Annotated in this window: 37 protein-coding genes, 1 pseudogene and 2 riboswitches (1 of these 40 cut by a window edge); of the genes and pseudogenes, 20 read left to right on the top strand and 18 right to left on the bottom strand. The window is 31.8% G+C overall.

Features of this window, described 5'->3' with window-relative positions; genetic code table 11:
* The 6 genes and pseudogenes from F553_RS0103170 to F553_RS0103140 all read left to right on the top strand — a co-directional run.
* On the top strand, window positions 1-191 hold a 191-nt coding region (locus F553_RS0103170), incomplete at its 5' end, for a zinc ribbon domain-containing protein (protein ID WP_018998965.1).
* Between the two features lie 27 nt (window positions 192-218).
* Window positions 219-1,085: pseudogene (locus tag F553_RS12170) on the top strand (pyruvate formate lyase family protein).
* 175 nt (window positions 1,086-1,260) lie between these two features.
* On the top strand, window positions 1,261-2,190 hold the full coding sequence (locus F553_RS0103155) for an ABC transporter permease (protein ID WP_008538339.1): 930 nt from the start codon (window positions 1,261-1,263) through the stop codon (window positions 2,188-2,190).
* Window positions 2,191-2,192: 2 nt separating this feature from the next.
* The gene (locus F553_RS0103150) at window positions 2,193-3,101 is read left to right on the top strand and encodes an ABC transporter permease (protein WP_018998962.1); all 909 of its coding nucleotides are present in this window, start codon (window positions 2,193-2,195) and stop codon (window positions 3,099-3,101) included.
* A 25-nt stretch (window positions 3,102-3,126) separates the two neighbouring features.
* Window positions 3,127-4,137: an ABC transporter ATP-binding protein gene (locus F553_RS0103145; RefSeq protein WP_018998961.1), complete on the top strand. Its 1,011-nt coding sequence runs from the start codon at window positions 3,127-3,129 to the stop codon at window positions 4,135-4,137.
* Window positions 4,137-5,093, top strand: coding sequence for an ABC transporter ATP-binding protein (locus F553_RS0103140; RefSeq protein WP_018998960.1), 957 nt, complete (start codon window positions 4,137-4,139; stop codon window positions 5,091-5,093). Before F553_RS0103145 ends, F553_RS0103140 begins: the two co-directional genes overlap by 1 nt.
* Before the next feature lie 53 nt (window positions 5,094-5,146).
* Here the strand turns inward: F553_RS0103140 and uvrB are convergent, their stop codons facing one another.
* Entirely contained in the window at window positions 5,147-7,171 is a 2,025-nt protein-coding gene (gene uvrB, locus F553_RS0103135) for an excinuclease ABC subunit UvrB (protein ID WP_018998959.1), read from the bottom strand.
* Between the two features lie 113 nt (window positions 7,172-7,284).
* On the opposite strand from uvrB, the gene F553_RS0103130 reads away from it, so the two are divergent.
* From F553_RS0103130 to F553_RS12645, 6 genes are all read left to right on the top strand, one after another.
* Window positions 7,285-7,737 (top strand): NanQ anomerase/TabA/YiaL family protein, encoded by a 453-nt coding sequence (locus tag F553_RS0103130; protein ID WP_018998958.1) that lies wholly within the window; start codon window positions 7,285-7,287, stop codon window positions 7,735-7,737.
* A 254-nt stretch (window positions 7,738-7,991) separates the two neighbouring features.
* Window positions 7,992-8,181, bottom strand: a riboswitch (cobalamin riboswitch).
* Window positions 8,182-8,310: 129 nt separating this feature from the next.
* A riboswitch (cobalamin riboswitch) is annotated at window positions 8,311-8,484 on the top strand.
* 480 nt (window positions 8,485-8,964) lie between these two features.
* Window positions 8,965-11,157, top strand: coding sequence for a methylmalonyl-CoA mutase family protein (locus F553_RS0103120; RefSeq protein WP_018998957.1), 2,193 nt, complete (start codon window positions 8,965-8,967; stop codon window positions 11,155-11,157).
* Window positions 11,157-13,340 carry a methylmalonyl-CoA mutase gene (scpA, locus tag F553_RS0103115; RefSeq protein ID WP_008538331.1) on the top strand — a complete coding sequence of 728 codons (2,184 nt, stop codon included), beginning with the start codon at window positions 11,157-11,159 and terminating at the stop codon, window positions 13,338-13,340. The genes F553_RS0103120 and scpA overlap by 1 nt, the downstream gene beginning before the upstream one ends.
* A gap of 4 nt (window positions 13,341-13,344) precedes the next feature.
* Entirely contained in the window at window positions 13,345-14,529 is a 1,185-nt protein-coding gene (gene meaB, locus F553_RS0103110) for a methylmalonyl Co-A mutase-associated GTPase MeaB (RefSeq protein WP_018998956.1), read from the top strand.
* A gap of 64 nt (window positions 14,530-14,593) precedes the next feature.
* On the top strand, window positions 14,594-14,884 hold the full coding sequence (locus F553_RS0103105; RefSeq protein WP_018998955.1) for a hypothetical protein: 291 nt from the start codon (window positions 14,594-14,596) through the stop codon (window positions 14,882-14,884).
* A gap of 466 nt (window positions 14,885-15,350) precedes the next feature.
* Window positions 15,351-15,539 carry a nitroreductase family protein gene (locus F553_RS12645; protein ID WP_018998954.1) on the top strand — a complete coding sequence of 63 codons (189 nt, stop codon included), beginning with the start codon at window positions 15,351-15,353 and terminating at the stop codon, window positions 15,537-15,539.
* A gap of 74 nt (window positions 15,540-15,613) precedes the next feature.
* On the opposite strand, the gene F553_RS0103095 is transcribed toward F553_RS12645, so the two are convergent.
* Both F553_RS0103095 and F553_RS0103090 read right to left on the bottom strand, forming a co-directional pair.
* Entirely contained in the window at window positions 15,614-15,940 is a 327-nt protein-coding gene (locus F553_RS0103095) for a DMT family transporter (protein ID WP_008538326.1), read from the bottom strand.
* Between the two features lie 14 nt (window positions 15,941-15,954).
* Window positions 15,955-16,302, bottom strand: coding sequence for a DMT family transporter (locus F553_RS0103090; RefSeq protein WP_008538325.1), 348 nt, complete (start codon window positions 16,300-16,302; stop codon window positions 15,955-15,957).
* Window positions 16,303-16,571: 269 nt separating this feature from the next.
* Here F553_RS0103090 and F553_RS0103085 point away from each other — a divergent pair, with 269 nt between their 5' ends.
* A complete protein-coding gene (locus tag F553_RS0103085; protein WP_018998952.1) occupies window positions 16,572-17,900 on the top strand; it encodes a threonine/serine exporter family protein in 1,329 nt (442 codons plus the stop codon).
* A 56-nt stretch (window positions 17,901-17,956) separates the two neighbouring features.
* On the opposite strand, the gene F553_RS0103080 is transcribed toward F553_RS0103085, so the two are convergent.
* Both F553_RS0103080 and F553_RS0103075 read right to left on the bottom strand, forming a co-directional pair.
* Window positions 17,957-22,981 (bottom strand): DUF4132 domain-containing protein, encoded by a 5,025-nt coding sequence (locus F553_RS0103080; RefSeq protein ID WP_018998951.1) that lies wholly within the window; start codon window positions 22,979-22,981, stop codon window positions 17,957-17,959.
* Between the two features lie 32 nt (window positions 22,982-23,013).
* Window positions 23,014-23,448, bottom strand: a complete 435-nt coding sequence (locus F553_RS0103075; protein WP_018998950.1) for a hypothetical protein — start codon at window positions 23,446-23,448, stop codon at window positions 23,014-23,016.
* A 208-nt stretch (window positions 23,449-23,656) separates the two neighbouring features.
* On the opposite strand from F553_RS0103075, the gene F553_RS0103070 reads away from it, so the two are divergent.
* The gene (locus F553_RS0103070; protein ID WP_018998949.1) at window positions 23,657-25,039 is read left to right on the top strand and encodes a threonine/serine exporter family protein; all 1,383 of its coding nucleotides are present in this window, start codon (window positions 23,657-23,659) and stop codon (window positions 25,037-25,039) included.
* Between the two features lie 55 nt (window positions 25,040-25,094).
* On the opposite strand, the gene F553_RS0103065 is transcribed toward F553_RS0103070, so the two are convergent.
* The 4 genes from F553_RS0103065 to F553_RS0103050 are packed head-to-tail and all read right to left on the bottom strand — an operon-like array spanning window position 25,095 to window position 28,576.
* Window positions 25,095-25,883 carry a class I SAM-dependent methyltransferase gene (locus tag F553_RS0103065; protein WP_018998948.1) on the bottom strand — a complete coding sequence of 263 codons (789 nt, stop codon included), beginning with the start codon at window positions 25,881-25,883 and terminating at the stop codon, window positions 25,095-25,097.
* Between the two features lie 14 nt (window positions 25,884-25,897).
* Complete coding sequence (locus F553_RS0103060) at window positions 25,898-26,434, bottom strand: ECF transporter S component (RefSeq protein ID WP_018998947.1); 537 nt, start codon at window positions 26,432-26,434, stop codon at window positions 25,898-25,900.
* Between the two features lie 50 nt (window positions 26,435-26,484).
* On the bottom strand, window positions 26,485-27,384 hold the full coding sequence (locus tag F553_RS0103055) for a selenium metabolism-associated LysR family transcriptional regulator (RefSeq protein WP_018998946.1): 900 nt from the start codon (window positions 27,382-27,384) through the stop codon (window positions 26,485-26,487).
* 10 nt (window positions 27,385-27,394) lie between these two features.
* Window positions 27,395-28,576 (bottom strand): aminotransferase class V-fold PLP-dependent enzyme, encoded by a 1,182-nt coding sequence (locus F553_RS0103050; protein WP_018998945.1) that lies wholly within the window; start codon window positions 28,574-28,576, stop codon window positions 27,395-27,397.
* Between the two features lie 131 nt (window positions 28,577-28,707).
* Between F553_RS0103050 and yedE the strand changes: the two genes are divergently transcribed.
* The 3 genes from yedE to F553_RS0103035 are packed head-to-tail and all read left to right on the top strand — an operon-like array spanning window position 28,708 to window position 30,282.
* Window positions 28,708-29,793, top strand: coding sequence for a YedE family putative selenium transporter (yedE, locus tag F553_RS0103045; RefSeq protein WP_018998944.1), 1,086 nt, complete (start codon window positions 28,708-28,710; stop codon window positions 29,791-29,793).
* A gap of 17 nt (window positions 29,794-29,810) precedes the next feature.
* Window positions 29,811-30,017 carry a sulfurtransferase TusA family protein gene (locus tag F553_RS0103040; RefSeq protein WP_015562503.1) on the top strand — a complete coding sequence of 69 codons (207 nt, stop codon included), beginning with the start codon at window positions 29,811-29,813 and terminating at the stop codon, window positions 30,015-30,017.
* A 19-nt stretch (window positions 30,018-30,036) separates the two neighbouring features.
* Window positions 30,037-30,282 (top strand): putative Se/S carrier protein, encoded by a 246-nt coding sequence (locus F553_RS0103035; RefSeq protein WP_008538313.1) that lies wholly within the window; start codon window positions 30,037-30,039, stop codon window positions 30,280-30,282.
* Between the two features lie 47 nt (window positions 30,283-30,329).
* Here F553_RS0103035 and F553_RS0103030 read toward each other — a convergent pair whose 3' ends face one another.
* From F553_RS0103030 to F553_RS0102990, 9 genes are all read right to left on the bottom strand, one after another.
* Window positions 30,330-31,139: a MerR family transcriptional regulator gene (locus F553_RS0103030; protein ID WP_008538312.1), complete on the bottom strand. Its 810-nt coding sequence runs from the start codon at window positions 31,137-31,139 to the stop codon at window positions 30,330-30,332.
* A gap of 20 nt (window positions 31,140-31,159) precedes the next feature.
* Window positions 31,160-31,768 (bottom strand): SMC-Scp complex subunit ScpB, encoded by a 609-nt coding sequence (scpB, locus tag F553_RS0103025; protein ID WP_018998943.1) that lies wholly within the window; start codon window positions 31,766-31,768, stop codon window positions 31,160-31,162.
* A 192-nt stretch (window positions 31,769-31,960) separates the two neighbouring features.
* Window positions 31,961-33,229, bottom strand: coding sequence for a galactokinase (locus tag F553_RS0103020; RefSeq protein ID WP_018998942.1), 1,269 nt, complete (start codon window positions 33,227-33,229; stop codon window positions 31,961-31,963).
* Window positions 33,230-33,458: 229 nt separating this feature from the next.
* Window positions 33,459-35,516 carry an elongation factor G gene (gene fusA / locus F553_RS0103015; protein WP_018998941.1) on the bottom strand — a complete coding sequence of 686 codons (2,058 nt, stop codon included), beginning with the start codon at window positions 35,514-35,516 and terminating at the stop codon, window positions 33,459-33,461.
* Between the two features lie 148 nt (window positions 35,517-35,664).
* The gene (locus tag F553_RS0103010; protein WP_018998940.1) at window positions 35,665-36,816 is read right to left on the bottom strand and encodes a S41 family peptidase; all 1,152 of its coding nucleotides are present in this window, start codon (window positions 36,814-36,816) and stop codon (window positions 35,665-35,667) included.
* Window positions 36,817-36,836: 20 nt separating this feature from the next.
* The gene (locus F553_RS0103005) at window positions 36,837-37,940 is read right to left on the bottom strand and encodes a murein hydrolase activator EnvC family protein (RefSeq protein ID WP_018998939.1); all 1,104 of its coding nucleotides are present in this window, start codon (window positions 37,938-37,940) and stop codon (window positions 36,837-36,839) included.
* A gap of 13 nt (window positions 37,941-37,953) precedes the next feature.
* Window positions 37,954-38,841, bottom strand: a complete 888-nt coding sequence (gene ftsX, locus F553_RS0103000) for a permease-like cell division protein FtsX (RefSeq protein ID WP_018998938.1) — start codon at window positions 38,839-38,841, stop codon at window positions 37,954-37,956.
* On the bottom strand, window positions 38,831-39,517 hold the full coding sequence (gene ftsE / locus F553_RS0102995) for a cell division ATP-binding protein FtsE (protein ID WP_026296907.1): 687 nt from the start codon (window positions 39,515-39,517) through the stop codon (window positions 38,831-38,833). The genes ftsX and ftsE overlap by 11 nt, the downstream gene beginning before the upstream one ends.
* Before the next feature lie 105 nt (window positions 39,518-39,622).
* Window positions 39,623-40,495, bottom strand: coding sequence for a methionyl aminopeptidase (locus tag F553_RS0102990; RefSeq protein ID WP_018998936.1), 873 nt, complete (start codon window positions 40,493-40,495; stop codon window positions 39,623-39,625).
* Between the two features lie 136 nt (window positions 40,496-40,631).
* On the opposite strand from F553_RS0102990, the gene F553_RS12065 reads away from it, so the two are divergent.
* From F553_RS12065 to secA, 3 genes are all read left to right on the top strand, one after another.
* Complete coding sequence (locus F553_RS12065) at window positions 40,632-41,099, top strand: YdeI/OmpD-associated family protein (protein ID WP_018998935.1); 468 nt, start codon at window positions 40,632-40,634, stop codon at window positions 41,097-41,099.
* Between the two features lie 274 nt (window positions 41,100-41,373).
* Window positions 41,374-41,907, top strand: a complete 534-nt coding sequence (gene hpf / locus F553_RS0102980; RefSeq protein WP_018998934.1) for a ribosome hibernation-promoting factor, HPF/YfiA family — start codon at window positions 41,374-41,376, stop codon at window positions 41,905-41,907.
* A gap of 274 nt (window positions 41,908-42,181) precedes the next feature.
* Window positions 42,182-44,373 carry the 5' portion of a preprotein translocase subunit SecA gene (gene secA, locus F553_RS0102975; RefSeq protein WP_018998933.1) on the top strand. Its footprint extends 319 nt past the window's final position, so only the first 2,192 of its 2,511 coding nucleotides appear in the window; the start codon lies at window positions 42,182-42,184; its stop codon lies off the right edge, out of view.

Below are 44,373 nucleotides of genomic sequence, written 5' to 3'. Positions count from 1 at the left end.
TGCAAAAGGTAGATAGATACTATCCAAGTTCGCAAATTTGCCATGTTTGTGGTACAAAAAATCCTGAAACTAAAAATTTGGCAGTTCGTGAGTGGATTTGCGCAAAGTGCAAAACCAGCCACGATAGAGATAGAAATGCTGCTATAAATATATGGAAGGTTGGGGCATCAACCTTCTTTGGAGAGATATAGTAAGACCTGCTATTTTAGTAGGCAAGTATCGTTTGTATCCAAGAATCCCCTGCATTTAGGCATGGGGAGTATGTCAATGATGATTGTATTGGTAGAGGAAAAACTATCAAAGAAGGCGGTGCAGTATATGATTTCATATCTGGACTTCAAGTCGGTATTGCCAATATGGCAGACTCTTTAGCTGCAATTAAAAAATTAGTTTTTGAAGAAAAGAAAATCACACCAACTCAACTTTGGAACGCTATTTTAGATGATTTCCAATCTGATGAAAATAAAAAAATTCAAGCAATGTTGATTGATGAAGTGCCAAAATATGGTAATGATATTGATTATGTAGATAATCTAGTAGTCGAAGCTTATGACTCTTATTTAGATGAAATCAAAAAATATCCAAATACTCGTTATCATAGAGGTCCAATCGGTGGTATTCGCTATGGCGGTACATCTTCAATCAGTGCCAATGTAGGTCAAGGTATGGGAACAATGGCGACACCTGATGGAAGAAATGCTTATGAACCACTTGCAGAAGGTTGTAGTCCTGCACATAATGCAGATAAAAATGGCCCAACAGCTGTGTTTAAATCTGTAGCTAAATTGCCAACAGAAAAAATAACTGGTGGGGTGTTATTAAATCAAAAAATGACACCCCAAATGCTTTCTACATAAGAAAATAAACAAAAATTAGAAATGTTAATTCGTGCTTTCTTCAATAGACTGCATGGATATCATGTTCAATATAATATCGTATCAAGAGAAACTTTGATTGATGCACAAAAACATCCAGAAAAACATAAAGATTTAATCGTACGCGTAGCAGGTTATAGTGCCTTTTTCAATGTTTTGTCTAAGAAAACTCAAGATGATATTATTGGCAGAACTGAACAATGTTTATAATTTTAAATTAAATTTTTATTGAAATATATAAAAGACTCAAATTAGTATAAATACTGATTTGAGTCTTTTTGTTTATAAATTTATAGATATAGAATTTTGATGATATAATAAATTTGCAGTTTAGATGATTAAATTTTATAATATAGTTTAATCTATATTGGAGGTTAGATGAGATATGGGATATATAATCAAGCGAATTTTTAACGCATTTATTGTTTTATGGATAGTTATAACGATAACTTTTTTTCTAATGCATGCTATACCAGGAGGGCCTTTTACGGCAGAAAAATCTTTGCCTCCATATGTATTACATAGCATAGAAGAAAGATATAAATTAAATGACCCTTTATATAAACAGTATGGTGATTATTTATGCAATTTAGTACAAGGCGATTTAGGACCATCATTTAAATATCCAGGTCGTAGTGTAAATGATATCATCAAAGATGGTTTTCCAGTATCTTTTAAATTAGGTATAGAAGCAATTTTAATAGCAATTATTATCGGTATACCAGCGGGAATATTAGCAGGTGTGAAAAAAGATAAATGGCAAGATAGGGCAGTTAATTTTTTTACGACTTTAGGAGTTGCTGTGCCTAGTTTTGTTGTGGCGGCATTACTTATATATGTATTATCGACAAAATTACATTTATTGCCGGCTGCTATGTGGAATGGTTGGCGATATGAAATCATGCCAGCTTTGGCTTTATCAGGAATGCCAATGTCATTTATCGCTAGATTGACGCGTTCTAGTATGTTGGATATTTTATCACAAGATTATATAAAAACAGCGAGAGCCAAAGGTTTATCATGGAGCAAAGTTTTAATAAAACACGCTTTGCCGAATTCATTAATTCCTGTAGTAACTTATTTAGGACCAATGACAGCTAGTATTTTGACAGGTAGTTTTGTCATTGAAACTATTTTTGCGATACCAGGCTTGGGGCAATATTTTGTAACTAGTATTTATAATCGAGATTATACTGTAATTTTAGGTGTAACAATTTTTTATAGTGTGATTGTAATTGTTTTAAATATGGTAGTGGATTTACTTTATCCATTATTAGACCCACGCATTAAAATCGGTGAAGAAAAAGGTGAATGAAGATGATAAATAAAGATTTATTTGTGCCTTTAGAGCGAGAAATTTTGCAGGTGCAAAAAAAAGAAGAAACTTTAGGATATTGGCAAGATGCGTGGATTAGGTTAAAGAAAAATAAAATGGCTTTGCTGGGATTAATCATTATTGTGTGTTTAATCATTGTAGCTATCTTTGGCCCTATTTTTTCTAGCCATACTTATGATGAACAAAATTTGATGATGACAAATAGTTCTCCAAGTTGGGAGCATTGGTTTGGTACGGATAATTTGGGGAGAGATGTTTTTATTCGCGTATTATATGGTGCGAGAATTTCTTTAGCTATTGGTATAGTGGCTAGTTTATTAAATCTTTTTATTGGTGTAATTTATGGCGGAATAGCAGGTTTTTGCGGTGGCAAGATTGACCGCATAATGATGAATATTGTGGATATTTTATATAGCGTACCGACTTTATTATATGTGATTTTATTGATGGTAATTTTAAAGCCAGGGCTTATCAATATTTTTATTGCTTTAGGTATTGGTTATTGGCTACAGATGGCAAGAATTGTGCGTGGTCAAATTTTATCAATGAAGGAACAAGAATTTATTTTGGCAGCTAGAACAATAGGTGTATCGAAAAAAAGAATTTTATTTAGACATTTATTGCCAAATGCCATGGGGGCAATTATCGTAACAATGACATTAGCTATTCCTGATGCAATATTTACAGAAGCTTTTTTGAGTTTTATCGGACTTGGTGTTTCTGCACCAATGGCTAGTTGGGGCGTTTTAGCATCAGAGGGCGTAAATAATTTGCGTGCATATCCTTTTCAATTATTTTTTCCAGCAGTAGCTATCAGTGTCACTATGTTGGCTTTTAACTTTTTAGGTGATGGTCTGCGAGATGTTTTAGACCCTAAGATGCGTCGTTAAAATAGTGAAGAAATGAGTGTTTACCATGGAAAAAAATAAAGAAATTTTACAAGTAAAAGATTTAGCAGTTGCTTTTCAGACTTATCGAGGAAAAGTAAAAGCAGTACGCAATGTCAGTTTTGATTTAAAAAGAGGACAAGCTCTAGGAATAGTGGGCGAGTCAGGCTGTGGAAAATCAGTGACGGCTCATGCTATCATGGGTTTATTGCCTAAGGAAAATAGCATTATTGAAAATGGTCAGATTTTATGGCAAGGTCAGGATTTAGTTAATTTTCGAGATGAAGATTTAGCCAAAATTCGTGGCAATAAAATTGCGATGATATTCCAAGATCCAATGACATCTTTAAATCCTGTACTTACGATTGGTACGCAGATAAAAGAAGTTTTGTTTTTGCATAAACAATTATCGGATAAAGAAGCGACAGAAAAAGCTGTAGAATTATTAAATTTAGTAGGGATACCATTTGCCCAAAAAAGATTGAAAGATTATCCCCATCAATTCAGTGGCGGTATGCGTCAACGCGTTATGATTGCAATGGCACTTGCCTGTGAACCAGAATTATTGATAGCAGATGAGCCGACAACAGCTCTTGATGTAACTGTACAGGCACAAATTTTAGATTTATTGAAATCCTTACAAGAAAAATTGAATATGTCCATCATTATGATATCGCATGATTTAGGGGTTATTGCCAATATTTGCGATGAAGTAGCAGTTATGTATGCAGGACAAATTGTAGAAAAAGCAAATGTTGATGATTTGTTTTATCATGCACATCACCCTTATACGCGAGGTTTATTAAAATCTTTGCCTCATTTAAATTTAAATAAAGAAGATAAATTATATGTGATTGATGGTCAGCCACCAGATTTAAAAGAAAGTATTGATTATTGTCCCTTTGTCAAACGTTGTACAAAAGCAATGAAAATATGTATGCAGTTGATGCCAGAAAAGACACAATTAAATAAAGATCATTATGTAAAATGTTGGTTGGAGCATGAATTTGCACCCAAAGAGAATAAGGAGGAATTTTGATGAATTTATTAGAAGTCAAAAATCTACATAAAGATTTTGTAGTGAAGCGTTCTTTTTGGGGAAGACCAAAACAAATTTTAAAAGCAGTAAATGATGTCAGTTTTTCTATAGAAGAAGGAAAAACATTAGGTCTTGTAGGTGAGTCAGGCTGTGGAAAATCGACTACAGGCAGGACTATTATCGGATTATATAAACCGACAAAAGGTAAAATCATATTTGCAGGCAAAGATATTTCACAAAATAAAGAGATGACAAAAGATATTCAAATGATATTTCAAGATCCATATGCTTCATTAAATCCAAGAATGACAGTGGCAGATATTATTGAAGAACCTTTGCTTGTGCATAATTTATATACAGATAAAAAACAAAGACAAGAGCGTATCTATGAATTATTGGAATTAGTAGGATTGAGTAAAGAGCAGGCAAACCGTTTTCCTCATGAATTCAGTGGCGGACAAAGACAGCGTATCGGTATAGCTAGAGCACTTGCTTGTGAACCTAAACTAATTATTTGCGATGAGCCGATTTCGGCACTTGATGTATCTATTCAAGCACAAGTCGTAAATTTGCTAGAAAAATTACAGCATGAATTAGGTCTGACATATTTATTTATTGCTCATGATTTAGCTATGGTGCGTTATATTAGCCAAAAAGTAGCAGTTATGTATCTAGGGCAAATTGTAGAACTTGCTGATACAGAAGCTTTATATACAAATCCACTACACCCATATACAAAAGCTTTGTTATCTTCGATTCCATTGCCAGACCCACAAAAAGAAAAACATAAACAGCGAATTATCTTGCAAGGCGAATTGCCAAGTCCATTAAATCCGCCAAAAGGTTGTCCATTCAATACACGTTGCCCAAAAGCTAAAGAAATTTGCAGACAGAAATTACCTGAAATGAAAATGATAAATAATAGATATGTACGCTGTCATCTTTATGACGAATAAGCAAAAAGCACTATAGTTTTCATGCTATAGTGCTTTTTTATAAATAAAATAAATTATTTTTTTTCGTTTAGTTCAAAGATAATATCGCGAATTTGAGCAGCTCGTTCAAATTCTAAGTTGCGAGAAGCTTCTTGCATTTCTTTAGTTAAAGAAAGTATTAATTTTTTCTTTTCTTTGGCAGTCATTTTCAATTTTTTCTTTGGTTTTTCAGCATCATAACTTGCTTTTTCTTCCGCTACCATAGTAGTTTCAATGAGATTTTTTATTTTCTTTTGAATTGTCTTCGGCGTTATATGATGTTCTTGATTGTATTTATCTTGGACTTCTCGACGACGAATAGTTTCATCAATGGCTTTTTGCATAGAATCGGTGATGCGGTCGGCGTACATGATTACTTTACCATGAGCATTTCTAGCAGCACGACCGATTGTCTGAATGAGAGATGTCTCTGAACGCAAGAAGCCTTCTTTATCAGCATCTAAAATAGCTACTAAAGAAACTTCTGGCATATCCAAGCCTTCACGTAATAAGTTAATCCCTACGAGTACATCAAATTTTCCTAAACGCAAATCGCGAATGATTTCCGCTCTTTCAATAGTGGCAATATCAGAATGAAGATAACGGACTTTGATACCCATTTCTTTTAAATAATCAGTGAGATTTTCAGCCATTTTTTTAGTCAAAGTAGTGATGAGCACGCGTTCATTTTTCTTAGTGCGGATTTTGATTTCTCCAAGTAAATCGTCCATTTGCCCTTCAAGTGGGCGAATTTCTATTTCAGGATCTAATAGACCTGTTGGACGGATTATCTGTTCTACTACTTGATTTGCTTGTGCTAATTCAAATGGTGCTGGTGTAGCAGAAACATAGATTATTTGATTGATATGATCGAGAAATTCTTCAAAGCGCAAAGGGCGATTATCAAAGGCAGAAGGCAGACGAAAACCGTTATCTACAAGTGATTCTTTGCGTGAACGGTCGCCTGCATACATGGCTTTTATCTGTGGTATAGTAACATGAGATTCATCAATGACGATTAAAAAATCATCAGGGAAATAATCAAGAAGTGTATAAGGCGCTTCGCCAGCTTTTCTGCCTGTTAAATGGCGTGAATAATTTTCGATGCCAGAGCAATATCCCATCTCTTCCATAGTTTCTAAATCGTAATTTGTGCGTTGTTTCAAACGTTGAGCTTCTAAGAGTTTATTATTATCTTCAAGGATTTTTAATTGCTGTTGAAGTTCTTCTTGTATGGAGTCGATAGCTTCTTTCATATGCTCTTTAGAAGTTACATAGTGAGAAGCAGGATAAATTAAGATATGTTTGCGTTGACCATAGACTTCGCCAGTTAGAGTATCTACTTCTAAAATACGGTCGACTTCATCTCCAAAAAGTTCAATGCGAATAGCTCTATCGCTATAACCAGCAGGAAAAATTTCAATGACATCGCCACGAACGCGGAATTTACCACGGTCAAAATTTATATCATTGCGTTCATATTGGATAGAAACTAATTTTCGCAAAATATCATCACGAGGATATTCTTGACCTTCGCGTACAGATAAGACTAAATCATAATAATCTTCGGGTGAACCTAAACCATAGATACAAGATACGCTAGCAACAATGATGACATCACGACGTTCAAATAAAGAACAAGTTGCAGAATGGCGAAGCTTATCAATTTCATCATTGATGGAAGAATCTTTTTCGATATAAGTATCTGTTTGAGCAATATAGGCTTCTGGTTGGTAATAATCATAGTAACTGACAAAATATTCTACAGCATTATGCGGAAAAAATTCTTTAAACTCACTAGCTAATTGTGCAGCTAGCGTTTTATTATGAGCGATAACAAGTGTAGGTTTTTGGACTTTTTCAATTAATTTAGCGATAGTGAAAGTCTTTCCTGTACCTGTAGCACCTAATAAAACTTGCGATGTTTGACCATTTTGAATGCCTTGAGCTAAAGCTTCAATCGCTTGAGGTTGGTCGCCTGTAGGTTCAAAAGGTGCTTCTACTTTAAAGGGAATTTTATTTTCAGTTTGTAATGTATTTAATTTTGGTATGTGTACCATAAAATCATCTCACTTATAATATTAATATTTAGATTTAATAATAAATGGAGAAGAATATTTTTTCAATATCATGATATAATTATTTTAATAAACTAAGAAAAGAGGTTATAAACATGATTTTTGGCAATCTTAAATACGCAGATAAGTATGATTTTTTGACAGAAAAAATTAAAGCTTGTTTTACTTATGCAAAAGAGCATGATTTAACTACATATGAAAAAGGTAGTTATAAAATAAATGGCGATGAGTTTTTTGTTAATATCGAAAACTATGCTACAGTAAAACGTGAAGATCGTTTTTGGGAAGCACATAAAAAATATATTGATGTGCATATGATTATTGAAGGCAAAGAAAGTATTGATGTGAGCTTTTGTGATGATATGCAAATAAAATCATTTGACGAAAATCGCGATTTTGTGGAATTAACAGGTGAAGAAAAAGCTACTGTTAACTTAATTAACAAAGGTGATTTTCTAATTTGTTATCCAGAAGATGCTCATCGCACTGCTATTATTTGTCAACAAAGTCAAACTATAAAAAAAGCTATCTTTAAAATTAAATTATAAGAAAAAAATAGCATGCTTAGGATAATACTTAAGCATGCTATAAGCATAATAATACAACAATATAATGATTAGTTTGGAATTTTGAGCAATGATTACTTTATGTTTGCTGAAGACATAAAGTAAAACCGATAAATAAAAAACCCCTTTTCGCTTTGAAAAGAGGTGAATAGACACATTGAGTAAATTCTAAAATTTACTGTCTAATCTCCTCCCCATCGCTCGCAGGTATGGCAATTAAAATAAATTAATTGCACACGGTGATTGTTAATCAGGCAGTTCTCCTGACTCGAGTTCATTACTATATCCAAGCCTTCCCAGTTTCCCAGTGACATAAATTTGGATAAGTTCCCTCATACAGTGGCGGGACCGTTTCAGCTTAATAATAAAATTACGTACTGAATTCCCTATTAAGTCCAAATGGACACCTGATTCATTGAACTATATTCAGTTCTTTTTTAGAATATCACTATATAGAATTTGTGTCAATACTCTATATAAAATAATTATCTTAAAATTATTTTAATTTATCGTTGACAAATATATAAAATAAAAAGTATAATAAAGGCGACAAGTTGATAATGAAACCTTATAGGTGCATATTTATGCTTAATAGGGAAGACGGTTAAAATCCGGCACGGTCCCGCCGCTGTAAAGAGGAGCAAACTTCATGAATGTCACTGGGAAACTGGGAAGGCGAAGTGAGCAATGATACTGAGTCAGAAGAACTGCCTATAAGAAGCATCGTCGTTTGACCTGCGAGAGACGGGGAGAGATGTAGTAGAATGTATATGTTTTTTATACATGTAAATTCTAATTATAATTTTCTACCGTTTTTCATATATTGTTTATGAAAAGCGGTTTTTCTGTTTATAGAGATAATCCATGAAGATGGCTCATGATTATCTTAAGCAAGTGCCATCGATGTATCATATTAATTTGTTGTAAATTATGTTTAATTTACTGAAAAATTTAATCATTATTATGATTAGCATAAATACTTGAACAATTTAATAAAAATGGTAAATAATATTTGGGGAATATATATTACCAATCCAGCCATCACTAAATTTAGTGATGGCTTTTTTATAAATTTTATATTTAATATCTAGGTAGGAGGAACTCGAACCATTTATTAGATATATAAGAGTATTTATTAACTATTCAATAATAGTATTAAATTATCCCCTTAAATGAAAATGCAGAAGTAGAGAAGGGAAATTATTATATATGGAACAAGATAAAACACTTGGCGAAGAAATTCGACAAGAAGAACAACAAGAACAAGATATTCCTGCTGTTACTTTTGATGAGTTTGAAATTCCTTCATATGAAGAATGGAAAGAAGCTGTAGTGGCATTATTAAAGGGAAAACCTTTTGAAAAAAGTATGTTTACTAAAACTTATGAAGGTATTACATTAAACCCTATTTATCGTATGGAAGATTTAGAAGGGTTAACTCATAATAAGACTTATCCAGGAATGGAAAGTAATTTACGTGGAGCTAATGCTAGTGGTTATATATATAAACCATGGACAATAGCTCAAGAGTGTGATGCTAAAACTCCTAGTGAAGCCAATGAAATGGTAAAATATGAATTATTAAAAGGTTCAACAGCTGCAAGTGTAGTTTTGGATACAGCAACACGTAAAGGTTATGATGTAGATACAGCTAATAAAGAAGAAATCGCAGATATTGGTGTTTCTTTATCGACTTTATCAGATGTAAATAAATTATTAGATGATGTTGATTTAGAAAAATTTGAAATTGATATCTATGCAGGTGCTTCTAATATAGCATTACTTTCTGCTGTTGCAGTGGTGTGTGAACAGAAAAAATTATCACTAAAAAAACTTCATGGTGCTATTACAGCAGATCCTATTGGAGAATTAGCTTTAGATGGAAAGCTTACACGACCTCTTGATGAATATTATGATGAAATGGCTCATAGTATTTGTTGGGCAGAAAAATTTGCACCAGAATTAAAGACTGTAGTAGTAAATACAGATGTTTATCACAATGGTGGTGCAAATAATATCCAAGAAGTAGCATATGCCATGAATGAAGCTGTAACATATATGAAATCTATGGAACGACGTGGCATTGATGTGAATACTTTTTGTCGTCATTTACGTTTTCATTTTAGTATAGGTGCAAATTTTTTTATGGAAATTGCTAAATTACGCAGTGTGAAAATGATTTGGGCTCAAATTGTTAAAAATTGTGGTGGAGATGATATAGCTCAAAAAATTAATATATATGTAAGTACATCGTCTTTTTGTCAAACAGTATATGATCCTTATGTAAATTTACTTCGTGCAGCTACACAATCATTTTCTGCTGTTGTTGGTGGTATGGATGGTATGTTTGTAAAACCATTTGACCATTGTATACGTCCTAGTGATGAATTTTCTCGTCGTATTGCACGAAATATTCAAATTATGGAGCAACATGAATTTAATTTTATTCAACCAATAGACCCTGCTGGTGGTAGTTGGTATCTTGAACCATTGACAGAAGAGTTTACTCAAAAGGCTTGGGCAAAATTTCAAGAAATTGAAGCTCATGGTGGTTTAATAAAAGCTTTAGAAAATAATACTGTGCAGATAGCTATTAATGAAGTATTACAAGCTCGTTTTAAAAATTTAGCAACAAGAAAAGATCGTGCTGTTGGTAATAATATGTATCCAAATATGACTGAAAAATTATTGGAAGTACCAGAAATTGATTTTGATAAAATTATAGCAGATAGAAAAATGGCACTTAAAGTTAATGTAAAAGTACGTGATAATGATTATGTTAAATTATTATTATCGGAAATTGGTAAACGTGATTTTAGTGAACATGGTTCATTAATAAATACAGTTAAACAGACTATTAAAGCGGGTGCCACTTTAGGTGAAATATCTACAGCACTTACAGGAGAGGCGACAGGTGAAGTTATAGAAGCTATTTTGCCACATCGCTGGACTGAAAGATATGAACAACTTCGTCATCGCACAGAAAAGTATCTAGAAAAAACAGGGGAAAATGTAAATATTTTCCTTGCTAATATGGGACCTATTCCACAGCATAAAGCGCGTGCAGATTTTGTTACTTCATTTATGCAAGTAGCAGCATTTAATGTACTTACTAATAATGGTTTTCCAACAGTAGAAGAAGCTGTACAAGCAGCTGTTGATTCAAATGCTGATGTAGCTATTGTTTGTTCTACAGATGCAACTTATCCAGAACTCGCACCAGCTGTTACTTCTGGTATTAAGGCTGTAAAACCTAGTATGAAAGTTTTTTTAGCAGGTGCACCAACACCAGAATTAAAAAAAGCATGCGATGAAGCGGGTATGGACGATTATATAAGTGTTCGTTCTAATTGCTATGAAACTTTACTTCGTATGCAAAAAGAAAAGGGGATGATTGAATAATGTCTAAAATACCAGATTTTACACAAATTCCTTTTCAGCAAGCAATACAGAGTGAGGTCGCTTTTGCTAAATGGAAAGAAAGTTTAAAAGCAGAAACTGGAAAATCTTTTGAGGAAAATTTTTATCGCACTATGGAGCAAATAGATGTAGCACCACTTTATGATGAAAATGTTTATAAAGATTGTAATCATTTAGATTTTGTAGCAGGTATTCCACCATTTTTGCGTGGTCCATATGCAACTATGTATGTAACAAGACCATGGACAGTACGACAATATGCAGGTTTTTCTACAGCAGAAGAATCAAATGCTTTTTATCGTAGAAATCTTGCAGCTGGGCAAAAAGGTTTATCTATTGCTTTTGACTTAGCAACACATAGAGGCTATGATTCAGACCATCCTCGTGTAGTAGGAGATGTTGGTAAAGCAGGAGTAGCAGTTGACTCTATTTTAGATATGGAAATATTATTTAAAGGCATTCCACTTGATCAGATGTCAGTATCCATGACTATGAATGGTGCAGTACTTCCTATCATGGCTTTTTATATTTTGGCTGGTGAAGAACAAGGTGTAGATAAAGCTGTTATGGCAGGTACTATTCAAAATGATATTTTAAAAGAGTTCATGGTACGTAATACTTATATTTATCCACCAGCAGCTTCAATGAGAATTATTGGTGATATTTTTGAGTATACTTCTAAATATATGCCTAAATTTAATAGTATATCTATTTCTGGTTATCATATGCAAGAAGCAGGTGCAACAGCAGATATTGAATTAGGTTATACATTAGCTGATGGTCTTGAATATTTGCGTACAGGTACAGAACATGGATTAACCATTGACCAATTTGCACCACGATTATCTTTCTTTTGGGCTATGGGGAAAAATTATTTCATGGAAATTGCTAAAATGCGTGCTGGTCGTATGCTTTGGGCTAAAATTGTCAATTCTTTTCATCCTAAAAAGACAAAATCTATGGCTTTACGTACACATTCTCAGACTTCTGGTTGGAGTCTTACAGAACAAGATCCATTTAATAATATTACTCGAACTTGTATTGAAGCTATGGCAGCAGCTCTTGGTCATACACAATCTTTACACACAAATGCACTAGATGAAGCTATAGCTCTTCCTACAGACTTTTCAGCTCGTATTGCTCGTAATACGCAATTATACATTCAAGATGAAACTAAAGTATGTAAGGTAATTGACCCATGGGGTGGTTCGTATTATGTAGAATTTTTAACAAATCAACTCATTAAAAAAGCTTGGGCACATATTCAAGAAATTGAAGCTCTCGGCGGTATGTCTAAAGCAATTGATACAGGTCTGCCTAAAATGCGTATAGAAGAAGCAGCAGCACGTCGTCAAGCTCATATTGACTCTGGTAGTGAAAAAATTGTTGGCGTAAATTATCTTCGCTTAGATAAAGAAGATCCACTTGATATTTTAGAAGTTGATAATACAGCAGTTCGTTTAGCTCAGATTGAAAGACTTAAAAAATTACGTGCAAATCGTGATAATGACAAAGTTCGTTCTTGTCTTGAAGCTATCACTCGTTCTATGGAAACAGGTGAAGGTAACTTATTAGAATTAGCTGTAGAAGCAGCAAGAGCACGTGCATCTAAAGGGGAAATTTCTGATGCAGTAGAAAAAGTTTGTGGTAGACATAAAGCAATTATTCGTTCTATATCTGGTGTATATAGTAGTGAATTTAGTGATGATGATGTTATTAAAGAAGTTCGTGATATGACAGATAAGTTTGAAGTGGAATATGGTCGTCGTCCTCGTATCTATATTGCTAAAATGGGACAAGATGGTCATGATCGTGGAGCAAAAGTAATTGCTACTGCTTTTGCTGATATGGGTTATGATGTTGATATTGGTCCATTATTCCAAACACCAGAAGAAGCTGCTCAAGATGCTGTTGATAATGATGTGCATATTGTAGGTATGAGTTCCTTGGCAGCTGGTCATAAAACTTTAATGCCACAACTCATTGAAGAATTGAAAAAACGTGGTCGTGAAGATATCATGGTAGTAATTGGTGGGGTAATACCTGCTCAAGATTATGATTTCTTATATGAACATGGTGCTGCTGCCATTTTTGGACCAGGTACGATAATTCCTGTTTGTGCAAAAAAAGTATTGGAGCTTCTTAACAAACGTCTGGAGGACTGATGTTATGACTGATACGTATAAGCCTTCATGGAGACCTGATAATAATGATGATAAATTTGCCTGTAGAGTTATGCGAGGTGTAGAAGGTGGACATGATGGTATGAGTGAGCAAAATAAAACTGAACATCATGTAAATAAACCCAAAATAGTTAAACGAGTAAAATTAACAGTAGATGATTATGTTAAAGGTATTTTAGCTGGAAATCGTATGATTTTATCAAGAGCTATTACTTTAATTGAAAGTAATGCAAGTGTACATTTTGCTATGGCACAAGAAGTAATTCAAAAAATTTTACCATATACTGGAAAATCTATGCGAATTGGAATTACAGGTGTACCAGGTGCAGGTAAATCTACTTTAATTGAAGCTTTAGGAACTAAATTATGTCAACAAGGGCATAAAGTAGCAGTATTAGCAGTAGACCCATCTAGTACAGTTACACGTGGTAGTATCTTAGGGGATAAAACTAGAATGGAGCAGTTATCAAGAGAGCCAAATGCTTTTATTCGACCATCACCATCTGGAGGTACTTTGGGAGGATTAACACGTAAAAGTAGAGAAACATTACTTTTATGTGAAGCTGCTGGTTATGATACAATCTTAGTGGAAACGGTAGGCGTAGGACAAAGTGAAACGACAGTACGTTCTATGGTAGATTTTTTCCTTTTAGTTGTATTAACAGGTGCTGGTGATGAATTACAGGGCATGAAAAAAGGTGTTATGGAATTAGCTGACGCTATTTTAGTAAATAAAGCTGATGGAGATAATAAGCAAAGAGCATTGGTGACTCGTGCAGAATATGAACGTATTTTGCAATTTTTGCGACAAGCAACAGAGCACTGGACTACACATGCTTATACTTGTTCAGCATATACAGGTGAAGGAATTATGGATTTTTGGCAAAATGTTGTGAAAGTTTTTATGAAACAAGGTTTTGCTAATGGTGTTTTGAAGGAACGTCGAAAACAACAAACGATTTCTTGGGTGTATACTATGATAGAAGAACATTTGCATAATTTATTTTATCGTTGTCCAGAGATTATAAAAAACAAAGGAAAAATTGAAGAAGATGTAATTAATGGAAAATTATCTGCAACACTAGCAGTGCAACAGTTGATAGATAAATTTGCTAATGCTGATATTAATGAAAACAGTTTAAGAAACTTATCTCCATTTGATTTAAAATGAATAATAAAGGCGTATCCTTAGGGATTACGCCTTTATTTATAAATGAAGAAAGGATTTTTAAGATATGGATTATAAATTACCAAAAGGTTATGTTGATTTAATTGAGAAAAAATATAATTTAAAAGTATTAGATAATCATTATATTTTAGTAGATAAAAATTTTCAAAGATATAATATGATGATTGATGTACAGTTTAATGATAAAATGTTAAAAGTTTTTAAAGAAAAATATGCACAGGAAAAATCAAAAAACCATGTAGCTTGGGAAGAAAGAAAACAAACAAAAAGTATTCGTTTTTATGCAGAAGTAGGTAATAATATTTTATTATTATGGGATTCTTTACAAGAAAAATAAAAATAACCACTATCTAGCCCAATTTTTTTATTAGATAGTGGTTATTTTTATATAATAAGAAGGTGAATATCTATGATAATTGATATTGAAAATAGGAGAAGTATACATAAGTTTAAGCAGAATAAGTAACAAAAGATTTAATTAAAAAATTTTAGAAGCTGGACGATAAGCTCCTTCTGCTAAGAATAGACAACCATGGTATTTTATAGTGGTTATGGATAAATCAAAACAAGAATGTATGCAGATTTTAAATTAAGGAATGACTAGGGAATTAATGCAATCATTATTACCTAATTATGTTAACTATACCAATAGTGCTTAAAATAGTTTTAAAATTATGCAAGAAGCTACAGTACTTATTTTTGTAATAAATACATTATCTAAAGAATATAGAAAATTCTTGAGTTTTGAGGAACATATTGCTGAAATTTGTGATATTTAAGCAATATGTGCAAGTATTGAAAATATGTTATTAACTGCTAACAATTTAGGATTAGGAAGTTTATGGATAGGAGATATTTTCTTTGTATATCCAGAATTAAAACATTGGTTAAATAAAAAGGGTGAAATAATAGCTTATATTGCATTATTGGGTTATGCTGATGAAAAACCTGTAGTTAGACCACGAAAAGATTTTGATAAAATTGGTCAATGACGTGAATAAATAAAACCACTATTATAGTATAATTTTAAAGATATAATTTCATACTAAATAGTGGTTTTATTTATTTAAATCATTTTTATTAAAACAATACCAGTAATCATCGTCATTAAGCCAATAATTCCCAAAGGCTTGATGCGTAGACCGAAAAATAATTTATCAATAATTGTAGTTAAAAGTAAACCACAAGCACCAAATAAGGCATAAGCAATGCTTAAATCCATGATGCTGATAGCGTAAGCTAAACATAAAAAGGCAAATCCAACTAAACTGATTGCCAAAAATCCATATAATTTATATTTAAATCCTTGAGATTTTTTTAGACAAATATTTGCTAGTACATCAAAAAATACAGAACCAATAATCAATAAAGTACCAATCGTACCATCTGACATAATATTCAACTCCATTATTTATTTGAAACAGTATAAGTTCCTTTTTTTATCATGATTAAACCACTTAAGATTACCATAAAAGCTAAAACTTTTAATAAAGATAAGTCTTCATTAAAAATAAAATAAGCCACAGTAGCTGTGCCTATTAAGCCTATACCTTCCCAAATAGCATAAGCAGTACTGATGGGAATTTTTACAATGGCTTTACTTAATGCAAAATAGGAACAAAATATAAATAAAAGCATTAAGATATAACCTTCCATACCACCTTTTATGGCAAAAAATTTCATTAAAGCTGTACCTGTTATTTCCAAAATAATTGCTAGCAATAACATTAACCAGCAATATTTCTTCGTAACCATAATAACAAATCCTTTCTTAAAATAGAAATATATTACTTCTTATTTCAAGTATAAACTATGGTATAACACCATAGTCAATAGCTCTTTGTTTAATTTTATCAATGCATTTTAATTATAGATTGAATAACAAAGCTGTATTTGAATTTAATATTACTTTGCATAATAATATAAATATAGCAGATGATGAAAGAGATATAATTATAAAATCATCATATTTATGCTATTTGGTAATAAAAAATTGAATAATAGAGTTATAGAGGTTAGGGAAGATGAATGATTATTTAGAACATAATAATTTAAAAAATTTGAAAGAAGATAAGGAGATTGAACGAAAAATACAATTGATTTTGCGTGTGGGCAAAGTTTTAATGGAAAGTGGAGCTGATACAAATCGTATTGTACGCAATATGAAACGCGTGGGCGTATTTATGAAAATACCAGAGCGAAGATTACAAATTCATATTACTTTTACGACAATAATGGTAAATATCAATACAGGGGACAAATCTATTACTAATTTCCAAAAATGTTATAGACATGGAGTAGATATGACAGCAATTTCTGGAATTAGTAAATTATCCTGGCGAGCTATTGAGCAAGATTATTCTTTATATGAATTTGAAAAAGAACTGAGATTTATTTGCTTGCGTAAAAGATATTATAAAAAGCCTTTAGTGATGATTAGTGCAGGGCTGGCTTGTGGTGGCTTTAGCCTATTATTTGGTGGTGATTTTTTTGCATTTATTTACACTTCTATTTGTGCAATGATAGGTTATTGGACGAGAATGAAATGTAATTTATTAAAATTCAATCCATATGCTTCAATAGCTATTTCTGCTTTCGTAGCCACTATTTGTGCATACTTTATACATTTTATGCCAACTAATACGCCATGGCATCCACTTATTGCTTGTAGTTTATTTATCGTGCCGGGAATTCCTTTGATTAATGCGATAGATGATTTAGTGGATAATTATATTACAGCAGGAATGACAAGGGCGATAAATACTTTATTGATGATAGGAAGTATGACTTTTGGCATAGCTTTTGCCATAAAATTATGTGTAGTTCAAGATTTTACAAGCTTAAGCATTTCTTCTAACTCCTTTTTAGTCTGTGCTGTTGCAGCTTCAGTGGCTGCTATAGGTTTTGCAACTATTTTTAATATGCCACCTAGATTGTTAATTGTAGTTGCCTGTGGAGCGATAATTTCAGTAGGAGTACGCAACTTTTTAATGTTAGAATATGCTTGTTCACAAGCAACGGCTTCGCTTGCAGGTGCTGTCATTGTCAGTTTATTATCTTTGAAAGCTGTACATATAGTACATGCACCTAGTCATGTATTGACTATTCCGTCTGTAATCCCTTTAATTCCAGGTGTTTTTATGTATCGTTTATTATTTAGCATTATTAATTTAGAAAATGTGGATAATATGAATTATCATCATGTTTTAAATAATGGTGTTAATACAACTTTGATATTATTAGCAATAGCTGTTGGTGTGGCAATTCCTAATATCTTTTTCCGCAATTATATTAATAAGTTAAAAGAAGATAAATTGATGTTTTTGGTAAGAACTAAATCAAAAAGAGCATAGATAAAATAGAAAAAACTGTACTAAACAATTCATGATTTTAGTACAGTTTTTTCGTTTTATTTAACTACTTTTATTTGATTTAAAATAAATGGGTCTTTGATGTTATTGTCTTTGGCAAGGAGCAATACTTTGGTGATGATTTCGGCCGTTTTAGGGTCCTCATCAACAAATGGTAAAAATAGGCGACCACGATGTTGGGAAGGAACAACAGAAATAGCGATTTCAGCTCCTGCCATTTGATGAACAAGACCGCTACCTAAATGAATGGAATAATCAACTAAATTTCCTTTGATGATAGCAAAATTATCATTTAAGGAAACATTATTTAATTTAAAGAGTGGTAAAGTAAATTCTAAGATAGCTTTGCGCATCTGTATTGTAGAATGACTTGTTTCAGGGTCTACGCCACCTACATGAGCAATGCTGATAGCTAAATCTACATCACGCATAACTTCAGAGAAAATAATATCAGGAATATCTTTAATTAAAATATCTTTGAAAGTTTTGCGATCATAAAATGCCACATATTCAAGTATAGGAGCTTCAATATCGGCAGGAGTAAACCAATCAACAGCAGCGTAAATAGTAGCAATAATATTTTCTTGATAATATACTTTTTGTAGACCTTCATAATAGCTAGCAATCCAATTGCGAGTTTTTAAAACAGCTTGCGTTTTTTGTGGTTGGATTTGATAACCATCATAACGATGAGATTGAGCAGAATTTAACTCATCATCTATTTTTAAATATAATTCACGGAAAATTTGTTTGAATGGCTGTTTGATTTGACGTGTAAATAAATCTTGCTGATATATATGCCATAGATTGCTTTTATATAAATCTATAGGGTGAGCGATACGAATTTTATCATCAGCATTTAATTTGATGATATCTTTTGTAGGTGAGATTAAGCTATTATCGTGGAAATAGCCTATATCATTATCATGAATAAATACTAGATTTTGAAGCAATGGCTTTAATATAGGATTTTGATTGAGCAAAGTGATTTCATCTGCCAAAAATAAAGTAGAATTTTCCATAGCTTGTTCAAACATAATTTTTGAACGACGATATTGGTCAATAAATTCATTTTTGGCTTGTTTTAAAGCAAGATAATATGGTTCTTTTTTGATTTTACTAGGTACAGATTTTAATTGTTTATTTTGTTTTTGACAAATAATAGAAGTTTTACCATATTCATCTACTTGTAAATAAATAGAAATATTTTCTAGCTCTTTAGGCTCAAAATATTGTTGTTGATTTTTGATTAATTGTGTTTCCATATTTAAGATAAAGCGGAAAGTATCAGAAAAATGAGCATTTCTTGCTAAATTATTTAAGGCGATTTTGCAAGCTAAGTTTTCACTAGATTGTCTTTGTGAGCCAAATTTTTTACTTTCTTTGTGGAATTGCTGAATGAATATATAACGTTTGAGCATTTCTTTTTGTGCAGTCTTAGTGATTTTACCGCTCTTAGAAAGTGGTATTAATCCGTAAGCCATCAATAAATCTTTATTGCGTTTTTCAATTATTTGTGCTTTGACTTCATCAGCGGAGAATAAACCATTAGTAGCGTCAGCGTATTTTCTAGCACGTGTATGAGCATTTCCTTCAGAAATATATTTAGCAGCATCATATAAAATAGCAAAACGTTCTTTACCTAATTGTTTATAGCATGATTTAAACCAATCCAAATCAAAAGCTCCATCACGTAAATCTTCAATGGAAATAGGCGTGTATTTAGCGAAGGTAGCAGCTAATTTTTTATCAGCATAACGCATATGTGCTAAGAAATAATAGCAACCGCTGACAAATCCTTTCCATTTCAAAATTTTATCCACTAATGGTATCCATGAAGGTGAGAACATACAAGCTTCGATTAAACGAATATTAGAGATAGATTTATCTTTTAGATACGCTTTTAAATCTTTAGCGGTTTCATCTTTTTTGGGTTTGCAAATACTTAATAGATAAGAAAAGATGCTATCTTTATTAGTTACTTCAGACCAAAGATAAGAAATATTTTTTAATTTACTTTTGCCTAATGCTGTTAAAATATCAACAAAATAATGAATGCCTTTTATTTGTTTGATATTATTTATTAATTTAGTGTATTTAGTAGGTAAATCACCGCGTTTTAATTCAATGGATAAAATTTGAGATATGATGATATCGGCAAAATTTTGGCTATAAAGTAATAAATCTTGTTTTATTGTTGGTTTTTCAGCAGAAAAATCACTAAAAGCTAAAGTCGAAAAATTGTCTTCAAATAAAGAAGATAATTGATTGAGTTTTGAAGATAATTGTTCTGATGAGCGTTGGAAAATATCGATATAAAGTTCATCTTCAGCGATTAAATTTATTTGTTTAGCACGAAGGAAATTATATATAGGCAAATAAATTTCATATTTGTACTTAGTGTAGAGATTATACAGTAAAATGAAGCTTTCTTTAAAACTAATATCATCATTATAGTTATTTAAAAGTGGCATAAGAATGAAAGTACAACCAACAGATTTACTACCATAATGATATTGTGTTAAGAAAGAAATAGTCATTTTATTTTGTTTAGCTATGACTTTATTAAAATCAAATTTTTTTAAATGACATAAAGCCCAGAATTTAGCAACTTCAAAACAATATTTTTGAGGAACATAATATTCATAGAGATTTTCAATGATAGTGGCTAAACTTTCTATACGAGGATAATTATTTAATTTAGTTTGTATATATTTGGATTTTAAACAAATTGAATTGTCATTGAATGTATTAGTTATTACATCTTTAAATGGTGAATTTATATCAAAGTAATTCAATGATATAAATAGATATAATTGATAAAGTTTAGCGGGTGTTTTGATATATTGAGCATAAAAATCCTGCCAAAGATTAGGATAAGGATATTTATATAAATTAAATTTTTCTTCCCAAGAAATGCGTCTAAAATCATTATCTAAAAGGATTTCACTGCCATACAAAGGATTATACGAAAGCATTTTATGTTTTTCGTAAAACTTAGATAAATCATCTACTATTTGAAATAATTCTTGAAGTGAGAGCGGATAAATATCTGTTATTTTTAAAGAATTGTTTACTTCAGATAGTGCAAGTTGAGTTTTTAATGTAGTATCGTAAGATAATTCTTTAATAGTAGGGTCATTATCATAACTATCATTTATTTGCGAAATTAAGATTTGTTCATTAGTTGTAGGATTAGTAAGTGTACAAAGATATGTTTTTGCAGTATTAAATAGGGTTTGATTATGAGGATTTTTTTGCAATTGCAATAATATATCTAAACCAGCAAGGCGGATAGAGCCTTTTTTATCGCTCAATAAAATTTTTAAGGTATCAAGTAATTGTTTTTCAGGCTGTTTTAATAAGAGTCGAATGATATTTTGACGTAAATCACTGTATTTATATTTGAGCATGGATATGAGAAGGTCATATTCATCTTTAGAAATGGCGAGCTTATTGATGATATTATAGCTTTCTTTGCGTGTGGCTTCACTTCTATCAGCTAATAGGCAAAATACTAATTGGCGTTGAGTTAGAGTTTTAGGAGTAGTATATAATTTTTTCAAATAATTATCGCGCCAAAAAGTATCAAGTCGAGAAATTTCACTGCAAAAATCATCTAATAATTCGTCAGAAGCCAGATAGTAACTAATATCTGCCATTTCAATCAAAACATCACTTAAGTTTAGAATTTCAGTATGCCATGGGAAAACGCAAGGCGAGAAAATTTTTTCTTTAGGTAAATTTTGCGATAAAGCTTTTAATTTATAATAATAATCTGTTAGCTGTGTGGAGCTGAAATTATGATCAAGGAAATTTTTATAAGCTGTATCTTTTAATTTTAGACGGAATAATATAGCTATTAAGGAGAGATTATCTTCTGTTAAATTGTATTGGGTAACTAATTCATAACGCAATTTAAAAATTATTTGATTATCATTGATTACATTTAAGAAATAACCAGCGACTAGTTTTTGATGTTTTTGACCATTTTTAAATAAATCAAGGATAAATGGTATAGTTGTTTCTACATTATAAAAAGCATATGACCATAGAGCTAAATAAATTTCCACAGGATTTTGGCTATTGAGTGATTGATGGCGAAGCTGTTCGTTCGTTAAAAATTTAGAGAAAGAAGCGATTTCTTTTTTTGTGATTTTATCAGCATTATCAATATCAATTAGACTTGTCCATGTGGCTATAGCTCTTTTTACAGATGCATAGCGAATTAAATTATTTTCTTCGATTACTTTTAATAGGGTTAAAAAAGCTTCTACTGTGCCATTATCCATATTTTCAGTGATGGATTGGCGCAATCCTTCTTGCAATCGTCCAGCTAAGAGTAAATCACCTAATAATTTATGCAGATGCTGATTATGACTTTTTACTATGGAATTGATTAAACCATAAGAAAGAAAAGCAACTTGATTATCACCTAAGATGATATCTTCAATTAATTTAATTGTTTGTGTATTGTTGTTGTCGATTTCAGCGGCTAGAACATAAATACCAAAACTTTGTAAATAAATATAATCTTGTAGTGGTAAATTATTTTCATCGATAGGTTTACAAGATAGTTTTAATTTTTCTAGAGGCGTTAATTGAGTATTGCGATAGATTAAAAATTCATTTAATACATCGAACATGCGACTTAAATATAGATGTGATTGGTGAGAACGTAGTGTGCGTCTATACCAGTTAGTTTGATAAGGGTAATCCATTAAATTATCTAGGGCTAAGAAAAATAAATTTGCTTTGTCTTTGCCTAAGATGGTCTGCAATACAATTTTTTCATCATCAGAAAAATAAGAAGATATAGGCTTTGTTAATACTTCAGGTAAAATTTTTTGCCAATGTAGATATAAAGGGTGATTAGAGAGCCTTTCTTCTAAGGAAAAAGAAGCGTAATAATAATTATATCTAGTTTTTACTTGTAATTCAGTTAAATAAATATCATAAATATTTTGTTGCGTTGTAGAAAGTTTATTTTTTAATTTTGCAAGTTCAGCTATTATTTTATTTTTAAATTCTTTATTATTATTGAACCATCTATCTAAACACATAATAAAAATCCTTTCTAATTTTACGAAAAAGTTTACCAAATTCTTCCTGATAACATGGTTAAGCGGATAAAAGTTAATTTGTCATTTTCTTGTAAATTGATTTTTTCTTCTAGGGAAGATAGTTCGTTACCGTTTAAAAATATACGAAATAATCCATCATTAAAAGCCATAATAACATTATCAAAAGCCGATTGAATGTCTTGTTTTTGTTGGCGGTAATCTAGATTAAAGGATATTTTTCCAGAAGGCGATTGATTTTCTATTTGAGTTAACGATAAATAATTTAATAAAGTAGGTTCACCATCTATATTGCCAATAGCACGATGATTGAATTTGTCTACTTGTTTAGTTACAATGTCATAAAGTAAATCATGTACAGTAAGAAGGGAGTCTTCGATAATAAATTTTTGTGCTTCAATACTAGCTTTGCGTTTGCCGAGTTGTTTTACTTGAATGTAGATTTGCATATAATCCCTCTTTTCTAAATTTAAAATAAACAATATCGTTTAGTATATAATTCGCTGAATTTAAATAAAATCCTTGCAATTTCTTGAGGTCTTATGTTGATTTGAGTGATATTTGAAATAAATATAATTTTGTATGTACTATTATCTTAGATTAATATTATAATAGAATAGGATATTTATTTTATGATTAAGAAGGGCATTTATACTGATGAAGAACGTACCAATTTCTAAAAGCATACCATATAATATAGATGAAAATTATTTAGAACTGACAAGAAAAGTACATTTGATTTTGCATGTAGGTCGTTTAATGATGGAAAATTCAGCAGATACGAGCAGGATTGTGCGAACTATGCAACGAACAGCCGCTTATGCAGGGATTTTTGGCGACCAATTGCATATTCATGTTACGTATACTACTTTGATGGTCAGTGTGAGCGTTGGCAATTATCATATGACGAAATTGCAAAAATGTTATCAGCATAATGTTGATATGAATGTGATTTTAGAAGTTAGTAAAATGACATGGGAAGCAATCGAAAGAGATTATACTATTGAGCAATTTGAAGCTGAATTGAAGAAAGTAGAAAGCAAGAAAAGCAAATACGCAACTTTTATTATTAATCTTGGGGCGGCACTGGCTTGTGGCGGTGTAGGTAAAATGTTTGGCTGTGATATCATGGCATCATTATATACTGCACTAGCAGCATTTATTGGCTTTTTTGTGCGCAGTCAATGTTTAAAAATTGGTATAAATCCTTATATGGCGATTGTATTATCTTCATTTACAGCTACAGTAATAGCATATTTTACGCATTTTTTGCCGTTTACAGATACTTCATGGTACACTATGTTGGCATGTGCTATTTTTATCGTTCCAGGTGTGCCCATGGTCAATGCTTTAGAAGATATGCTTGATTGTTATATTACAGCTGGCATAACAAGAGCGATGAATACTCTGCTGATGGTTGGTAGTATGACTTTTGGTATAATTTTTGCCATAAAATTATTTAGTGTAGAAGATTTTACGCATTTATCGACAGTAAATCATCAAGCATATATTGTTTATGTAATATCAGCTTTTATAGCAGCTGCTGGTTTTTCTACCATGTTTAATGTTCCGCCACGTTTATTATGGGTAGTCGGTCTAGGTGGAGTGATTTCTGTCTGTGTACGTACTTTGTCTATGGATTTTTTAGGTGTTGGTTTGCCGATTGGAACATTGCTAGGAGCAATGGTAGTAAGTATTATTGCTTTGAGGGCTGTGCATTGGTTTCATGTGCCTAGTCATGTGCTTACGATACCATCAGTTATTCCGTTGATGCCAGGTATTTTGATGTATCGTTTGTTATTTAATATAATTGATATTGATACTTTAGATGTGAGTAATTTTTTACAAGCGTTTCAAAGTGGTGTAAATGCTACTTTGATAATTCTAGCAATAGCTGTAGGTGTGGCATTGCCGAATATTTTTGCTCAGAAATATATTAGAATTTATGATAGTAAAAGATTGAGCAGGGCTTTATCAGAACGAAAATATCGTCAATATCATTTTAAAGAGATAAAACAATTAGAACTGTTTAAAGAATAGAAAAAAGACCTAAGATATATGGGAAAATCCATATAAGCTTAGGTCTTTTATATTTTTAGTTTAAATCAATAACTCCATAGTGAATAGGAGCGTATTTACCACCACAGATTTTAGTAAAACCAAGGCGAGAAAATTCAAGACTACGACTATTTTCTTTGAAGACTATGCGATATTTAGCAACGCGTTTAGCTTCATTTAATGCTTCGTGGCTAACAGCTCTCATATCCGCTAATTGGCGAAGTGGATTTAGACTTTTACTGTCTGTGAGTGCATGGCGAAACATAGGATCAAAATAGATGATATCAAAACTATTATCTTCTTGTTCTTTAAGAAAACTTAAATAATCTTGATTGATAACAGTGATATTATCCATAGCAGATTTTAAATCATAGTTAGTAGGTAGATAAGTCTTTAGTCCATCTTTGACGATTAGAGCGATTAAAGGATTGACTTCAAGACCGATGACTTTACCTTTAGGGCCTACACCATATGAGCTGATAATTGCATCAGAGGCAAAACCTAAAGTGCAATCTAAAACAGTTTTATTTTGTAAAAATTCTCGTCCTCCCATAGCTTCAAGCATATTATCAATATCACCACAGCGTAAACGTTTCATGCGAACTTGAGCCATATTAGGGTGAAAGAACATCTCGCCTGTAGGTAAATCTAAGACTAATTTATCTTTTTTTACAACGATTACAGTATCTGCATTTTCTAGTTGTTTTATTTTATCAATGCCAAGATTATTTCTTGTAACATAGGGAATGGATAAATCTTTAGCAATTTGTTTAGCTTTATTTTCTAAATCAATTGTTACTTTGCGAATAGTAGTAATTACAGTCAAATTTAAAGCTCCTTTTAAATATTGCGATGTACAAAATTTGATATAGGTTTATAAATGAAATAAGTTATCAAAGCATTTATACTTGCTTTAATCAAATTAAAAGGTATGATGGCAGGTAAAAGTAGTTCAATAACTTTTTCCATAGGTGCGCCTAAGAAAATAGGTGTTAATAATAAATTACAGATGACCATAACACAAGTCATACTTAAAGCTCCGCAGATTAAACCGACAACAGCAGAACGTTTTGTTTTTGTACGTTGATAAATAAATCCGGCAATAAAAGCAAAAGTACCTGTAGCTAAAAAATGCATGACGATACCGATTGGACCACCATCACCACTGATGAATAAACCTTGTAAAATAGAAACAATTGCTGTCAGGATTACACCACCCATAGGACCAAAGAGAAAACTGCCAATGAGAATAGGAATATCAGCAGGGTCATATTTCATAAATGGAACGGCAGGCAAAATCGGGAAATTAATCAACATTACTAAAATCAAAGACAAAGCTACAAGCATTGCCATATTTGTCAATATTTTTATTTTCAATATACTAACCCTCTCTATATTTAATCTTGTATAGTATTATAGCGTTTATTTTATTTTTTTGCATAGAAATTTTGTACAAATTTTATAAAAGATAAAATATGTTCTTTTAAGATATAGTCTTTATGATAAGCAAAATATAAACTGCGAGTTAAGTTATTTTCAGGTAATTTTATAGTGAGCAAATTATCTGCATCAGTGATTGCTTTAGCAGAAATAAACGAGATGCCAAGTCCACTAGCTACTAATTTTTTGATGGACTCTTGGTCATTTAATCTAGCTATGATATTTAAGGATTTTTCGGATAGATTGATTTGCTCAAAGTAACTTTCTAAACGTTTTTTACTGCCACTACCTTGTTCACGCAAAATAATAGTTTCTTTTTTCAATAAAGAGATTAAATCATCTTGATTAAATGCTTTTTGGGAAAAATGTAAAAAATTTTCTTGTTTAGGAGTAATCATCACGATTTCATCATGAAAAAAAGGAACAAAATCAAGCTCTTTTTCAAAAGATTTCATGCCTACCATGCCAATGGTGAATTTGCCATTCAAAATAGATTGTAAGATATTACCACTGTCATTTTGATGAATATGCAATTGGATATCGGGATATTTTTGACAAAATAACGGTAATACTTCAGGTAATATATAATCGGCAGGAATGGTAGAAGCACCGATACGAATGATTTTTTTATTTTCTTCAGACCATTTTTGAATTAAATCATTTTTTAATGTGAAGATTTTTTGAGCACATGCAAATAATTCTTTCCCATGTGGTGTGATTTCAATATTTTTAGTAGTGCGAATGATTAAACGTGAATTAAATTCTTGTTCAAGCATACGAATATGAGTGCTGATTGTAGGTTGAGAAATATATAATTTTTCCGCAGCTTTAGTAAAACTTTGATAGCGAACAACAGCACAAAAAGATTCTAATTGTCTAAATTCCATAATTAATATCCTATATATTTTGTATATCTTTATTTAAAATGAGTTTAGTTAAGGCTTCTATAGTTAAATCTATCTCTTTTAATGTATTGAAATAACCAAAGGAAAAACGGATTGTGCCTGTAGGAAAAGTACCTAAAGTTTTATGTGCTTGTGGTGCGCAGTGAAGACCGACTCTAGTCATAATTTGAAATTTATCATCTAAATCATAAGCAATTTGTGATAATTCATGATTTAAAACTTGAATAGAAACTACACCTGTACGCATAAGAGTATCTTTTTTGCCAATAAGACGAATATATTTTTCATCAGGGTCTAATTGTTGTATCTGTTGCAAAAAATAGTTTGTCAACATATTTTCATGTTCATGGATTTTGGCGATAGTAATTTTTTTTAACCATTGTAAGCTCGCATGTAGTCCAATAATACCAGGAAGATTTAAAGTACCAGCTTCAAATCTATCGGGCATAAATTGGGGTATTTCTTCTGTATGACTGACACTACCTGTGCCACCGCTGACTAAAGGTTCAATTTGTTTAATCATATCTTCAGATAGAATAAAGCCACCTATTCCTTGTGGACCTAATAAACCTTTATGACCTGTGAAAGCTAGAGCATCAATATGCATTTTTTGCATATCTATTGGCAAAATACCAGCAGTTTGAGCACAATCTACCATGAATTTTAAATTGTGTTTGATGCAAAATTCACCAATTTGCTCAATAGGTAAGATGGTTCCACATACATTACTAGCATGAGTTACAATGATGAGCTTAGTGTTTTCTTGTAGACAATCAGATAATTTTGCCAAAGGAAATGTTCCATCTATATGGCAAGGGACTTGAGTATAACTGATATTTTGTTTAGTTAATTGAGTCAAAGGTCGCATAATAGCATTATGTTCCATAGAAGAAATTATTACATGATCATTTGGTTTTAAAAAGCCTTTTAATAATATATTTAAACTTTCTGTTATATTTTTGGTGAAGACTACATTTTTACTATCTGTAGCATGAAATAGATCTTTTAATAATTCTCTTGTTTCAAAAACTATTTCTTCAACAGAATAAGCATTATTATAAGAACCTCTATTGATATTCACTGCATTATGAGCAAGAAAATTATAGACTTCTTTAGCTACTGAAGGTGGTTTCGGAAATGATGTACTAGCATTATCTAGATAAATTTTGTGCATGATAAAAACCTCATTTATTATGATTTTTGATAAATAGATGAAAAATATTAATAAATTAAATTAGACATAGCTTAAGTTTAGATGCTATGATAAACGCATTGTGCATATACATAGAAAGGGAGGCATATATTATGCAAAAGAATGAAAGTATGATGATTATACTTTCAGGGGGAATTATAGGTATAATAGCATCTTGTTTAGTTTATTTTGGTAATCCTATGAATATGGGCTTTTGTATTGCTTGTTTTTTACGTGATACAGCAGGTGGTTTAGGTTTACATTCCACAGCAACAGTTCAATACATTCGACCAGAGATTATCGGTTTGATTTTAGGTAGTTTTATAATTGCTGTGGCTAAAAATGAATTTAATGCTAAAGGTGGCAGTTCTCCATTAACACGTTTTATATTGGCCTTTTTTGTGATGATTGGCTGTTTAATGTTCTTAGGTTGTCCTTTTAGAATGATATTGCGTTTAGCAGGTGGAGATTTAAATGCTATTTTTGGTTTAGTAGGATTTATCGCTGGTATTATGGCAGGAGTATATTTCTTAAATAAAGGATATAGTTTAAAAAGAACATATAAATTGCCTAAATTAGAAGGTAGTATTTTACCAATTATCGCTGTGGTTTTATTAGTATTTTTACTTATAGCACCAGTATTTATTCATTTTACGGAAAGTGCTTCAGCTCCAGGTGGCAAACATGCAGCATTAGCTATTAGTTTAGTTGCAGGTATTATTGTAGGTATGTTGGCTCAACGTACGCGTTTATGTATGGTTGGTGGCATAAGAGATATAATTTTATTTGGTCAATCAAGATTATTATTAGGTTTTGTTGCTATTTTAATGAGTGCGTTTATTTGCAATTTAATACTTACAAATATCACAGATGTATCATATTTTAATTTAGGTTTTGATAAACAACCAATAGCTCATACAGATGGAATTTGGAATTTCTTAGGTATGTTATTAGCTGGTTTTGGCTGTGTATTACTTGGCGGTTGTCCATTGCGTCAATTAGTCTTAGCAGGTGAAGGTAATTCTGATAGTGCTATCACTGTTCTAGGGTTAATTATCGGAGCTGCTTTTGCCCATAATTTTGGTTTGGCTTCTAGTGGCAATGGTCCAACAGTAAATGGTCAAATTGCAGTAGTTATCGGTCTAGTTGTAACGATATTCATAGCATATTTTAACACATTTAGTATTAAATCAAAATAATGAGGGAGCTTAGACTTATGGAAATTTTAGATGCAAGAGGACTTTCTTGTCCAGAACCTGTGATTATGCTTAGCAAAGCAATGATGAGTAAAGAAAATAAATATCAAATGATAGTAGATAGCCCTACAGCTAAAGAAAACGTGAGCAATTATGGTAAAAAGCAAGGATATAATGTCAATATTACTGAACAAAATGGAGAATATACTTTGACTTTTACAAAGTAAAAGTTAAATATAAAATACAATGAAATATATAGTAACTTTTTATGCACATTTTGGTGCTATTCGCTTTAAAAAATTATGCGAACAAATGAATATAAAAGCTAAAATTATGCCTGTGCCACGAGATTTGAGCAGTAGTTGTGGAACTTGTGTCTTATGTGAAGGTGAATTGATTGATGAACAGCAAATTCATCAAGATGAAGTCGAACAAATTGTAGAGCTTAAAGAAAATAAGTATCATCTTATCTACAGGGCAGAAAATAGTTAAAAGAAAGTAAAAGCTATTAATAGTAATATCTATTAATAGCTTTTTTGTTAAAGGATACGAGCTTCTATTCTCATTAAATAATAGTTGAAATCCGTTTCAGAAAGATAATTGAGCATATCTTCTTCATATAAAGCACCTATGACATTGTAATTCATATTATGTAGTTCTTCTACGAATTGAGCATAGGCTTTGATTAAATCATCATAAGAACCACGAATATATTTTATGGCATATAATCCAGCAGGTTTTATCAATAATTGTTTATTGTTTACTTTGCGATTTATTTTCGTGCAAAAATACGTAGTTTGGAAAGTTTTGTCTTGAATATGTTCAGCAGAAATGATTTCACCTAAGGAAAAAGTATAGTAAAAATTATGCTTATTACAATAATTTACATGTTGAGAAATAGCTGAAAAAACAGCTTTATCATCAGGGGTTTTAGGCCCTTCAGTTACAATAAAATATTCTTCTTCTTTATGAGTGAATGTAATTTTATCAATTTCTACATTGAAAGAATCAAGTGTGATATTCATTGTATTTTTTAATAAACTACGCAATCTTTTTAACCGTTCTATTTCTTGATGGATTTTTTTATCTTTTTCTTTTAACATGGATAAAAAAGTTTTAGCATCGCGATTATCCATATATATTTTGATTTCTTCTAAGCTAAGACCTACTTCTTTTAATAAGGAAATCATATCAAATAAAAATGCTTGATTAGCTGAATAATATCTATAGCCATTAGGGGCTATTTTGGCAGGTTTTAATAAATTAATATCATCATAGTGAAATAATGTATCTTTTGTTGTATTGCAAAATTTAGCAAATTCGCCACTGGTGAATAATTTTTGTCCCATGATAAAATACCTTAATTGTTTTAATCAGTTTTTAAATCTTCATTAGAAAATAAATTTGCTTCTTGATAGAGTTTTTCTCGTTCTTCATAACTCATATTTGGCAATTCTGGCAAATCTTTTATATCATTTAAACCGAAACATTGTAAAAATGTAGAAGTAGTACCATATAATATAGGTCTGCCGATGACCTTTTTACGGCCAACTTCTTGAATTAAATCTCTTTCAAGTAAACGACGTAAGATTTTATCTGTATTTACACCGCGAATTTCTTCGATTTCTTGTTTAGTAACAGGTTGTTTAAAAGCAATGATAGATAGTGTTTCCATTATAGGTTGAGAGAGCTTTTTATCAACGACTTGAGTGAATTTTTCAAGGTAAGGAGCTATTTTTATTTTTGTACATAATCGATAGCCACCAGCAATTTTGACTAATGCTAATCCACGATGTTTAGCTTGTAAATCTTCTTGTAAGGACATGATGAGTTCATCTAATTCGTCGCTTGTAATATTTAAAGTATTTGCTAAGCGAAAATGAGATACTGCTTCACCCGATATAAATAAAATTGCTTCTAGTGCAGCTTTTAACTCATCTTTATCTTTGGAATTTATAGGAGTTTTTTCTGTTTGCATAAATTATCCCTCCTTTTTTAGTTATTAAATATAAGAAATATATTTGAGGAAATAGTTGTATTTTATTTTATCAAAAAAGCTGTGATTTGCCTATTAAATATCAATATAATCATAAAATAAATAGCAGGCAACACAAAAATATGTTGCCTGCTATTTGGAGATTGTATATTAAGAGAATTAGAGAGAGCTAAATTAGAAAACTTTAACGCTACCTGCATCACGCATATGAATTTCATAATATTCATTTTTAAGAACATCTTTGAGGAATGCTCTAAATGCAGGAGATTCTTCTTTTGGAATAACAGAAAGGATAGAACCAGCAAAACCGCCACCATGAACACGGCATACACCTTTATGATTCTGGAAGTAGATTTCATTCATAGCGAGGAAGAGTGCAATACCTTGATGTTTAGGGTCTGGTGTTGCACAGTTCTGTAAAAATCTCCAAGAAGAAAGACCAGAATCAGTAACAGCTTTTTCAAAGTTAGTGTAATCATGTTCTTTAACTTCTGCAGCTAATTTGCGAACACGTTCTGTTTCTGTAATGAAGTGGATAGCACGAAGAACTGCACGGTCGCCAGCTTTTTCACGAAGAGCTGGAAGATTTGCCATGATATCGTCCATGCTAACATCTTTTAAGTATTCTTTACCAAAGAATTGGGAGATAGCTTTCATTTCTACAGTGATAGCAGTGTATTCGCCATCAAGAGCGGAGTGATCTTCGCCTGTAGGAGTGATGAAAAAGTCATATTTATCTTGAATAACTTTACTATCTAATTTTACAACTTCAGGGTTTTCATAGTTAGCAAAGTCAATAGTAATCATACCACCAGTAGCACATGCTAATTGGTCTAAAAGTCCGGATTTTTTATCCCATTTATTATTTTCAGCCCATTGACCAGCTTTAGCACATTCTAAAGTAGAGATTTCGTTATTGTTGTAGAGGTCATTTAAAATTGCGCAGATGAGCATTTCAAAAGAAGCAGAGGAGCTAACACCAGCAGCACTTAATACTGTAGTTGTCATGAATGTAGTGAAGCCACCAATTTTTCTGCCATTTTGAACGAAACGTTCGAGAATACCTTTGATTAATTTAACAGTACGAGAGTCATCTTCTTTAACAGCTAAATCATTAACATCAATAGTGAATGCATCATATTCTAAGCTTTTTACATGAATTTTGCCGTCAGCATTAGGAGTAACAATTGCGATTGTATCCATGTCGATACTTGCAGCTACGATACGACCAAGTTGATGGTCTGTATGGTTACCAATGATTTCAATACGACCAGAAGAACTGAAGAAAGATGCATTATCAACAGGATAAACTTCAGCAAAAGCATCAGCTAATTTTTGATAACGTTTAACTTGAGTATCTACAGCTTGTTCATCAAGATTGTAAAGGCTCATAAGTTTTTCTTTAGCTTCTTGAGATTTTAAGAATTCGATAATATTAGACATTTTTATACCTCCATTTTGGTAAACGTTTTCTTTAAATAGCAAAATAAAAAAGGGAAAAAGCCCAATCCCTATACCACAGTTGTATCTTATGTAATATATTATGCAGCTTTTGTGGTTGATTGTCAAGTATAATTTTTAAATTTAATTTTTTTATATATTTTCTGAAAAATGCAAGATAGACCTACAAAAAATGTAGGCTATCTCACATTTCATTTATTATTTTGAGATTTTATTTATTATTTTCAGCAATTATTTGTTCACTAATTTTAGCAGGAACTTCTTCATAATGTGAAAATTCCATAGTATAACTGCCACGACCTTGAGTTGCTGAACGTAAATCAGTAGCATATTTATATAATTCAGCTAAAGGAACTTGAGCTTCAATGATGCTGACATCGTGAGATGGGCTTTCAGTATTGATGATGCGACCACGTTTTGTATTGATACCACTGATTACATCACCCATATAATATTCTGGAATTGTGATTTTTAAAGTATAATATGGTTCTAAGAGTACAGGTTTTGCTTCAGGAATACCTTTTTTTATAGCAAGAGCTGCTGCTGTTTTGAAAGCCATTTCTGAAGAGTCAACAGTGTGGTAAGAACCATCAAAGAGATTAACTTTGATATCAACCATTGGATAACCAGCTAAAATACCTGTTTGAAGTGTTTCACGAACACCTTTTTCTACAGCAGGAATATATTGACGAGGAACAGCACCACCTACAATAGTTTCAGTGAAAGTAACGCCACTGCCTAATTCACCAGGGCTAAATTCTAACCAAACATCGCCATATTGACCATGTCCACCACTTTGTTTTTTATGTTTTCCTTCAACTTTGCTAGTGCCACGGATAGTTTCACGATAAGCGATAGCAGGCTGATAAAGTTTAGCTGTAACGCCAAATTTATTTAAGAGTTTTTCAATAGCTACATCAAGATGTAATTCACCTACACCACTGATAGTTAAATCGCCAGTTTCTGTATTTTTATAGATTGTTAAAGTAGGGTCTTCATCTACTAGACGAGTTAATGCATTGCCGATTTTATCTTCGTCAGCTTTTTTATCTGCTTTGATTGCCATAGTAAACATAGAAGCTGGATGAGTAACAGGTTCATATTTGATAGGTTCTTCTTCATTACATAAAGTATCACCTGTTTTTGTTGCTTGAAGTTTGGTGATGATTACGATATCACCAGCATGAGCAATTTTTTGAGCTTGTTGGTTTTTACCACAAGCACTATAAAGACTGCTAATACGTTCAGTTTTTTCGCTAACGCTATTATATACAGAACTGTTTTCGATTAAAGTGCCAGATAAGATTTTTAAGTAACTAACTCTACCGATGAATTGGTCAACAACTGTTTTAAATACATATCCGGAGAAAGCATCTTCTGTACGGCGTTCAATGAGTTCATTATTTTTTGGATTAATACCCATAGAAGCACGGAAATAAGGTGTTGGCATATATTCAATGATACTGTTCATTAATTGTCTAAAGCCAATACCTTTAGTAGCACTACCGCAAAGTACAGGGAAAATTTTAGCGTTTACGATACCTTCAATGAGAGCAGCTGCTACTTCTGTTTCAGTGATTTCTTCGCCTTCAAGATATTTTTCTAATAATTCATCATTGAATTCAGCGCAAGTTTCCATGAGCATATGACGAGCAGTATCTACTTCATCTTTCATATATTCAGGAATTTCATAAATTAAATCTTTATTTTTGATTAAGACTTTTGTATTCATAGTGATAAGGTCGGCTACGCCTTGGAAACTAGCTTCGCTACCAATAGGAATTTGAATAGGAACAATTCCTTTACCAAAATGAGCACGCAATTCTTCTACTACTTTATAAAAATCAGCATGTTCACGGTCCATTTTATTGATGAAAATAGCACGTGGTAGAGATAATTCTTCAGCATATTTCCATGCTCTATCTGTTTCAACTTCGATACCAGATGTAGCAGAAACTACTACGATTGCTGATTCACAAGCAGTAAGAGCAGATTTTACTTCTCCTGTAAAATCAGGATACCCTGGAGTATCTATGAAATTAATTTTGTAACCTTGCCATTCACAAGAAGCTAGACTAGAATCAATAGTCATTTTGCGTTTTACTTCTTCTGGTTCATAATCAAGTATGGAAGTGCCATCATCTGTTTTGCCTACACGATTAGTAGCACCACATTTGAAAAGGCAGTTTTCTGCTATTGATGTTTTACCAGATTTGCCATGTCCTACTAATGCTAAGTTTCTTAATTGTGTACTATTAAATTCTGTCATATTAAAATCCCTCCTGGGTGTAAAATCTTAAAAATCTATATTTAATATATTCTCTGAAAATTTTTAAAATCCTTTTATAATTTTAGAAAAAAAATAAAAGACTATCACTAATATTATTTATTTTTTAGTGATAGCCTAAATAAAATATTTAATTATTATTTAATTGAGCTTTTAAAATTTCCAATGCTTTATTTAATTGTGTATCTGAAGTAGCATTTTCATCTAAATTTATTTCAATATCAGGTGTGATACCTGTGCCATCTATAGAACGTCCGCTTGGTGTATAGTACTTAGCAATAGTTAATTTTACAGCATCATCTTCAAACATAGGTAAGATTGTTTGCACAGAGCCTTTACCATAAGAAGTATTACCGATTATTGTACCTGCTTTCGTATCTTGAATAGCGCCAGAGAGTATTTCAGATGCACTAGCACTGTTTTTATTGATCAATACAGCAAGAGGATATTCAGGAGCTTCTAAAGATGAAGAATATGTTTCTTTATTTCCTTGTTTATCAACGATAGAAACAATTTCTCCTTTAGGTACAAGTTTTTTAGCAATTTCAACACAAGTTGTTAAAAGTCCACCAGGATTGTTGCGCAAATCTAATACAAGTGCCTTCATACCTTGATTTTTTAAATCATTGTAAGCTTCGTTAAATTCATTGGCAGTGTCTTCAGAGAAAGATACTATTTGAATATAGCCGATATTGTTATCTAACATTTTATGACCGACAGTTTTTAATTTTATATTGTCGCGTGTAATTGTTATATCTTGATTTGCATTATCGCGCATAATGGTTAAAACTACATCGGTACCAGCTTGTCCACGAACATGGGCAGCTACTTCATCAAATGCCATTTGAGTTACTGGTACCCCATCAACGGCTAAAATTTCATCACCTTCTTGAAGACCTGCTTTTTGCCCTGGAGAATTTTCCATGATGCCGACTATATGAATTTTTTGTTCATTATCCATACCCATGACAACACCGATACCAGCAAAAGAGCCTTCTGTTTGTTCCATTAAGGTTTTATACATTTTAGGTGATAGGTAATTGGAATGAGGGTCATTTAAGGATTTTACCATGCCATCAATCGCACCATCAATTAGTTTTACATCATCAGTATCGTTGACATATTTTGTTTCAATGAAGCGATAAGCTGTAATAAAACGCATTAGATTACTAAATCCTTGCTCATTAAAACCGAGAGCATAATAAATTAAACCTAAGGTAGAAATTGAGGAGATAATTGCTATGAGTAATACTGCAATTATAGTTTTTAAAATTTTATTCATAAAATATCACCACTTAGTATTTATAAATAGTCATATGGATTAGTAGGTTCACCATTGACACGAACTTCAAAATGACAATGAGGGCCTGTGGAATTTCCTGTAGAGCCACAATGAGCTATGACATCGCCTTGAGAGATATTTTGACCGACACTTACAGTGAGTGATTGATTATGACCATAAAGTGTAGAAACACCATTTCCATGGTCGATAATGACAGTATTGCCATAACCGCTAATCCAGCCTGAATATGTTACAGTACCAGAGTCAGCAGCATAGATATTCATGCCATAATCACCACCAATATCAATACCGCTATGATAGCGAGCATTGCCATAAATAGGGTGAGTTCGCCAGCCATATTCAGAAGTTATAGGGCCACCTAAAGGCCAAATCATTTGCCCTGTGCCGACATATGCCGAAGAGCCTCGTCTTTGTATCATTAAAGCAATTTGTTCAGATGCATTCATGAGTTCTTTATATGCTTTTTCTGATGTTTCTTTGTCATATTTTATTCTATCTATCATTTTATCAAGAGCGGATTTTTTATCATCAAGAGCAAATTTTTTAGTTTTAGCTTCATCATATAATTTTTCTGTAGCAGTTTTTTCTTTTTCTAATTCTGCTTTAGTTTGTATAATGCTATTGCGTTCTTGATGAATTTTAGTGATTAAATCATAGTCATAGCGCAAAATTCTTTTGATTAAATCCATTCTAGTCAAAAAATCTGAAAAATCCTTTGCACCAAATAAAATATCTAGATAAGAAATTTGTCCATGTATATAGATATCACGTACACGTTTTTGTAAATATTTCTGGTTCTTTTTCAATGATTGTTCAGTATCTGCTAATTGTTTTTCCTTTTGGGCAATCTGTTCATTAGCATTGTCTAATTTGGCTTTTATTTCATTATAAGCTGTATTTGCTTCATCTAGTTCTGCTTGCAAGATACGCATTTTTTCAGAAACCTCGTTTAATTTATCAGTGGCTTCTTGGATTTTATTTTTTTCTTCTTGGGCTTGTTGTTCAATGCGTTCTTGTTTTTCAGAAAGGCTTTCGGCAAAAACAAGAGGTGTATTTGTCATAAAAAAGCATAATAATAAAGATAAAATAAGAAATTTTTTCATTAAAATATGCTCCTTAAACTTTTAGAAATCTTTTTAAAGAAATGGTACTGCCCAAAGCACCAATGATAATTCCTGCAACTAAGATAGCAAGGCTGATATAATCAATGAATGGGTGTTGCGGAATAAGTGGGAAAAATGCCATAGCTTCATAGATTTCTTGAGTAACTTGATTGTAGACTATATAAAGAAAAATAGTAGCTAAACCCCCACCGATAAAGCCAAGACAAATGCCTTCAAGAAGGAAAGGCCAGCGAATAAACCAATCAGTTGCACCAACATATTTCATGATGGCTATTTCTTTTCTGCGAGCAAATACAGTGAGGCGTATTGTATTTGAAATGATAAAAATAGCAGCACCAGTCAATAGGATTATTAAAGCTACACCAATTAAGCGAATTAAGTGAGTCAGATTGAATAAATGATTGATAATATCCTGACTATAGGAAGCAGATTCTACGCTATCGAGAGCAGCTGCTGTATCAGCTATAGTTTTTACTTGCTGAGGAGAAGTAACAGTCAAAGAAAAAGAATCAGGTAGAGGATTCGTATCGTCTAAAGCATCTAATAAAAATTGTTGGTCGCCTAGACGTTCTTTGAAATTTTTCATAGCTTCTTTACGAGTAGTGAATTTAATATCTTGTAATCCTTCTATTTTACTCAAAGTTTCTTTAGTTTCATCGATTTCTTCTTGGGATAAATCATCTTTCAAATATACGCTTATTTGTACTTGTGATTCTAAAGTGTCTGCCATTTTATTTAAATTTAAAATGACGATAGAGAAAAAACCTAAGATAAATAAAGAAAGAACTACGGTAAAAATGGAAGCTAAAGTCATCCAAATGTTGCGTTTAAAAGAGGTATAGACTTCTTTGATAAAATATTCACTTGTACTAAGCTTCATCACTATAACCTCCTTGAGCAACATCGCGAATAATTTGACCGTTTTCAATAGTTAATACACGTCGTTGCATAGTATCTACAATTTCTTTATTATGAGTAGCCATGACGATTGTAGTACCAGCTTTATTAATGCGATAAAATATTTCCATGATGCCCCATGTAGTTTCTGGGTCAAGATTTCCTGTCGGCTCGTCAGCAATGACGATAGCCGGTTGATTGACGATAGCTCTAGCTATAGCTACACGTTGCTGTTCACCACCGGATAGTTGATGAGGAAAACAATTATATTTATCTTTTAAACCTACGACATCTAAAACACTATTTACACTATGTTGTATTAGACGGCGAGGCGCTTCGATAACTCGCATAGCAAAGGCAATATTTTCATAAACCGTTTTATCTGGTAAAAGGCGATAATCTTGGAAAACAATACCTAGACTACGACGTAAATAAGGAATATCTTGTCGTTTCATTTTAGTGATATTATATCCATTGATGATAACTGTTCCAGATGTAGGCAAGGTTTCATGTAAAAGCATGCGCATAAAGGTGGATTTACCAGCTCCACTTGGACCTACGATAAAAACAAATTCCCCTTTATGAATTTCTACATTTATATCATTTAGAGCTAGAGCATTATTTTCATATTTTTTAAATACTTTTTCCATACTAATAATTGGTTTATTAGTCATTACAAAACCCCTTTAATAAAATTTAAGCAATATTACAAAATGCTTCCTGTATTTGTAGCAGGAAGCATTTTTAGTTTAATAATTTGAGTATTAATCAGCAAGTATTTCTGTACCAGTTTCAGTGATTAATACAGTTTTTTCCCATTGTGCAGATAAAGAGCCATCTTTTGTATAGATTGTCCATTCATCTACTGGGTCTAAGACTACATGACGAGCACCCATATTAATCATTGGTTCAACAGTTAAAACCATACCAGGAACGAGAAGCATACCTGTATTTTTTTTACCAAAATGAGCTACGAATGGTTCTTCATGGAACTTTTTACCAACACCATGACCACCTAAATCTTCAACTACAGAATAACCGTGTTTATGTGCATGATGTTCAACAACAGCTCCGATATCACCAACAAAGCCCCATGGTTTAATAGCTTTAATACCGATTTCCATACATTCTTTAGTAACTTCTACTAACTTTCTTGCTTTATCAGAAACATTACCTATCATAAACATACGAGAAGCATCAGCATAATATCCATCAAGAATAGTAGTTACATCTACATTTACAATATCACCATCTTTTAAAACGATATCACGACTAGGAATACCATGACAAACTACATTATTAATAGATACGCAGATACTTTTTGGATAGCCTTCATAATTTAAGCAAGCAGGAATACCGCCATGTTCAACGATATAATTATGTGCTAATAAATTGATAGTTTCTGTATCCATGCCAGCACAAATTTTAGAAGCTATTAAATCAAGAGCACCATTATTTATAATGCCACTTTTGCGAATACCTTCAATATCTTTTTCATTTTTTATAATATTGCGAGGTGGTCTTTTTTGACCTTTGAATGCCTTTAATTTAATGGAATTTAAGTGTTCGTCAAATTGTTTATGGCAGTCTTTATATACTTTATTACTGCCACACCAACATAAATCAGTATCTAACATATTTTTATCTCTCCTATTCTATAGCATATTATAAAGCTTTTTAGTTAATTTGAACAGAATAAAATTAGGTATAAATTATTATCTAGTGATGTATAATAAAATTTATCAAAAATAATCAAAATGGAGTATTTATAAGATGAAAGAAGTAAAACCTATAAATATATTAAAAGCTAAAAATAGAGAAGAATTAAGACTATGGCTAGAAAATAATTATGAAACACAAAAAGAATGTTGGGTGATAGTAAAACGAGGTAAGCCACAAAATGATGATACATTTTGGTATATAGATGCTGTGGAGGAAGCTTTGTGCTTTGGTTGGATAGATAGTACGGTAAAAAAACTTGATAATGGCATAACAATACAAAGATTATCTCCACGAAAAAAAGGCTCTATCTGGTCGGAATTGAATAAAGAACGTTGTCGAAGAATGGAAAAGTTAGGAAAAATGACACAAGCAGGTAAAAAAGTATTACCAGATATGTCGGAAAAGGGATTTAATATAGATATAGATATATTAGAAGCATTGAAAAAAAATGAGATAGTTTGGGAAAATTTCCATAAGTTTCCATCATTATATCAACGTGTACGCATAGATACTATTTAAATAAAAAAGAAAAATCCTCAATTATTTCAAAAAAGATTAGAAAAATTAATTGAAAATACAAAGAAAGGCATTATGTATGGAGATTGGAATGATAATGGAAGATTATTAAATTATTAGGCGAAAATATTGAGATATATAGATAATTAATTAGTATAAATCAATAATGCATAAAATTTGTAAAAATTTTTTAAAATTTTTATAAAAAATAGAAGGAATAGAAATAGTAGTTGTAGAATATATATAATCAAAGATACAGAAAAGGGGATGAATGCATATGGCAACATTCACTATTAGAGGCAAAAACATTGAAATCACTCCAGCACTTCGCGATTATGTAGAAAAGAAAGTAGGAAAAGTAACAAAATACTTCGATAATGTTGGAGAAATTACCGTCCTTCTTACAGTATCAAAAGACCGTCATATTGTAGAAGTTACTGTACCTGTTCAGGGAATTTTATTACGCGGACAGGAAGCAACAATGGATATGTATACATCTATTGATTTAGTTATCGAAAAAATTGAACGTCAGATTCGTAAATATAAAACTAAATTGGAAAAACGTTTCCGTGAAGGTAGTATCAGAACTGAAATGATGACTCCACCTGCAAAACCTGTTGAAGAAGATGAAGCAGTTGTTATTAAAACAAAACGTTTTGTAGTAAAACCTATGGATGTTCAAGAAGCTATTATGCAGATGAATTTATTAAACCATGATTTCTTCGTATATCGTGATGATAAAACTGAAGATGTTAACGTTGTTTACAAACGTAAAGATGGTAAATATGGTTTAATTGAGTCTGGTGTATAATATATTTTAGGTAGACAATAATACATTGAGATAAAATCGGGCTAAGTTAATTAGCTCGATTTTTTTTTATAAATAAGTAAATAAAATAATGACTATCTTTGACTTATTAAGCATTGTTTGATAAAATTTGATGTAGTTTTATTTGTATATAATTTTTACATCTATAATATTTTAGTTTGTAGATAGTAAATTATCTTAGATTTTTTAGGATAAATAGATTTAGATGTTTTAGTTATACTACATTAAAATATGATTTTGTTAGGGGTTGAGATTTTTGTTCGGCTTTATTAAAAGATTTTTAGGCGATAATAATGAAAGTGAAATTCGCCGTATGTGCGGTATTGTAGAAAAAATAAACGCTTTAGAACCGCAAATGAAACAGCTGAGCGATGGCTCATTATATGGAAAAACAAGTGATTTTAAAGACCGTATAGCAAATGGTGAATCTTTAGATAGTATTTTGCCAGAAGCTTTCGCAACTGTTCGTGAAGCTTCTAGACGTGTGCTTGGTATGCGTCATTTTGATGTACAGATGATTGGTGGTATTTGCCTACATGAAGGTAAAATCGCTGAAATGCGTACAGGTGAAGGTAAAACATTAGTAGCTACATTAGCTGTATATTTAAATGCATTAACTGGTAAAGGCGTGCATATGATTACAGTTAATGATTACTTGGCAAAACGTGATAGCGAATGGATGGGTAGATTATATCGTTCTTTAGGATTAACAGTTGGTTTAATCACTCATGATATGGATTTCCCTTCTCGTAAATTTGCTTATAATTGTGATATTACTTTCGGTACAAATAATGAATTTGGTTTTGACTATTTAAGAGATAATATGGTTGTATCTAAAGAACAGATGGTACAACGTGAATTAAATTATGCTATCATCGATGAAGTAGATAGTATTTTAATTGATGAAGCTAGAACACCACTTATTATTTCTGGTCCTGGTGCAAAATCTACTGATATGTATGCTATCATGGCAAAAGCTGTAGCAAATTTAAAAGAAGGAGAAGATTATGTTTTAAATGAAAAAGAAAAAACAGTTTCTCCTAATGATTCTGCTGTAGCAAAAGTAGAAAAAGCATTAAATATTAAAAACTTATATGATAGTGCTAATATAGAAATGTCTCATTGCTTTACACAAGCACTTCGCGCTAAAGCAATGATGAAACGCGACCGCGATTATGTTGTTCGTGATGGTGAAATTGTCATTGTCGATGAATTTACAGGTCGTTTGATGTTTGGTAGACGTTATTCTGAAGGTTTACATCAAGCTATTGAAGCTAAAGAAGGTGTAAAAATTCAGCGTGAATCTCAAACTTTAGCAACAATCACTTTCCAGAATTATTTCCGTATGTATGAAAAATTAGCTGGTATGACAGGTACAGCAAAAACAGAGGAAAATGAATTCTTAAAGATTTATAAATTACCAGTAATTGTAGTACCTACAAATAAACCTATTAAACGTATTGATTATCCTGATGTTATTTATAAAACTAAAAAAGCTAAAATGAAAGCAGTAATCAATACAATAAAAGAATGTCATGCTAAAGGTCAGCCAGTCTTAGTAGGTACAACTTCTATCGTTCAGTCTGAAGAAGTAAGTGCACAATTGAAAAGACAAGGTATCGACCATAAAGTATTAAATGCTAAATATCATGAAATGGAAGCTGAAATCATTAAAGACGCAGGTCAAAAAGGTGCTGTAACTATTGCCACTAATATGGCTGGTCGTGGTACAGATATCAGCTTAGGTGAAGGCGTAGCAGAAGTTGGCGGTCTTTATGTAATTGGTACAGAACGTCATGAATCTCGTCGTATTGATAATCAGTTACGTGGTCGTGCTGGTCGTCAAGGTGACCCAGGTGCATCACGTTTCTTCTTATCCTTAGAAGATGATTTAATGCGTCTATTTGGTTCTGATAATATCGCCAATATCATGGAAAAACTTGGCATGGGTGAAGATGATCCAATTGAACATAAATTAGTTACTCGTTCCATTGAACAGGCACAGAAAAAAGTTGAAGCACGTAACTTCGATATTCGTAAACATGTCATTGAATATGATGATGTCATGAATCAACAGCGTGAAGTTATTTATGACCAACGTCGTAAGATTTTACTTGGTGAAAATCTCTATGAAAATATCATTGAAATGGTTAAACGTATAATTGACAGTCAGATGGATAGATATGCTAATGAAAAACTTTATCCAGAAGAATGGACATTAGATGGTTTAATCCAAGAAGCAGAAGATATTTATGCACCAAAAGGAACTCTAGTAAAAGAACAATTAGAAGCGATGAGTCGTGATGAATTAAAAGAAACTTTATATAAAGTAGCTAAAGATAATTATGATAATCGTGAAAAATTATTCGGCAGTGAAGTAATGCGTGATTTAGAACGCATCATTATGCTTAAAGTTGTAGATAATAAATGGATGGAACATTTAGATCA

This window comes from Megamonas rupellensis DSM 19944 (assembly GCF_000378365.1).
Classification (GTDB): Bacteria; Bacillota; Negativicutes; order Selenomonadales; family Selenomonadaceae; genus Megamonas; species Megamonas funiformis.
The sequence above is the reverse complement of the archived record's forward strand: the minus strand, read 5'-3'. Positions and strand labels throughout refer to the sequence as shown.

What these genes read in the sequence shown, in the direction of transcription:
- F553_RS0103155 (WP_008538339.1), top strand. Translation starts at nt 1,261, where the DNA reads ATGGGATATATAATCAAGCGAATTTTTAACGCATTTATTGTTTTATGG.
- F553_RS0103150 (WP_018998962.1), top strand. Translation starts at nt 2,193, where the DNA reads ATGATAAATAAAGATTTATTTGTGCCTTTAGAGCGAGAAATTTTGCAG.
- F553_RS0103145 (WP_018998961.1), top strand. Translation starts at nt 3,127, where the DNA reads ATGGAAAAAAATAAAGAAATTTTACAAGTAAAAGATTTAGCAGTTGCT.
- F553_RS0103140 (WP_018998960.1), top strand. Translation starts at nt 4,137, where the DNA reads ATGAATTTATTAGAAGTCAAAAATCTACATAAAGATTTTGTAGTGAAG.
- uvrB (WP_018998959.1), bottom strand. Translation starts at nt 7,171, where the DNA reads ATGGTACACATACCAAAATTAAATACATTACAAACTGAAAATAAAATT.
- F553_RS0103130 (WP_018998958.1), top strand. Translation starts at nt 7,285, where the DNA reads ATGATTTTTGGCAATCTTAAATACGCAGATAAGTATGATTTTTTGACA.
- F553_RS0103120 (WP_018998957.1), top strand. Translation starts at nt 8,965, where the DNA reads ATGGAACAAGATAAAACACTTGGCGAAGAAATTCGACAAGAAGAACAA.
- scpA (WP_008538331.1), top strand. Translation starts at nt 11,157, where the DNA reads ATGTCTAAAATACCAGATTTTACACAAATTCCTTTTCAGCAAGCAATA.
- meaB (WP_018998956.1), top strand. Translation starts at nt 13,345, where the DNA reads ATGACTGATACGTATAAGCCTTCATGGAGACCTGATAATAATGATGAT.
- F553_RS0103105 (WP_018998955.1), top strand. Translation starts at nt 14,594, where the DNA reads ATGGATTATAAATTACCAAAAGGTTATGTTGATTTAATTGAGAAAAAA.
- F553_RS12645 (WP_018998954.1), top strand. Translation starts at nt 15,351, where the DNA reads ATGTTATTAACTGCTAACAATTTAGGATTAGGAAGTTTATGGATAGGA.
- F553_RS0103095 (WP_008538326.1), bottom strand. Translation starts at nt 15,940, where the DNA reads ATGTCAGATGGTACGATTGGTACTTTATTGATTATTGGTTCTGTATTT.
- F553_RS0103090 (WP_008538325.1), bottom strand. Translation starts at nt 16,302, where the DNA reads ATGGTTACGAAGAAATATTGCTGGTTAATGTTATTGCTAGCAATTATT.
- F553_RS0103085 (WP_018998952.1), top strand. Translation starts at nt 16,572, where the DNA reads ATGAATGATTATTTAGAACATAATAATTTAAAAAATTTGAAAGAAGAT.
- F553_RS0103080 (WP_018998951.1), bottom strand. Translation starts at nt 22,981, where the DNA reads ATGTGTTTAGATAGATGGTTCAATAATAATAAAGAATTTAAAAATAAA.
- F553_RS0103075 (WP_018998950.1), bottom strand. Translation starts at nt 23,448, where the DNA reads ATGCAAATCTACATTCAAGTAAAACAACTCGGCAAACGCAAAGCTAGT.
- F553_RS0103070 (WP_018998949.1), top strand. Translation starts at nt 23,657, where the DNA reads ATGAAGAACGTACCAATTTCTAAAAGCATACCATATAATATAGATGAA.
- F553_RS0103055 (WP_018998946.1), bottom strand. Translation starts at nt 27,384, where the DNA reads ATGGAATTTAGACAATTAGAATCTTTTTGTGCTGTTGTTCGCTATCAA.
- F553_RS0103050 (WP_018998945.1), bottom strand. Translation starts at nt 28,576, where the DNA reads ATGCACAAAATTTATCTAGATAATGCTAGTACATCATTTCCGAAACCA.
- yedE (WP_018998944.1), top strand. Translation starts at nt 28,708, where the DNA reads ATGCAAAAGAATGAAAGTATGATGATTATACTTTCAGGGGGAATTATA.
- F553_RS0103040 (WP_015562503.1), top strand. Translation starts at nt 29,811, where the DNA reads ATGGAAATTTTAGATGCAAGAGGACTTTCTTGTCCAGAACCTGTGATT.
- F553_RS0103035 (WP_008538313.1), top strand. Translation starts at nt 30,037, where the DNA reads ATGAAATATATAGTAACTTTTTATGCACATTTTGGTGCTATTCGCTTT.
- F553_RS0103030 (WP_008538312.1), bottom strand. Translation starts at nt 31,139, where the DNA reads ATGGGACAAAAATTATTCACCAGTGGCGAATTTGCTAAATTTTGCAAT.
- scpB (WP_018998943.1), bottom strand. Translation starts at nt 31,768, where the DNA reads ATGCAAACAGAAAAAACTCCTATAAATTCCAAAGATAAAGATGAGTTA.
- F553_RS0103020 (WP_018998942.1), bottom strand. Translation starts at nt 33,229, where the DNA reads ATGTCTAATATTATCGAATTCTTAAAATCTCAAGAAGCTAAAGAAAAA.
- fusA (WP_018998941.1), bottom strand. Translation starts at nt 35,516, where the DNA reads ATGACAGAATTTAATAGTACACAATTAAGAAACTTAGCATTAGTAGGA.
- F553_RS0103010 (WP_018998940.1), bottom strand. Translation starts at nt 36,816, where the DNA reads ATGAATAAAATTTTAAAAACTATAATTGCAGTATTACTCATAGCAATT.
- F553_RS0103005 (WP_018998939.1), bottom strand. Translation starts at nt 37,940, where the DNA reads ATGAAAAAATTTCTTATTTTATCTTTATTATTATGCTTTTTTATGACA.
- ftsX (WP_018998938.1), bottom strand. Translation starts at nt 38,841, where the DNA reads ATGAAGCTTAGTACAAGTGAATATTTTATCAAAGAAGTCTATACCTCT.
- F553_RS0102990 (WP_018998936.1), bottom strand. Translation starts at nt 40,495, where the DNA reads ATGTTAGATACTGATTTATGTTGGTGTGGCAGTAATAAAGTATATAAA.
- F553_RS12065 (WP_018998935.1), top strand. Translation starts at nt 40,632, where the DNA reads ATGAAAGAAGTAAAACCTATAAATATATTAAAAGCTAAAAATAGAGAA.
- hpf (WP_018998934.1), top strand. Translation starts at nt 41,374, where the DNA reads ATGGCAACATTCACTATTAGAGGCAAAAACATTGAAATCACTCCAGCA.